This window comes from Alkalicoccus saliphilus (assembly GCF_003044065.1).
GTDB lineage: Bacteria > Bacillota > Bacilli > Bacillales > Salisediminibacteriaceae > Alkalicoccus > Alkalicoccus saliphilus.
The window spans coordinates 1-57671 of record NZ_PZJJ01000017.1 but is presented as its reverse complement, the minus strand read 5'-3'; the positions used below and the strand labels follow the sequence as shown (position 1 = coordinate 57671).

At 46.6% G+C, this 57671-nt stretch carries 54 protein-coding genes (1 of these 54 running past the window's edge); 31 read left to right on the top strand and 23 right to left on the bottom strand.

From position 1 onward, the window contains the following. Positions 1-433: the 3' portion of a UDP-N-acetylmuramoyl-tripeptide--D-alanyl-D-alanine ligase gene (locus C6Y45_RS10925; RefSeq protein WP_107585252.1), read on the top strand. It extends 929 nt beyond the left edge of the window; only the last 433 of its 1362 coding nucleotides appear in the window; its start codon lies beyond the left edge, outside the window; the stop codon is at positions 431-433. Positions 434-810: 377 nt separating this feature from the next. Here C6Y45_RS10925 and C6Y45_RS10920 read toward each other — a convergent pair whose 3' ends face one another. Then, positions 811-1566, bottom strand: coding sequence for a MurR/RpiR family transcriptional regulator (locus tag C6Y45_RS10920; RefSeq protein ID WP_107585251.1), 756 nt, complete (start codon positions 1564-1566; stop codon positions 811-813). A 219-nt stretch (positions 1567-1785) separates the two neighbouring features. Between C6Y45_RS10920 and C6Y45_RS10915 the strand changes: the two genes are divergently transcribed. The 3 genes from C6Y45_RS10915 (at position 1786) to C6Y45_RS10905 (ending at position 5419) form a co-directional block, all read left to right on the top strand. Continuing rightward, positions 1786-3375 carry an alpha-glucoside-specific PTS transporter subunit IIBC gene (locus C6Y45_RS10915; RefSeq protein WP_107585250.1) on the top strand — a complete coding sequence of 530 codons (1590 nt, stop codon included), beginning with the start codon at positions 1786-1788 and terminating at the stop codon, positions 3373-3375. 21 nt (positions 3376-3396) lie between these two features. Continuing rightward, complete coding sequence (locus C6Y45_RS10910; protein WP_107585272.1) at positions 3397-4722, top strand: 6-phospho-alpha-glucosidase; 1326 nt, start codon at positions 3397-3399, stop codon at positions 4720-4722. Between the two features lie 346 nt (positions 4723-5068). Next, positions 5069-5419, top strand: a complete 351-nt coding sequence (locus C6Y45_RS10905) for a DUF3846 domain-containing protein (RefSeq protein ID WP_107585249.1) — start codon at positions 5069-5071, stop codon at positions 5417-5419. Between the two features lie 93 nt (positions 5420-5512). Here the strand turns inward: C6Y45_RS10905 and C6Y45_RS10900 are convergent, their stop codons facing one another. Then, positions 5513-5860, bottom strand: coding sequence for a DoxX family protein (locus tag C6Y45_RS10900; protein WP_107585248.1), 348 nt, complete (start codon positions 5858-5860; stop codon positions 5513-5515). Between the two features lie 175 nt (positions 5861-6035). Here C6Y45_RS10900 and C6Y45_RS10895 point away from each other — a divergent pair, with 175 nt between their 5' ends. The 19 genes from C6Y45_RS10895 (at position 6036) to C6Y45_RS10800 (ending at position 23517) form a co-directional block, all read left to right on the top strand. Then, positions 6036-7196, top strand: a complete 1161-nt coding sequence (locus C6Y45_RS10895; protein ID WP_107585247.1) for a metal ABC transporter solute-binding protein, Zn/Mn family — start codon at positions 6036-6038, stop codon at positions 7194-7196. 320 nt (positions 7197-7516) lie between these two features. Beyond that, a complete protein-coding gene (locus tag C6Y45_RS10890) occupies positions 7517-9067 on the top strand; it encodes a sodium:solute symporter family protein (protein WP_107585246.1) in 1551 nt (516 codons plus the stop codon). Positions 9068-9070: 3 nt separating this feature from the next. After that, positions 9071-9319 (top strand): hypothetical protein, encoded by a 249-nt coding sequence (locus C6Y45_RS10885; protein ID WP_107585245.1) that lies wholly within the window; start codon positions 9071-9073, stop codon positions 9317-9319. Between the two features lie 177 nt (positions 9320-9496). Then, a complete protein-coding gene (locus C6Y45_RS10880) occupies positions 9497-9799 on the top strand; it encodes an urease subunit gamma (RefSeq protein ID WP_107585244.1) in 303 nt (100 codons plus the stop codon). A gap of 15 nt (positions 9800-9814) precedes the next feature. After that, positions 9815-10135 carry an urease subunit beta gene (locus C6Y45_RS10875; RefSeq protein WP_107585243.1) on the top strand — a complete coding sequence of 107 codons (321 nt, stop codon included), beginning with the start codon at positions 9815-9817 and terminating at the stop codon, positions 10133-10135. A 1-nt stretch (position 10136) separates the two neighbouring features. Next, the gene (gene ureC, locus C6Y45_RS10870) at positions 10137-11846 is read left to right on the top strand and encodes an urease subunit alpha (protein WP_107585242.1); all 1710 of its coding nucleotides are present in this window, start codon (positions 10137-10139) and stop codon (positions 11844-11846) included. Between the two features lie 11 nt (positions 11847-11857). Beyond that, positions 11858-12304, top strand: coding sequence for an urease accessory protein UreE (gene ureE, locus C6Y45_RS10865; protein WP_107585241.1), 447 nt, complete (start codon positions 11858-11860; stop codon positions 12302-12304). Further along, a complete protein-coding gene (locus C6Y45_RS10860) occupies positions 12297-12983 on the top strand; it encodes an urease accessory protein UreF (RefSeq protein WP_107585240.1) in 687 nt (228 codons plus the stop codon). Before ureE ends, C6Y45_RS10860 begins: the two co-directional genes overlap by 8 nt. Positions 12984-13032: 49 nt before the next feature. Further along, positions 13033-13647: an urease accessory protein UreG gene (gene ureG, locus C6Y45_RS10855; protein ID WP_107585239.1), complete on the top strand. Its 615-nt coding sequence runs from the start codon at positions 13033-13035 to the stop codon at positions 13645-13647. Beyond that, on the top strand, positions 13644-14459 hold the full coding sequence (locus C6Y45_RS10850; protein ID WP_107585238.1) for an urease accessory protein UreD: 816 nt from the start codon (positions 13644-13646) through the stop codon (positions 14457-14459). The genes ureG and C6Y45_RS10850 overlap by 4 nt, the downstream gene beginning before the upstream one ends. Positions 14460-14569: 110 nt before the next feature. Next, a complete protein-coding gene (locus tag C6Y45_RS10845) occupies positions 14570-14908 on the top strand; it encodes a hypothetical protein (protein WP_107585237.1) in 339 nt (112 codons plus the stop codon). Between the two features lie 253 nt (positions 14909-15161). After that, on the top strand, positions 15162-16154 hold the full coding sequence (locus C6Y45_RS10840) for a LacI family DNA-binding transcriptional regulator (protein ID WP_107585236.1): 993 nt from the start codon (positions 15162-15164) through the stop codon (positions 16152-16154). Positions 16155-16273: 119 nt separating this feature from the next. After that, entirely contained in the window at positions 16274-17575 is a 1302-nt protein-coding gene (locus C6Y45_RS10835; RefSeq protein ID WP_245922643.1) for an ABC transporter substrate-binding protein, read from the top strand. A gap of 90 nt (positions 17576-17665) precedes the next feature. Then, positions 17666-18526, top strand: a complete 861-nt coding sequence (locus tag C6Y45_RS10830) for a carbohydrate ABC transporter permease (RefSeq protein WP_107585235.1) — start codon at positions 17666-17668, stop codon at positions 18524-18526. After that, positions 18526-19347, top strand: a complete 822-nt coding sequence (locus C6Y45_RS10825; RefSeq protein WP_107585234.1) for a carbohydrate ABC transporter permease — start codon at positions 18526-18528, stop codon at positions 19345-19347. The genes C6Y45_RS10830 and C6Y45_RS10825 overlap by 1 nt, the downstream gene beginning before the upstream one ends. Before the next feature lie 21 nt (positions 19348-19368). Further along, a complete protein-coding gene (locus tag C6Y45_RS10820; protein ID WP_107585233.1) occupies positions 19369-20055 on the top strand; it encodes a YesL family protein in 687 nt (228 codons plus the stop codon). Then, positions 20052-21719: a glycoside hydrolase family 13 protein gene (locus tag C6Y45_RS10815; protein WP_107585232.1), complete on the top strand. Its 1668-nt coding sequence runs from the start codon at positions 20052-20054 to the stop codon at positions 21717-21719. The genes C6Y45_RS10820 and C6Y45_RS10815 overlap by 4 nt, the downstream gene beginning before the upstream one ends. Positions 21720-22436: 717 nt before the next feature. Next, positions 22437-22664: a hypothetical protein gene (locus tag C6Y45_RS10805; protein WP_107585230.1), complete on the top strand. Its 228-nt coding sequence runs from the start codon at positions 22437-22439 to the stop codon at positions 22662-22664. A 370-nt stretch (positions 22665-23034) separates the two neighbouring features. Beyond that, positions 23035-23517: a quercetin 2,3-dioxygenase gene (locus C6Y45_RS10800; protein ID WP_107585229.1), complete on the top strand. Its 483-nt coding sequence runs from the start codon at positions 23035-23037 to the stop codon at positions 23515-23517. 113 nt (positions 23518-23630) lie between these two features. Here C6Y45_RS10800 and C6Y45_RS10795 read toward each other — a convergent pair whose 3' ends face one another. The 7 genes from C6Y45_RS10795 to C6Y45_RS10765 all read right to left on the bottom strand — a co-directional run bounded on the left by C6Y45_RS10795 (position 23631) and on the right by C6Y45_RS10765 (position 31603). After that, on the bottom strand, positions 23631-24476 hold the full coding sequence (locus C6Y45_RS10795) for a MurR/RpiR family transcriptional regulator (protein WP_107585228.1): 846 nt from the start codon (positions 24474-24476) through the stop codon (positions 23631-23633). 64 nt (positions 24477-24540) lie between these two features. Beyond that, positions 24541-25386: a carbohydrate ABC transporter permease gene (locus C6Y45_RS10790; RefSeq protein WP_107585227.1), complete on the bottom strand. Its 846-nt coding sequence runs from the start codon at positions 25384-25386 to the stop codon at positions 24541-24543. 54 nt (positions 25387-25440) lie between these two features. Further along, positions 25441-26334, bottom strand: coding sequence for a carbohydrate ABC transporter permease (locus tag C6Y45_RS10785; RefSeq protein WP_107585226.1), 894 nt, complete (start codon positions 26332-26334; stop codon positions 25441-25443). Between the two features lie 323 nt (positions 26335-26657). Then, positions 26658-28058: an ABC transporter substrate-binding protein gene (locus C6Y45_RS10780; RefSeq protein WP_425427865.1), complete on the bottom strand. Its 1401-nt coding sequence runs from the start codon at positions 28056-28058 to the stop codon at positions 26658-26660. A 71-nt stretch (positions 28059-28129) separates the two neighbouring features. After that, positions 28130-29044 carry an N-acetylmuramic acid 6-phosphate etherase gene (murQ, locus tag C6Y45_RS10775; RefSeq protein ID WP_107585225.1) on the bottom strand — a complete coding sequence of 305 codons (915 nt, stop codon included), beginning with the start codon at positions 29042-29044 and terminating at the stop codon, positions 28130-28132. A 6-nt stretch (positions 29045-29050) separates the two neighbouring features. Continuing rightward, complete coding sequence (locus C6Y45_RS10770) at positions 29051-30028, bottom strand: N-acetylglucosamine kinase (protein ID WP_107585224.1); 978 nt, start codon at positions 30026-30028, stop codon at positions 29051-29053. Between the two features lie 297 nt (positions 30029-30325). Continuing rightward, positions 30326-31603, bottom strand: a complete 1278-nt coding sequence (locus C6Y45_RS10765) for a DUF1343 domain-containing protein (RefSeq protein WP_107585269.1) — start codon at positions 31601-31603, stop codon at positions 30326-30328. 982 nt (positions 31604-32585) lie between these two features. Here C6Y45_RS10765 and pyc point away from each other — a divergent pair. Beyond that, complete coding sequence (gene pyc / locus C6Y45_RS10760) at positions 32586-36035, top strand: pyruvate carboxylase (RefSeq protein WP_174703883.1); 3450 nt, start codon at positions 32586-32588, stop codon at positions 36033-36035. A gap of 146 nt (positions 36036-36181) precedes the next feature. Here the strand turns inward: pyc and C6Y45_RS10755 are convergent, their stop codons facing one another. The 7 genes from C6Y45_RS10755 to C6Y45_RS10725 all read right to left on the bottom strand — a co-directional run bounded on the left by C6Y45_RS10755 (position 36182) and on the right by C6Y45_RS10725 (position 44074). Beyond that, positions 36182-36895, bottom strand: coding sequence for a FadR/GntR family transcriptional regulator (locus C6Y45_RS10755; RefSeq protein WP_107585223.1), 714 nt, complete (start codon positions 36893-36895; stop codon positions 36182-36184). A 93-nt stretch (positions 36896-36988) separates the two neighbouring features. Beyond that, a complete protein-coding gene (locus C6Y45_RS10750) occupies positions 36989-37693 on the bottom strand; it encodes a LutC/YkgG family protein (protein WP_107585222.1) in 705 nt (234 codons plus the stop codon). Further along, a complete protein-coding gene (locus tag C6Y45_RS10745) occupies positions 37674-39098 on the bottom strand; it encodes a LutB/LldF family L-lactate oxidation iron-sulfur protein (protein ID WP_107585221.1) in 1425 nt (474 codons plus the stop codon). The genes C6Y45_RS10750 and C6Y45_RS10745 overlap by 20 nt, the downstream gene beginning before the upstream one ends. Then, positions 39095-39829, bottom strand: coding sequence for a (Fe-S)-binding protein (locus tag C6Y45_RS10740; RefSeq protein ID WP_107585220.1), 735 nt, complete (start codon positions 39827-39829; stop codon positions 39095-39097). The genes C6Y45_RS10745 and C6Y45_RS10740 overlap by 4 nt, the downstream gene beginning before the upstream one ends. Positions 39830-39847: 18 nt before the next feature. Beyond that, on the bottom strand, positions 39848-41596 hold the full coding sequence (locus tag C6Y45_RS10735) for an L-lactate permease (RefSeq protein WP_107585219.1): 1749 nt from the start codon (positions 41594-41596) through the stop codon (positions 39848-39850). A gap of 345 nt (positions 41597-41941) precedes the next feature. Further along, the gene (locus C6Y45_RS10730; protein ID WP_146159173.1) at positions 41942-43360 is read right to left on the bottom strand and encodes a hypothetical protein; all 1419 of its coding nucleotides are present in this window, start codon (positions 43358-43360) and stop codon (positions 41942-41944) included. A gap of 186 nt (positions 43361-43546) precedes the next feature. After that, positions 43547-44074, bottom strand: coding sequence for a hypothetical protein (locus C6Y45_RS10725; RefSeq protein WP_107585217.1), 528 nt, complete (start codon positions 44072-44074; stop codon positions 43547-43549). 144 nt (positions 44075-44218) lie between these two features. Between C6Y45_RS10725 and C6Y45_RS10720 the strand changes: the two genes are divergently transcribed. From C6Y45_RS10720 to C6Y45_RS10705, 4 genes are all read left to right on the top strand, one after another. Then, positions 44219-45121 carry a mechanosensitive ion channel family protein gene (locus C6Y45_RS10720; protein WP_107585216.1) on the top strand — a complete coding sequence of 301 codons (903 nt, stop codon included), beginning with the start codon at positions 44219-44221 and terminating at the stop codon, positions 45119-45121. Positions 45122-45696: 575 nt separating this feature from the next. After that, positions 45697-46638, top strand: coding sequence for a DUF6612 family protein (locus tag C6Y45_RS10715; protein ID WP_160058320.1), 942 nt, complete (start codon positions 45697-45699; stop codon positions 46636-46638). A gap of 183 nt (positions 46639-46821) precedes the next feature. After that, complete coding sequence (locus tag C6Y45_RS10710; RefSeq protein WP_107585214.1) at positions 46822-47745, top strand: DUF6612 family protein; 924 nt, start codon at positions 46822-46824, stop codon at positions 47743-47745. Positions 47746-47954: 209 nt separating this feature from the next. Further along, on the top strand, positions 47955-48548 hold the full coding sequence (locus tag C6Y45_RS10705; protein ID WP_107585213.1) for a DNA-3-methyladenine glycosylase: 594 nt from the start codon (positions 47955-47957) through the stop codon (positions 48546-48548). Positions 48549-49153: 605 nt separating this feature from the next. On the opposite strand, the gene C6Y45_RS10700 is transcribed toward C6Y45_RS10705, so the two are convergent. Next, entirely contained in the window at positions 49154-50089 is a 936-nt protein-coding gene (locus tag C6Y45_RS10700) for a DMT family transporter (protein ID WP_245922642.1), read from the bottom strand. 159 nt (positions 50090-50248) lie between these two features. Between C6Y45_RS10700 and C6Y45_RS10695 the strand changes: the two genes are divergently transcribed. Then, the gene (locus C6Y45_RS10695) at positions 50249-50731 is read left to right on the top strand and encodes a DinB family protein (protein WP_245922641.1); all 483 of its coding nucleotides are present in this window, start codon (positions 50249-50251) and stop codon (positions 50729-50731) included. Between the two features lie 95 nt (positions 50732-50826). Here C6Y45_RS10695 and C6Y45_RS17560 read toward each other — a convergent pair whose 3' ends face one another. Together C6Y45_RS17560 and C6Y45_RS17555 are read right to left on the bottom strand one after the other, a co-directional pair. Then, positions 50827-51099 (bottom strand): hypothetical protein, encoded by a 273-nt coding sequence (locus C6Y45_RS17560; protein WP_160058318.1) that lies wholly within the window; start codon positions 51097-51099, stop codon positions 50827-50829. 5 nt (positions 51100-51104) lie between these two features. Then, the gene (locus C6Y45_RS17555; RefSeq protein ID WP_160058316.1) at positions 51105-51278 is read right to left on the bottom strand and encodes a hypothetical protein; all 174 of its coding nucleotides are present in this window, start codon (positions 51276-51278) and stop codon (positions 51105-51107) included. A 293-nt stretch (positions 51279-51571) separates the two neighbouring features. On the opposite strand from C6Y45_RS17555, the gene cudC reads away from it, so the two are divergent. Both cudC and C6Y45_RS10680 read left to right on the top strand, forming a co-directional pair. Next, positions 51572-52135, top strand: coding sequence for a choline uptake/conversion transcriptional regulator CudC (cudC, locus tag C6Y45_RS10685; protein WP_107585211.1), 564 nt, complete (start codon positions 51572-51574; stop codon positions 52133-52135). 74 nt (positions 52136-52209) lie between these two features. Continuing rightward, positions 52210-53094: a glycine betaine ABC transporter substrate-binding protein gene (locus C6Y45_RS10680; protein WP_107585210.1), complete on the top strand. Its 885-nt coding sequence runs from the start codon at positions 52210-52212 to the stop codon at positions 53092-53094. A gap of 148 nt (positions 53095-53242) precedes the next feature. On the opposite strand, the gene C6Y45_RS10675 is transcribed toward C6Y45_RS10680, so the two are convergent. The 4 genes from C6Y45_RS10675 to C6Y45_RS10660 all read right to left on the bottom strand — a co-directional run bounded on the left by C6Y45_RS10675 (position 53243) and on the right by C6Y45_RS10660 (position 57045). After that, on the bottom strand, positions 53243-54295 hold the full coding sequence (locus C6Y45_RS10675) for an iron-containing alcohol dehydrogenase family protein (RefSeq protein WP_107585209.1): 1053 nt from the start codon (positions 54293-54295) through the stop codon (positions 53243-53245). Next, complete coding sequence (locus C6Y45_RS10670; protein ID WP_107585208.1) at positions 54288-54944, bottom strand: MtnX-like HAD-IB family phosphatase; 657 nt, start codon at positions 54942-54944, stop codon at positions 54288-54290. Before C6Y45_RS10670 ends, C6Y45_RS10675 begins: the two co-directional genes overlap by 8 nt. Positions 54945-55046: 102 nt before the next feature. Further along, a complete protein-coding gene (locus tag C6Y45_RS10665; RefSeq protein WP_160058314.1) occupies positions 55047-55874 on the bottom strand; it encodes an HpcH/HpaI aldolase/citrate lyase family protein in 828 nt (275 codons plus the stop codon). Positions 55875-55896: 22 nt separating this feature from the next. Further along, positions 55897-57045 (bottom strand): CaiB/BaiF CoA transferase family protein, encoded by a 1149-nt coding sequence (locus C6Y45_RS10660; protein WP_245922640.1) that lies wholly within the window; start codon positions 57043-57045, stop codon positions 55897-55899. Positions 57046-57671: the final 626 nt, after the last annotated feature.

The window sequence follows — 57671 nt, the reverse complement described above, 5'->3', positions numbered from 1 at the left end:
AGTAACAGGGATGCGTACCGAACTTGTGGAAGGGACGAATGGCGTTACAGTCATTAACGATGCCTACAATGCAAGCCCGACGTCCATGAAAGCAGCGGTGCGCCTGCTGCAGGATCTGGAAGGGTACCGCAAAAAGATCGTTGTATTGGCAGATATGCTGGAGCTCGGGGAAAATGAAAATACGTTCCACTTTGAAACAGGGGAGAGCATTGATCCTGGAAAAATCGACTGCGTCTTTACGTTCGGACGGCTCGGCAGAAAAATTGCCGACGGAGCTGCCGTGCATTTTCCGGAAGACCGGGTAGCAGCTTACGAAGACAAGCAGGAGCTGATCCGTGCACTTCAGGAAAAGACGGCCGACGGAGATATCATCCTTGTCAAAGGGTCCCGCGCGGTGAAGCTTGAGGAAGTTGTAGAGGCAGTTATTCAATAAAAACATCTCTTCCTCCTATTTCTACACGGGCGGGGAGACCTTGGAAGCTGGTAGAATTGCGAACGAAGCTGGTAGAAAAATTAACTCAGTTGGTATTATTATCCTAAATTGGAATAATTAACTAGAAAGTTGGCAGAAATACTGGAGAGGATGAAAGTATTCCGAGGGTAGCATGGGAGAATTCCACGAGAGTTTGGTAGAATTGCCCATCACGATCCACTTTCCTATCCTGCAGCACAACAAAAAACACTATTTTCAGCGGATGGGCGGCTTGTTACAGGAAAATCCCCCAGTAGTTATGCTCCATTATTCAACAAATCGCTGACACAAATAAGGCTCAGAACCGCCATCGGTTCTGAGCCTTATTTATGTTTCCCCTATTTCTCTTTTGCTTCCCTGTATAAAATAAATCGTCGGAAAAGTGCTTCCACTGCGATGGTAAAAGGAATAAACGAAACAATTTCTTCTCCACTTTTGGAGTAGGAAAGGCTTGTCGCCGCATAAATGCTGAAAGGGGACATCTGGGCGAGCGTGTTGTTTTTCAAGTTTGTAATCGATAAAAATGTGATGCCACGGGCTGTGAGCTGCTGCACCTGGGGAATGAGACTCGGCGTGTCCCCGGAAAGGGAAATAATAATCACCACGTCATCCGGCGCCATCGCTTTCAGCATCGCCTCAAACTCCACCTCGTCGTAAATAATTGTCACAAAGGTCTGCTGCAGGGCAAACAGCCGCTGCGCCTCCCGTGCACAGGTGAGCTGGGCGGTTCCTGTTCCGTAGATAAAAATACGACCGGCCGTGTACAGCTTTTCGCAGATCGGGTCAAAGTTAAGCGCCGCAATGTTTTTTAATGTGACCTGAATGTCGTTTTTTAGCACCTGCATGTGATCTCCGGTGTCTTGTTCATTATTTTCTTCCCACTTTAAAAACACTTTAAATTCGCTGTATCCGCTGAATCCGAGCTTTTTCGTAAGGCGGTGGATCGAGGAACGGGAAGCAAGCGATGCCTCGGCCAGTTCATTAATACCCATATTCCGGCACGTGTTTTTATTATTCAGAATGTATTTCAGCACATGCATATCGTTGTCATTCAATTTGTCGTAATGCGTGTTGATCAGTTCCTCTAAAGACATGGTGTTTCCTCCTGTTGTACATAGATGGTCCTCCTGTTCAGTATAGCATTGTTGTTGGAAAGCTGGGAAAATTCCCGTCTTCTGAAACATTGTCCAGAGTTACCGTTTCTTTCCCTCGATGCCTTGAGCGTATTGAGTGTAAGCACTTTCAGATGTACGCTGAAAGCATAAAATGAAATCGATCACACAAACTACGCATAAGGCGGTGGAGAAATAATGATGAATGCCATTCGAAGGTTCGGGAGCGCGATGATTGTGCCGGTGCTGCTCTTTCCGTTTTTCGGGATAGTTGTCGGGCTTGCTACACTGTTTAAAAATGAGCAGATTATGGGAGGACTGGCAGATCCGGACGGTCTCTGGTATCAGATCTGGACTTTCATGGAAAATACGGGGTGGACCGTATTTAACCATATGGAGCTCGTGTTTGTTATCGGGCTTCCAATCTCTCTGGCAAAGAAAGCAGCAGGACGAGCCACACTCGCCGCTGTCGTTGCCTACTTAATGTATAACACGTTTATCAACTCAATTCTTGATATATGGGGGCCGGCTTTCGGTGTCGATATTAGCGAAGGAGTGAACGGAACCGGTTTAACAGAAATTGCAGGTATCCTTACACTCGATACAAACATTATGGGTGCAATTGTAATTTCAGGTATTACGATCTGGCTCCATAACCGCTATTACGACAAAAAACTTCCTGATGCTCTCGGGATTTTCCAAGGCGGACCGTTTATCGTCATGATTTCTTTCTTCGTCATGATCCCGCTGGCGTTTCTAACAGCGTGGGTATGGCCGATGGTACAGGACGGCATCGGTTCGCTGCAGGGCTTCATGATCGCCTCCGGGTACGTTGGTGTCTGGCTGTTCCACTTTTTGGAGCGGATTTTAATTCCAACCGGGCTTCACCACTTTATTTACACGCCGTTCCAGTTCGGCCCGGCAGTAGTAGATGGTGGAATTACAGCCAACTGGGTATCCCGCCTCGGTGAATTTGCAGCGTCCGATACGCCGCTCCGCGAACAGTGGGAAGGAGGAGCTTTCCTTTTACAAGGGAACATTAAAATGTTCGGTTCGATCGGTATTGCCCTTGCCATCTATTCAACGGCACGTTCCGAAAAGAAAAAGCAGGTAGGAGCACTTCTTCTCGCAGCAACACTGACGGCGGTCGTTGCAGGAATTACCGAGCCGCTGGAATTCACGTTCCTTTTCATTGCGCCGCTGCTGTTTTTACTGCACGCACTTCTTGGAGCCACAATGGTTACACTGCAGAGTGCGTTCGGCCTGGTCGGTAACCAGGGAGGCGGACTGATTGAAATTGCCACAACAAACTGGATCCCGCTTATGGGGAACCACTGGGATGTGTATCTCGCCCAGATCGTCATCGGAGTGGCATTCACCGTTATTTACTTTTTCCTTTTCCGCTGGCTGATCGTGAAATTTGATTTTGCACTGCCTGGACGGGAAAAAGACGACAACCAGGAAACGAAGCTTTACACAAAAGCCGATTACCGGGCAGAAAAAGAAGGCGGGAAGGCAGAGCCGGCTGCATTTGCAAGTGACTACGACCGGAGAGCCGCTGCGTTTCTGGAAGGCCTCGGCGGGGTGGATAACATCACCGACGTTACCAACTGTGCGACAAGACTCCGGGTAACCGTAAAAGATCCGGAACAGGTGAAGGATTCGGACTACTTCAAAAACAACGGGGAAGCACACGGACTCGTGCAGAACGGCCAGAGCATTCAGGTCATCGTCGGACTGTCCGTACCCCAGGTAAGAGATTCTATTGAAGCGTTTATTGATGAAAATTAAAATAACAGGAGGATGTTAATGATGAAAAAACACTCGATTACTATTGCAGGCGGCGGAAGTACTTTTACACCAGGCATAGTGCTGATGCTCCTTGATAACCTGGAAAAACTCCCGATCGATCAGATTAAGTTTTTTGACAACGATGAGGACCGGCAGAAAACCATTGCCGGTGCCTGCCGGATTATTTTGAAAGAAAAAGCACCGGACATCCGCTTCACCGAAACGACAGATCCGGAAGAAGCCTTCTCTGACATCGATTTCGTCATGGCGCACATCCGCAGTGGAAAATACGCGATGCGCGAAAAAGACGAAAAAATTCCGTTGAAACACGGCGTGGTCGGCCAGGAAACGTGCGGACCGGGCGGTATGGCCTACGGTATGCGCTCCATTGGGGACGTGCTGCAGCTTGTGGATTACATGGAAAAATACTCGCCGGAAGCCTGGTTCCTGAACTATTCCAATCCGGCCGCTATCGTCGCAGAAGCCACGCGGAAACTTCGTCCAAATTCAAAAATTCTTAACATCTGTGACATGCCGATCGGCATCGAAGAGCTTATGGCATCCGCCATCGGCCTGGAAAGCCGCAAGGAAATGGAAGTTGATTACTACGGACTGAATCATTTCGGCTGGTGGACCGGTATCCGGGACAAGGAAGGAAACGATCTTCTGCCGCGTATCCGGGAGCACGTCTCCAAATTCGGCTACGTAACGGAAGACCAGTCTCTGCAGCACGCAGACGAAAGCTGGAACAACACGTTTGCGAAAGCAAAAGACATCCAGGCACTCGATCCATCCACCGTGCCGAACACGTACTTGAAGTATTATTTCTACCCGGACTATGAGGTAGCTCATTCCAACCCGGAAAAAACACGGGCGAACGAAGTAATGGAAGGAAGAGAAAAGTTTGTATTCGGTGAATGCCGCAAAATTATTGAAAAAGGTACAGCGGCGGAATCTGCTCTTCACATCGACGAGCACGCGTCCTACATCGTCGACCTTGCCCGCGCCATTGCCTACAACACGAAGGAGCGCATGCTGCTGATTGTGGAAAACAACGGAGCGATCAGCAACTTCGAGCCGACAGCGATGGTTGAAGTACCGTGTATCGTCGGAAGCAACGGTCCGGAGCCGCTCGTACAGGGAGAAATCCCACGGTTCCAAAAAGGCCTGATGGAGCAGCAGGTAGCTGTCGAGAAACTAGTCGTTGAAGCGTGGCACGAAAAATCCTCCCAGAAACTGTGGCAGGCTCTCACACTTTCCCGCATTGTTCCGAGCGCCCAGGTGGCAAAGGACATTCTGGAAGATCTGCAGGAAGCAAACAAAGGCTACTGGCCGGAACTGAGCTAGGATGAATAGAAAAAAAGCCGGCTGCTCCTGAGGGAGAAGCCAGCTTTTTTTAGGTGGGAGAGACCGGCTGCTGATTAATTCGGAGGATGTAATGATTAAAACTACGTCCCGGTCTCTTTATAATGATTAAAGGACCGGTCCTAATGATTTAAAGAGCCTCTAATGATTAATCAGGCGGTTATAATGACAAAACGACTGCCTATACTGACAAAACAGACGCTTATAATGATTAAAAGCCCCTGTATGTTTTCTATGAAAAGGCTTAATAATAATTTTGGGTTTTATCCCTCTCCAAAAAGGTTAAAGCACAAGAGGAAGCGATAAAAACGCAGAAGGAGATGAGACTATGACAATTTTGTATCTCACAGATAAAGAAAAAGGTTTTGAAGAAAAGCAGCTCGACAAATTCGATCTCGACACGCTGACGGGACTTGTAGAAGGACCGCCGGAAGCACTGTATCTTCCGGAAAATATCGTCCTCTGGAAAAACCCGAAGGCAGCCCTTCTTAACCAGGAGAAAAGACTTGTTCTCCGTCATGAAGGAGAGCTTGGCGATTACGTACACGGCCCGGTAGCGATTACTGGAACAGACGGGACAAAAACGATCGCCCTGAACGACGACCAGATCAAAAAGTTCAAAGAAATCACAGAAGAAGTGGAAGTGGACGGCGAAAAGCTGACTGCTGTAAACTACTAAAGTAAAAGCTGAAAATCCCCACCGGTTGATCCGGCGGGGATTTTATTTTTCAGGGACGGCAGCGGGAAGCTCAGCTGCTGTCCTTTTTTAAGTTTATCCAAAAATACCACTGTGATAAGCAGCAACAAAAAGAGATAGAATTAAAAGAATGAGGGAGGGAGCGTGTTTGCTCCAGGGATTCTTAACTTTAAAATGAGCTGCCTGGGCACAAGCCATTAAAAATGCCATAAAGAGGGCAGGAATCACGACGGGAGAAGGGTACCAGATTGCAGTTACGAGAAGTGTGGATAAAGCAATTTTGACAGCGCCGACAGAATTACGGGTTAAGTCTGACAAACCGTACTGCTTAAATTCTTTGACGATGTTGTCGAAGCGGAATACCCAGACAATGATAATTGATACCGCAATAATCAGCTGTGAGAGAATCGACAATAATTCCATGTGCATTCCCCCTTTATCTCGCATATTGTTTAGTTCTTAATCCCTTTTTTAACCTATTCCAAACCTTATCTATATATGAATGGCCCCAGTACACTTTCACTTATTTTCTTGACTTCCATTTTCAAAAAAGAGTACGATGTAAAACATATTCTTGAAAGGTGGGAGGAGCGGGGAAATGAAACCATTTTTGTTTATGTCAGGAGCAGGACTTCTTCTACTTTCAGCATGCGGGACTGCAGGAAACAACGAAACAAATGAACCGGATGAGAAAGGGGAGGTACAGGCACAGAGTGCTGATTTTGAAGAAGCGGCTCCACTTGAGATACATACGACGATATTTGCACTGGAGGATTTTATCAATAAAATCGGGCAGGACCATGTGGATGTTGAAAACATAATTCCTCCCGGAGTGGATGCCCATACATACGAACCCCCGATGCGTTTAATGATGGAACTTTCCGATGCGGATGCCTTTATTTACAGCGGTGGAGGAATGGAAGGATTCATTGATACGGCGGTAGAGGTACTGGAAGATGAGGATGTGAAAATGGTCGAAGCATCAGAAGGCATTGAATTTATCGACGGATCTTCCCACTCCCACCCGCATGACCATGAACACAGCCATGATCATGCGCATGATGAAAATGACCACAATCACGGTCATTCGCACGAACACAACCATGATCATTCACACAACGATAAAGAACATGCTCATTCACATAATGACGAAAATCATTCCCACGAGGAGAACCACAGCCATTCGCATGACAACAACGGCCATGCGCACGATCATAACGATGAAGATCATCACGGCCCGGGGGATCCTCATGTGTTTATCGATCCCATCCGGTCGATCCAGCTGGCTGAAAACATTCAGGAAGCCTTGATTGAACTGAAGCCGGAAGAGGAGGAATTTTTCAGAGAGAACTTCGCGGAGTTGAAAACGGACCTGGAAGAACTGGATGAACGTTTTCAGACCGTAGCAGAGAGAGCCGAGAGGGAAGAACTGTTTACTGCACACGCCGGCTATACGTACTGGGCGGACCGGTATGGATTTGAGCAGGTGCCTGTCACCGGCTTTTCCCCCTTGAACGAACCATCCCAGCAGGAGATGCAGAAGCTGATTGCAACAGCCGAGGAAAAAAATATCGAATATATCGTTTTTGAACGCAACTACTCGATCCCTGCTGCAGATATGCTCGTCGATGAAATCGGAGCAGAGAGACTGTATTTTGATAACATGGAAGCTTTAACAGAAGAACAGCGGGAAGAAGAGAAAGGCTATGTGGAATTGATGAAGGGGAACATTAAAACATTAGAAAAGGCATTAAAATAAGATCAGACCTCCTTTTTTCATTAAAAGGAGGCTTTTTTTATGTGTACCCCCGTCCCCTTTTTTGGGGAAAGAAAAACAATTTCGACCATGAGTTCTCTGATGATGCTCTGCCCCTTTACGCCCAGGCGATACAGCTTTTTAAAGGGATTTATTGTAAGCGTTTACTGCTGGAATAAAAGGAATTTTCATACAAAAAAAGCCTGTAAAAAAACCTCACAAAACGTTTGTAGGGATTAAAAAGCCTTTGTATACTAAGCAACATCGTAAATAATCTAACAGTTCTGAAAAAACAGACTGGAAATCGGAGCAGGAGGAAACCAATGTTAACCCCTATGACAGGCTACATGATTTTGTTATTTTTCGGAGTCTTTTTTATCGGTCTTACACTTGTAATGCAGTATCGCCGCAAAACGAAAATGACGGCAGAGCAGTTCAGTACCGCCGGAAGGAATGTGGGAGTCGGTCTGGCCAGTGCTTCAATTATTGCCGCCTGGACGTGGGCTGCTACGTTGATGATGTCTTCTTCGACAGGCTTTCAGTACGGTATCAGCGGACCATACTGGTACGCAGCCGGTGCCTGTATTCAGGTTCTGCTGTTTGCGATTGTTGCCATCCACCTAAAAAAGAAAGCGCCGAAAGCCCATACTTTTCTGGAGTTTATCGGGAAAAGGTTTGATAAAAAGAATCATAAGCTGATGATGATGTTTGCGCTGATGACAAATATTATCGTGACATCAATGGTTATTCTCGGGGGCGCCATTGCGCTGAACTCGTTGACTGGAATGAACATATATGCGGCGGCTTTTCTTATTCCGCTCACTTTTACCATTTACACAATGATAGGTGGTTTGAAGGCTTCTTTCATTGCCGACTACTTAAATACAGTGATGATCTTCGTTATACTTACCGTTTTTGCAACAGCTGTTTATCTTCAGTTCGGTGTGACAACGGTCTATGAAGGCCTTGCTTCCATGCCGGAATCGACACAGATGATTACCATGGCTTCCATTCCGGGGCTGATGTTTGGAATGATTAACATTATCGGTAATTTCGGAACGGTGTTCGTGGACCAGTCCTACTGGCAGCGGGCAATTGCGAGTAAAGACAGTGCTGCATCCAAAGCTTATATTTACGGAGGACTGGCATGGTTTGCCATACCATTTGCGATTGCAACATTCCTTGGTGTCACCGCTGCGGGCCTCGGATTAAACATCACAGACCCGGATGCTTCGGCGCCGATGATGGCAGCCCATCTTCTTGGATCCGTCGGTTCCATTATGTTTCTTGTGATGCTGTTCATGGCAGTTATGTCGACAGGGGCAGCTGAACTGACAGCTATTACAAATATTATTGTGACAGATATTTACCGCAAATCGATCAATCCACTTGCCGGAAGTGCGAAAACGCTGAAGGTTTCCCGGATTGTTATGCTGAGCTTCGGTCTGGGGATGGGTGTTTTGTCTGTCCTTCTCTTCCAGATCGGTATTGGCCTCGGATTTGTTTATATGGCAATGGGGATTTTCGTGAGCGGGGCAGTTATACCGCTGACACTCGGGCTTCTTTCCAAAAGAGCTACGAATACCGGGTGTTTCTACGGGGCACTTCTCGGGATGATTTCGGGGGTAAGTGTCTGGATGCTTACGGCCTACTTCTCCTACGGTTATATCGGTGTAGCCACTCTCGGGCAGCTGGAAGTTATGCTTGCTGGTAACGTGACGGTATTTGCTGTCAGCGGAACGATTGCGATAGGACATTCCCTGCTTGCGAATGAAAATTTTGATTTTGAAGCGATGAAAGATGAGTTCAAAAGCTTTGATGAAGAACTGGAAGAAATGAAACCAGAACTGGAACAGAGAAAGGAAGTTGTTTAACAAATGAGGGAAAATCAGCTGTCGAAAGATGCAAAAACATGCACGAGATGGGCATTCGGTTTGACGTTTGTGTTTATCCTTCTGTTTCCCGGAATAATGTTTCTCACAGGATACACGTACAGTCTCGCATTTTTTACGGGCTGGACGTATCTGGCTTTTACATGGCTTGTAGTTGCCGGCCTTTATACGGCGATCCGTCCGTGGGTGGAATATTATCTGGAAAAGAAAAAACCTGCGGAAGAATCGGAATAATCTTCATTTGAAATAGAAAAACAGCGGAGCATCTTCGCTGTTTTTCTACGATTTATAGTATAATTATATTCTGTCAATTCTGTCTTTAACAAAATGAGGGAAATTCATGAAAAAGTTATTGTTTCTGAATGGGCTGAGAATGCAGTGACAGAATTTACGAAGAGAGGAGCACAGATTATGAAACTGACAGCACGAGAAATGGAAAAGCTGCTCGTCGTTACAGCAGCCGATGTCGCCAGGAGGCGGCAGGCAAAAGGGCTGAAGCTGAACTATCCGGAAGCTGTAGCTATTCTTACATACGAAGTGGTGGAAGGAGCGAGAGAAGGAAAGTCAGTCGCGGAGCTGATGCAGTTCGGAACGACGCTTTTATCGAGAGAAGACGTCATGGAAGGAATTCCGGAAATGATTAAAGATATCCAGGTGGAAGCTACATTTCCCGACGGTACTAAACTCGTCACCGTACATAATCCCATACAATAAGAGGAGGATTCCCGGATGATACCAGGAGAATACAAATTACGAAAAGACCCGGTTGTATGCAACGCCGGTAAGACACCGGTCCAGGTAACGGTATTGAACCGGGGGGACCGGCCGATACAGATCGGATCCCACTTTCATTTTTATGAAGCGAATAACTTTCTTCATTTTGACCGGGAAAAGGCTCTCGGCAGACATCTGAATATTCCGGCCGGAACGGCTGTCCGCTTTGAGCCGGGAGATGAAAAGGATGTCGCCCTCGTCTCTTTTTCAGGGAAACGGGAAATTCACGGCTTTCAGAACAAAGTGAATGGTCCTGTTAAAAAGGAGGACGAATAAGATGAGTTTTAATATGTCCAGGAGGCAGTATGCTGATATGTTCGGGCCGACGACCGGAGATGCTGTCCGCCTTGCTGATACGGACCTGTTTATTGAAATAGAAAAAGATTATGCCGTATACGGAGACGAAGTGAAGTTTGGGGGCGGAAAAGTCATTCGGGACGGCATGGGGCAGCATCCGCTCGCTCTGCGGGAGGAAAGCGTCGACCTCGTCCTTACAAATGCCATTATTGTGGACTACACCGGTATTTACAAAGCAGATATCGGCGTAAAAGACGGTTGGATAAAAACTATCGGAAAGGCCGGAAATCCACTGCTGATGGATGATGTGGATATTGTCATCGGAGCTTCCACGGAAGTTATCGCCGCAGAAGGAAAAATAGTTACTGCCGGTGGGATGGATGCACATATTCATTTTATCAGCCCGCAGCAGATTGAAACGGCACTTTCATCCGGAGTGACTACAATGGTGGGCGGGGGGACAGGACCCGCAACCGGTACCAATGCAACGACTTGCACACCGGGGAAATGGAACATTCATCGTATGCTGGAAGCGGCGGAAGAGTTTCCTATGAATCTCGGTTTTCTCGGAAAAGGCAACAGTTCAGGAAAAGAGGCACTGGCTGAGCAGATAGAAGCAGGGGCAGTTGGGCTGAAGCTTCACGAAGACTGGGGAACGACCGCAGCGGCTATCGATGCGTGTCTGAGTACGGCAGATGACTATGACGTGCAGGTAGCAATACATACAGACACGCTGAATGAAGGTGGTTTTGTGGAAGATACACTTGCAGCTATCGATGGACGTGTTATTCATACGTATCACACGGAGGGGGCTGGAGGAGGTCACGCACCGGATATCATTAAGGCGGCTGGAGAACCGAACATTCTTCCTTCTTCGACTAACCCGACGAGACCTTTCACCGTTAATACGCTGGAGGAGCATATGGATATGCTGATGGTGTGCCACCATCTCGATCCGAGTGTGCCGGAGGATATCGCCTTCGCCGATTCCCGTATCCGAAAAGAAACGATTGCTGCAGAAGACATTCTTCACGACATGGGCGTTTTCAGTATTATTTCTTCCGATTCCCAGGCGATGGGCCGTGTAGGAGAAGTGATCAGCCGTACGTGGCAGACAGCGGATAAAATGAAAAAACAGTTTGGAAACATGGCGGGGGATGAAGGACCTGGAGACAATAACCGGGTCAAGCGCTACGTCGCCAAATATACAATTAATCCTGCGATTGTTCACGGAATGTCTGAAGAGGTCGGTTCGATTGAAGAAGGCAAGTTTGCAGATCTCGTTGTTTGGGACCCCGCTTTTTTTGGTGTGAAGCCGGAACTTATTTTAAAGGGGGGAATGATTGCCCACAGTGTGATGGGGGATCCAAATGCAAGCATTCCTACTCCGCAGCCGGTGCTGTACCGGCCGATGTTTGCCTCTTTTGGAAAAGCGAAACATCAGACGTCGATTACGTTTGTTTCCAAAGCCGGCGAAAAAGCCGGCGTGAAGGAGGAATTAGGTCTTCAGAAAATAGTGAAACCTGTAAAAAACACACGGGATCTTACGAAAGCTTCGATGAAATTAAATGGAGAGACACCTGTTATTGAAGTCGATCCCCAGACATATGAAGTAAAGGTCGACGGAAACATCATCATCTGTGACCCGGTGGAAGAAGTTCCGATGGGCCAGCGATATTTTTTATTTTGAGGTGAAAGTATATGATAATTGAAAAAGTAGTGGGAAATACGGCAACAGCAGCAGAGCATGCCCCGCATGTAGAACGTGTTTATATGGAAAGCGACGAGCTGGTGAAAAGAATCCAGCGTGTGACGACGGATCATGGAAAAGAAATCGGTATCCGGCTTCAGGAAAACAAAGAGCTGGCAGATGGAGATATTTTGTTTCAGGATGAGAAAAATATGATTGTTGTAGCCGTGAAAAAAGATGATCTGCTGACAATTCAGCCGGTGTCGATCCAACAGATGGGGGATATCGCTCATCAGCTTGGAAACCGGCATCTGCCGGCCCAGTTTGAGGGGGAAGAGATGCTCGTTCAATACGACTATCTTGTAGAAAAACTGCTTAAAGAGCTGGGTATACCTTATAAAAGAGAAAAGCGGAAGGTAAGAAAAGCTTTCCGCCATATCGGACATTCCCATGACTGACCGGCTGCTGCCGCTTCTGCAGTTCAGCGATTCCAATTTTCCTTCCGGCGCTTTTTCCCACTCTTTTGGATTGGAAACATACATTCAGGAAGAAGTAATTAAAGACAAACAGACATTTTCCGAAGCTTTGTTTATTTATTTGGAAAAACAGCTTGTTTATGTAGACGGGCTCGCCTGCCGGCTGGCGTGGGAAACGCTCGAAGCAGAAAACGAAACAGGTTTTTTTCAACTGGACGAAGTACTTTTTGCGTCGTGCCTCTCCAAAGAAACAAGGCTCGGCAACCAGCGGATCGGCGAGCGGATGGCAAGGCTCTGCTATGACCTTTATCCTTCTTTTATTCTTGAAAAATACATTAAAGAAATGAAAGCTAAAAGATACTACGGCCACTCTGCTCTCGTATTTGCTGCTGTAGCATTTCATCTAGGCATAGATAAACAAACAGCAGTGAAGACGTATTTATTTTCAACACTCAATTCCCTTGTTCAAAATGCTGTCCGGGGAATTCCTCTCGGCCAGACGGACGGGCAGAAGCTGCTCGTCGAAATCCAGACGGAAATTGAGAAAAGTACAGACGAAATTATGAAACTCTCAGAGGAGGACCTGGCTGCAGTAAGCCCCGGCCTGGAAGTAGCGCAGATGCAGCATGAACGGCTGCATGTACGAATTTTTATGTCTTAAAAAACAGGCTCTGTAAAGCCTGAAAACAAAACAGAAAGCAGGCGGTAGAATGAGTACAGTTCGAATTGGAGTCGGAGGACCAGTAGGAGCAGGAAAAACAATGCTTGTAGAGAAACTGACACGTGCACTGCACGAGGAACTGAGTATGGCAGTAGTAACGAATGATATATATACAAAAGAAGATGCCCAGTTTTTGATGAAAAACGGCGTACTGCCGGAGGATCGTGTGGTCGGTGTAGAAACAGGCGGCTGTCCTCATACAGCTATCCGGGAAGATGCGTCCATGAATTTTGCGGCCATTGAAGAACTTCACGACCGTCATGATAATCTCGATTTGATTTTTGTCGAAAGCGGCGGAGATAATCTCGCAGCTACTTTCAGTCCGGAACTGGTTGACTTTTCTATTTATATAATCGATGTTGCACAAGGAGAAAAAATTCCGAGAAAGGGCGGCCAGGGTATGATTAAGTCTGACCTGTTCGTTATTAACAAAACGGATCTTGCTCCTTACGTCGGCGCCAGTCTGGAAGTAATGGAAAGCGATACGAAAAATGCCCGGGGTAACAAACCGTTTGTTTTCACAAATCTGAAAGATAATGAAGGAGTGGAGGAAGTCGTTAAATGGCTTAAGGAGCAGGCGCTTCTCAGTGGACTCGAGACATGAACCTGACAGGAGCGATGGAGCTGAAAGCAGAAAAAAAAGCAGAAAGAACGATTCTCTCCCACTGTTACTATGAAGGGGCATTAAAGCTGACCCGTCCTGTTTATCTTGATGAACATGCTCCTTCTGTTTACATGATTCATGTGGGAGGAGGCTACGTGGATGGAGACGTTTATACGACAAAGATCCATGCAGCGGAAGAAGCGGAGGTTTCCGTCACTACCCAGTCCCACACAAAAGTTTACAAAACACCGAAAGAGCCGGTAGTCCAGAAAACTTCTATACATATGGAGGAGAACAGTCTCGTCGAATACATGCCGGATCCACTGATCGCTTATGAAAAAGCGCGGTTTGTGCAGGAGACGGATGTCTATATGGAAGAAGGAGCCCGGCTGATTTACAGTGATATGATGACTCCAGGGTGGGCTGAGGATGGGAGAGCGTTCAGCTACGATTGGATACGCTCCCGGCTGAAAATCTATCGAAACGGGAGGCTTGTCGTTTTTGACCACCTTTTTCTGGAACCGGATGAAAGCATCAGCGGCTTAATGCAGATGGAGGGCTATTCCCACGCAGGGATGCTGATGGTAATCCATGAGAAGGTGGATGAAGCATTCATCGAAAGCGTATGTGATCTGCTGGAGAAAATGAATCTTGAAGCACGCTTTGGAATATCGGAACTTCCGGTAAAAGGATTTATGCTGCGAATCCTCGCTCAAAATACAAAAACTCTCGAAGAACTGATCTATAAAGCACATGATGAAATTAGAAGCCGTCTTCTTCAAAAAGACATCATCCGCTGGAGAAAATATTAACCGAACATACAGCTTCCACCCTCTCTTCCCCGTGTGTTAAGAAAAGCTTTATTATGGGTAAAGACTGGTAAGTGATACTACGGTCGCCATTAAAGAAAGGGGGAAATACAATGTCTATTCACATGAATGTATTTTTAAAGAATGAAAATGCAGCTGAATCATTGAAATCAAGCCTTTTAAAGTATCATGTTACCGATGTTTACCTCGAAGAAATGGGGGAGGAGGCAGAGCCTGGTACAGAGATTATCCCTACCGGTTATATCGGAGGTACATCCGGGAATCCCCCGATGTTCAGCAGCTTTAAAAAACTCCGGCGGGAAAAGGGATCGGGCCACAGAGATTATCCAAACTACCTGCTTTCCTTTCATACGACTGAAGAGTACAAGCAGAAAGTGCTGGAAGAAATAAAAAAAGCAGACGGTTATATTGATAAAAAAGCTGTGGAATAATTTTTTGATCTGTAAAAACGCTGTACGACTGCATAATAAAAGCTTCAGGACGCTGGCTGTTCTGAAGCTTTTTGCTGTTTTTCGGAATAAAGAAAGGTGGAAAAATCTCGTGTGAACAGAAGCAGAACGAATTTTAGTTTCATGAAACCAAAAATGAAAAACAAGATTTTCGGGAAAAGTTGTTGAAACCGCATACAAATGTGCTATATTTAATATATAGTGAGACCGGTTTCATGAAGGAGGGAGGGATCACATGGCAACAATATCTGATGTTGTAAAGCGTTCCGGTATTTCCAAAGCAACAGTTTCCAGAGTTATTAATAATCATCCGCACGTATCAAAGGAAAAACGGGAAAAAGTTCTTGCAGCAATGAAAGAACTCTCCTACACGCCGAATCCAACCGCCCGGAGAATGCGCGGTCAGCTTAATACGACTGTAGGTCTCGTCGTTCATCGTGTCGTAAATCCTTACTTCTCCTATTTAATGGATGCGATTGAACGAAAGGCTGCCGAGCACAATATACGGGTGATTTTCTTTCAAAGTAAAGAAGACAAACAGAAAGAATTTGAATTTCTCGATCTTTTAAAGCAGAAACAGGTTGATGGCATGATTTTAACGACGGTAGCAAACAGCGTGGAAGATATCCGGCCGTACCTGGAATACGGGCCGATCGTTTTTTGTAACGAGTACCTGCGCATCGATGATGTGCCGATCGTCCGTATCAGCGAAGAAGATGCTGCGTTTACCGGTGTGACGCATCTTCTGGAGGAAGGATACAGAAATATTGCGTACTGTACCGGCGGATTATTTGCAGATGAAGGAAAAGACAGAGACAGAAACACCGGCTTCCGGAAAGCAATGGAGGCAAAACAGCTGTCGATCAACCCGGAGTGGGTATTTATTGATCAGCATAGTATAGAAGACGGGCGGACCGTCATGAAAAAAATAACGGAGATGGACAACAAACCGGATGCTATTTTTACGGGAAGTGATGAAGTAGCAGCGGGAATGACGATTGCCGCAAGAGAATACGGAGTAAAAATACCGGAGGACCTTGCAGTACTCGGGTTTGACGACCAGCCGCTCTGTCTGCTTACGTCGCCGCAGCTCTCCACTATCCACCAGCCGATTGAAGAAATGGGAAGCCTGGCAGCGGAGCTGATCATTAAACTTTTTAAAGGTGAAAAGCTGGAGCAGCTGGAGTACGAACTTCCTATAAAACTCGTAAAAAGAGAATCCACATAAAATTCAAAAAAAGTGTTGAAACCGGTTCCAATATGTTCTATACTTTTCTTAAGTTAAATCAAACATATTTTTTTGAAATGATTTGAAACCGATTTCAAAACAATAAGGGGGAAATTAAATTGAAGAAAACTAAAATGACAATGATGACATTAATGGCAGGTGCAGCTTCTCTTGGACTTCTTGCAGCATGTGGAGGAGACGGAAACAATGGCGGCAATGGAGAAGGCTCCGGCGACGGAGAACAGATAACAATCGATATTTTTCAGGGGAAAGTAGAATTCCGCGATCAGTTTCTTGAAATGGCAGCACAGTATGAAGAAGAAAACCCGAACGTACAGATTGAATTCGGGGCGGTCGGAGGAGGATCTGACTACTTCACTTCCCTTCGTTCCCGCTTTTCTTCCGGGGATGAGCCGGACGTGTTCAGTCTGGCAGGTCCTTCCGAACTGTCTGACTACCAGGACTATGCAGAGGACGTAACTGACCTTGCAGCAACCGATACGGCGCTTGAAGGAACACTGGACGGCATTACGGTGGACGACACTGTTTACGGTATTCCTTTTAACCAGGAAGGCTACGGCTTCATTTACAATAAGCAGGTGTTTGAAGAAGCAGGAATCAACCCGGATGAAATTCTTTCCTATGAAGACCTCGAGGAAGCTGTTCAGACACTGGATTCCCAGAAGGAAGAGCTTGGAATCGAAGGAGTATTTGCACTGCCGGGATCAGAAGCCTGGGTAATGGGGAACCACCTGGCAAACGTGTACCTTGCACCGGAGTTTAACAACGATGTGATGGAAGCTTACGAAAGCGACACAGTACAGTTTGAGCGTGGAGATGAAATGCAGCGCATGCTTGATCTTCAGAACGAATATTCTATTCAGCCGGTCCTCAACATGGACTATTCCCAGCAGGTGGAGCAGTATTTCTCTCTTGGAGATGCAGCAATGATCCAGCAGGGAGACTGGATTCACCCGACGCTTGAGCAGATGGATCCTGAATTTGCAGAAGAAAACGTAGGCATCCTTCCTATTCCACTGGAAGGCGAAGAAGGAAAAGTGCCGGTAGGCGTTCCGAACTACTGGGTGATCAACAGCCAGACTGATCAGGAAGTAATTGATGCTGCCAAAGATTTCTTTGACTGGATGTATGCATCTGAGGAAGGGATCGAAGTGGTACAGGAACAGCTGAACTTTATCCCGGCGCATGAAAACTTTGAACCGGAAAATATCAATTCTCCACTTTCCCGTGATATTTACGAATACTCACTGGAAGAAAACACAATCGGATGGATTTTCCTCGGCTACCCTACAGCATGGGGCGATGATTTTGGTGCCCATGTTCAGGAGTACCTTGCCGGTGAAAGAGACTGGGAAGATGTACTGGAAGCTGGAACCCAGGAGTGGGAGAGCAGTCGATAAAAAAAGCATGAAAGGATGTATGGAGAGAGACTCTGATACATCCTTTCTTCTTCTCAAAATAAATTCTTAGCGAAGTTGGGAGGCTTACTGATGAGAAACAAAGACTTAACCTTCTGGCTTTTCCTTGCCCCGGTAATTCTTGCGCTGGGAGCGGTAGTTGTTATTCCGCTTCTCGCCGGTTTTTTCTACTCTTTTACCGACTGGAACGGCCTGACCTTTAATAATTTTCTTGGACTGGAGCATTACCTGCGGCTTCTCGACGATGGACGCTTTCTCAGTTCGCTCTGGTTTACAATTCAGTTTTCTGTTGTAACAGTCGTTCTTTTGAATGTGTTCGGACTTGGCCTGGCACTTCTCGTAACGCAGAAGCTGAAGTCGAGTAACCTGCTGCGTACAATCTTTTTCATGCCGAACCTGATCGGTGGTCTGATTCTTGGTTTTATCTGGCAGTTTATTTTCATCGGTGTATTTTCCGATCTCGGCGATCTTCTAGGTATTGCCGGACTGGACGGATGGCTGACAACTGGGACAACCGGTTTCTGGGGCCTTGTCATTCTGACAACCTGGCAGCTGGCCGGTTACATTATGATTATTTATATTGCATACTTACAGAGCATTCCTGAGGAGCTTCTGGAAGCAGCGAAAGTGGATGGAGCCAGTCCTTTCCAGCGTTTTCGTAACGTAACATTTCCGCTTGTAGCGCCTGCTTTTACAATCAGCATGTTCCTGACACTGTCTACATCGTTTAAAATTTATGACCAGAACCTGGCACTGACAGACGGCGGTCCATTCAACTCCACAGAGATGGTTGCTATGAACATTGTTTATACAGCCTTCAGCAGTAACGAAATGGCTTACGGTCAGGCAAAGGCTATTATTTTCTTCGTATTTGTAGCTATTATCGCGGTGTCCCAGGTTTACTACAATAAGAAAAAGGAGGTCGAGATGTAATGGAGCAGAAAAGAAAAAAGAAGCTGCCGGTGCTGGAAATACTCGGTATTCTCCTGGCGCTCGTCTGGGTTTCTCCTTTTTACTTAATGGTAGTCAACGCTTTTAAAACAAACCGTGAAATGTTTGAAGATGTTCTCGGCCTTCCAAGTGAAGCAACAGTGGATAACTTTGTGCAGGCCTATATCGATCTGAACTTCTTAAATGCTCTTTTTAATTCCACACTGATTACAACAGTAAGTATTATCATTATTATCATCTTTTCTTCGATGGCGGGCTACGCCCTCGCAAGAAATAAAAGTAAAACGAGTAATGCAATTCTTCTAGTATTTGTCGCTGCCATGCTGATTCCATTCCAGGCAGTTATGATCACGCTGACGTCCTTTTTCGGATCGATGAACCTGCTCAACAGCGGCGGTCTTATCTTTATGTATCTTGGATTTGGGTCCAGTCTGGCGATCTTCCTTTATCACGGAGCCATGAAAAGCGTTCCGCTGACATTGGATGAAGCAGCGAAAATCGATGGCGCGAATAAATTCCAGACGTTCTGGTATATTATTTTCCCGCTCTTGAAGCCGATTTCCGTCACAGTAGCTATTTTGAATGTTATCTGGATCTGGAATGACTTCCTCCTTCCGTCCCTCGTACTGAGCAGTTCGGAAGCAACAATTCCTCTCCGCATGTTCTCCTTTTTCGGGGAATACACGAGACAGTGGCATCTGGCTCTTGCAGGTCTGACGATTGCGATCATTCCTGTTATAATCTTTTACTTCTTTGCGCAGAAGCAGATCATTAAAGGCGTGTCGGAAGGCGCAGTAAAATAATAAAGAAATGAGGTGGCGGCAGTGAACGGATTTCATAATTTTTTTGACTGGACAGCGAAATTTGCTGTACTAAATGTGATGTGGCTGATCGTAAGCATACCGGTCCTTCTTCTCGGAGCGATGGTGCTGACCGGCAGTGCTTCCGGTCTGGAAATAGAGCTCTTTGCAGCTTCCGCACTGCTTCTGCCTCTTTTCTTTTTTCCGGCAACTGCTGCTTTATTCAGTTCGGTAAGGGATATGGTAATGGAAAAAGAACCGCGGAGTATGGCCAGGCAGTTTATTGTTCATCTGGCGAAAGGCTACCGGCAGAGCGTTTCAGGGGGGATAATTCTGACACTGATATGGCTCGTATGGGCGGTGGACTACTACTACTTCTACGGGGTGAACGTTCTGTTTCAATTTGTTTTCCTCGGTCTTGCTGTTCCGCTCATTCTTGTAACAATTTACTTTTTTATTCTACAGGCCCACTACGATGTGAAGCTGAAGGAGCTGTTTAAAAAAGCGTTTATCCTCACGTTTGGAAATATCCGGCTGTCGCTTATGATATTCGGAGCAAGCTTTTTGATTTTTTATGTGTCCGTGAACAGCCTCGTTTTTCTTCTTCTGTTTTTTAGTGGGTCAATTACTGCATTTCTTGTATTTTCATTCTTTTATAAATACTACACAAAAGTAAGCGCAGCCGGCGCTTCCCAGGGAGGGATAGGATGACAGAGACATGGTGGCAGAACTCGGTTGTTTATCAGGTTTATCCCAGAAGCTTTTACGATGGAAACGGAGACGGGATCGGTGATCTTGCGGGGATTATAGAAAAGCTGGATTATCTGGCCGGTCTCGGAATTGATGTTATCTGGATCAGCCCGGTGTATCAGTCGCCGATGGATGATAACGGGTATGATATTGCCGACTATGAAAATATTGCCGAAGAATTCGGTTCGATGGAAGAAATGAAACGGCTGATTCAAAAGGCAAAAGAAAAAGGCATTGAAATATTAATGGATCTTGTGATCAATCATTCTTCCGATGAACACACCTGGTTTATTGAATCCAAAAGCAGCAGGGATAACCCGAAGAGAGACTGGTACATATGGCGGGATTCAAAAAAAGATGGAACGCCTCCGAACAATCTGCGGGCGATTTTCGGCGGTTCATGCTGGACGTACGAAGAAAATACTAACCAGTACTACTTTCATTCCTTTTCAAAAAAACAGCCGGATTTGAACTGGGAAAATCCGGAGCTGCGGCAGGAACTGTATCGTATGGTGCGCTGGTGGCTCGAGCAGGGAATTGCGGGTTTCCGGGTGGATGCAATTACCTTCATCAAAAAACCGCAGACGTTTGAAGATGTTACTCCGGATGCCGACGACGGAACGGCCGTCGTAAAACCGAATAATCCGGGAATCGGAGAGTTTCTGCAGGAACTGAAAGAGGAAGCATTTGATGTATACGATGCCCTTACAGTGGCAGAGGCGCCAGGCGTGACAAAAGAGGAGCTTCCGGAGTTTATCGGTGAAAACGGCTATTTCAGCATGCTGATAGAATTCGACCACGTGGATCTCGATATTGATGATTCCGGCCGGTGGTACCGTACCAGGTCCTGGAACCTGGAGGACTTTAAAGATGCTGTCTGTGCAAGTCAGGAAATTGTGAATAAAACAGGATGGAGTGCTCTTTATCTTGAAAACCACGACCAGCCGCGCTCCCTGAACAAGTTTATCCCGGAAAAAGACCGTGGAATAACTTCTGCAAAGCTTCTGGCTTCGATTTATTTCCTGCTGCGGGGGACACCTTTTATTTATCAGGGACAGGAAATCGGGATGACCAACGTCCGCTACGATTCCATCAGTGAATACGATGATCTGTCTACTATCGACCAGTACGAATCCGCTCTCCGGGAAGGGATACCGGAAGAAGAAGCCTATGAACTTGTAACGAATAGAAGCCGGGACAATTCCCGTACGCCGATGCAGTGGAGCGGAGAAACACACGGAGGTTTTTCCTCTGCAGATCCATGGCTCAAAGCAAACGATAATTATACGCACATTAACGTAGAGAAATCGCTCGAGGACGCAGATTCGCTGCTTTATTACTATAAAAATCTCGTCGATCTTCGTAAAAACAGCGTGCACGCTCATCTGTTCGTTCACGGCACGTTTGAAAATGCGTCGGAAAACTACCCGAATATTTTTGCCTACAAACGCTGCCTTCCGGAAAAAGAAGTACTTGTGATCGGCAATTTTTCAGACCAGGCCGAAATTTACGATATGGAATGCAGTGCCGGAGAAAAAATCATCGGCAATTATGAAGGGATTAACCTGTCAGACGCCCGTCTGGAGCTGCGTCCATTCGAAACAGCAGTTATTGAGCTTGTATAACGAGAGAAGGCTGTCTCAAAAGATTCATGCACGAGTGGAGCCGGATCGAGATTTTAAAACCCTGTCAGATCGGGATTTATCTGACAGGGTTTTAGGCTGTAGGTAAAGTGTTCTTGCGTGTAGAGATAGAAGCTCCCCTGCGTTCGCCTCCCGGGACGCTTTCCGGGCGGGACGGGCTCAGCTAATTCCTTCCATCTATAGGCTGGAAGGAATGGATCTTCGCCTCGTCCTTGATCGCCCAGGAGTCGTCCCTGCGGCTGCTGCGGGGAAATCAGAAAAAAGTTTTCTGCGGGGAAAAATTTCTCTTTTAAAACCATGTTCTTCGATAAAGAGATGATTTTCCCTCCGAAACGACGGAGACGCCGATGGGAATAAGCGCAGTCAGACCACGGCACAGGACCAAACAGCTGAAGACCAGTTCCACGGCAGACTTGGTAAGAGAAGAAGCTTATACAACAACTGGAAGACATATTCTCTACTGATCATTTAATCAACAAACTGAAACCCTGTCAAATCGGGATTTATCTGACAGGGTTTAGTTTGTGCGAAGTCGTGCTTGATCCCTTATATTTCAGGTGGTGCTGTTGAATATCATTATTCTGCAGACCACGTACGTTCCCCCTGGAGCAAAGCGGTCTGAAGGGTGGGTTTCTATTTTTAGCACTCCCAAACTTATATAATATGATAATCTGGCAGAAGGAGGGGGGGGGAGCAGCTATGCGGATTAAAACGATCGTTTCTGCCGCAGTAGGAATTTTTCTTATTTTGTTTATTATTATGGACGTACCTTTTTCCGTAGGACACTTTGTTCTGGCAGGGCTGTTTGCGCTGCTTGCTTTCATGCCGGAAGAAGAAATTGGAAAGCATGTCCGCCGTGTCCGCTGGGTGTACGGACTGTTTGCCGCTTTTTGGCTTACACTCGGCCTGTTGAACGTACTTATATGAGCAGCCGCCTTGCCATGCATTAAAAAGCACTCGTTTCAGATGGAGCGGATGCTTTTTAGTATCAGTTCATAAATGCAGACTGACTCCTGTAAATCAGTGAATAACTATGAAAAAAAATTCTGAAAATATAGAATATTTTTATGGCTGGGAGTATAATTGAAGGTGAAAATACAAGTGGATATACATATGAAGAGCAGCCTTCATCCGAAGTATCTTAACGGAAAGGAGGAAAAGAAAACTACCCCACTGAAAAATTCTTTAAAGTAAGGAAGACGTCCATCGTCCTGAAACATTATGTTCTGCAGTAAAAAGAGGACGAAACCTGCTCAGGAATACGGTATCGAAATTCCGGGATAGGAGGTAGTGGACCATGGTGGAGAAACTAAATCATGCATTTGCGCTGGCCAGCGGGGAAGGGGAAAAGTATTGGTTCTTAGGATCCTTAATGGAAGTGAAAGCGAAGGGTGAAGAAACAGGAGGGGCTTTCAGTCTGCTCGAAGAAATTGACCCGCCTGATTTCGCCACCCCGATGCACATTCACCATAACGAAGACGAGTATTTTTATGTGCTGGAAGGGGAAGCCACGTTTATAATCGGCGAAAAAAACATCCAAGCCAAGCCGGGCACTTTTGTTTTTGCTCCGCGGGATATTGCTCATATGTATAAAATCGAAAATTCCAAGCCTGCCAAAATTATCACTATGCTCGTGCCGGCAGGACTGGAAAAGCTGTTTATTGACTGCAGTGTGCCGGCGGCCGGGTACAAACTGCCGCCGGATGATGTGGCAACCGATATGGAAAAGCTGCTCACTCTGGCGCTCGAGTACGGTGTTGAAGTATTGGAGGAGCCATGAAAAAAATAAAGTGAAATACATGAAAAGACCTCTGAGTTTTCAGAGGTCTTTTCTTATTGTTCCGGACGACCCAGTCCCATAGATGAGATGGATGTTTGTTAACTCCAGGCAGTTTAAGGCTTCTGCCCTTTTTTCAAAAAGTCCATCGCTGATTTGATTTCCTTCAAATAATCAGAGGCTTCTTCGTACTGATCCGTAACCACGCTCACGAATAAAATATCGATGAGATGAAGCTGGGCGAGCCGGGAGGAGGTTGCGCCGCTTCTGAAAGGAGCAGGCACTTCCCGGGTTGCCGAAATAAACAATGGGATGTCCGCAGTGTCGGCAATCGTAGAGCTGCCGTATCGGGTAAGACTGATCGTTGCAGCTCCGCGCGCTTTGGCAAGCTGAAGCATTTTCAAAGTTTCAAACGTTTCACCGGAAAAGGAGATGCCGAAAACGACGTCCTGTTCTCCGGCGTTAGCTACATACATAGCGGCATTATGGACATCATTGAAGGACGAGACCGCCTTGTTCATGCGGAGAAACTTCTGCCGGGCATCCTGCGCAATAATTCCGGAAGCCCCGACTCCGAAGAAGTGGATTTTTTCCGCCTTCTGCAGTTTTTCCACGGCCAGGGCGAGTGACTCATAATTAACAAGTTCTGCTGATTCCTGCAGCGCATGGACAGCGTTATTCGTCAGTTTATCAACGATCGCCTGCTGGGTTTCACCGGGTTCAATGTTGCTGTACTGAATTTCCGGAGATTTCTGAAGATCCCCGGATACACGCAGTTTCAAATCCGGGAGTCCTTTCAGACCGAGAGATTTGCAGAGCCGGATAACGGCTGCACTGCTCGTACGGCTTTCTTCCCCGAGCTGTGTGGCTGTCAGGCTGATGGCGTGATGCGGGCTGCTGATAATAAATTCTGCGACTTTTTTCTCGGAAGGAGGGAGCTTATGCTGGATTTCCTGCAGCATAGTCAGCCCGCCTGAGAAAGATTTGCTGCTTACTATAGTCCGCCGCCTCCTTTCGGGTGATTGTTCATCCTTTAATAGCACCTTCCGTCATTCCCTTCGAAATTCGGCGTTGGAAGATTGCATAAAGTATAATGATTGGGATAATAGCGATAGTTAAGCTGGCGAACAGCGTACCCCATGCATTCGTGTAGACGGCTTCCCGGCTGATAAAATCGACTGCAAGACCGAGTGTATAATTTTCCCGTGACTGAAGAAAAATGAGTGCCATAAAATATTCGTTCCAAAACTGAATAGCATTCATAATAGTAACGGTAATGATCCCTGACATGGAAAGCGGAGTAATGATCTTCCATAGAATACCATACGGGGACATGCCGTCGATGGATGCAGATTCTTCGAGTTCTTTCGGAATGGATCCCATAAAAGTAGTTAAAACGAAAATGCTGAACGGCAGCTGGGAAACAGCGTAAACGATGGAGAGTCCAAACAGATTATCAAGCATTCCAATACTCATTAAAAGGAAAAAGAGTGGAATCCAGCCGAGCACCATCGGTATCATCATCGCTGAAATGTACAGGTTGAATAATACTGTGCTCCCCCGGAAATTCAACCGTTCCAGAGCATAGGATGTCGGCACGGCAAGAACGAGGGCAAGAAGTGTACCGAGTACGGTAACAAACAGGCTGTTGAACACCCCGAGGTCGATATTATAGTTGTTCCATGCATCGAAAAAGTTCTGGAAATTAAATGATTCCGGCAGTCCCCACGGATTTGCATATATTTCGGCGTTTGTTTTAAACGCTCCGAGAATCATCCACGTGATAGGATATAATACAGCAATGGACCAGATAATTAAAGGAAGGCGTATGATGATGCGGGTCAGCAAATTACCTTTTGGCTCTTGTTCCACAGTAGTAACCTCCTAATAGCCGAAAGCATATGCGGCAGTTTTCGTAGCAAAGCATCAGTACTGCACCTTTTCCCTGCGCAGGAGCCGCTGCAGAAGAAAGACGGTGAGGAGGGAAAGGACGAGAATCATAACGCCGATTGTCGCACCGTAACCGAAGTTGTACTGCTCAAATGCCTGCTGGTACAAATAGGACCCCATCACATGAGTCGAGTTGTTTGGTCCGCCTCCTGTCATAATCTGCACGATAATAAAGGAGCCGTTCAGTGTTGTAATAACGATATACAGAACAGACACTTTTATCTGCGGCCACAAAAGGGGGACGGTAACCTTCCAGAACTGCTGCCATTCGCTCGCTCCATCGAGTTCGGCCGCTTCATAATAGCTTTTGGAAATTGTACCGATGCCTCCCATCAGCATCAGCATGAACAGGCCGATACCTGCCCAGATGGAGGGGAGGACGATCGCAGGTAGTGCCCATGTTTCGCTTCCAAGCCACGGCCGGGTCAAGTTTTCCAGCCCGACAGCTTCGAGGCCTGAGTTGATAAGACCGAGGCTCGGATTGTAAATAAACATCCAGAGAATCCCGATGACGACAACGGACATGATGTTTGGAAAAAAGAAAATGATCCGGTAAAAAGGAGCTTCTTTAATTTTCATCTGCATAATTGCGACAGCAAAATACATCGCAAGCGCCATGATGCCGATAACTTTCGTGACGACGAGGAAGTAATCATGCAGAATTGTTCTTGGAATAATGCTGTCGTTAAATAACCGGATATAGTTGCTGATACCGACAAATTCGCGGTCTGCTGCAGAGCCGGACCAGCTGAAGAAGGAAAAATACAGTCCGCTGAATAAAGGATACAATGTGAAAACAGCAAACAGTAAAAACGTCGGGACTAAGCAGAAAGCTAAAAATAAATACTTTTGTTTTTTGGTCTGTACCATCTGATCCCTTCTCTCCTGTCGCATTCAGCGTGAGTAAAATATGTAGTCATAAAAAAACTGTTTTCTTCTTAAGTTCTTTTATGACGCTGACAGAAACAATACTCTATGTTGAAGTGAACTATTGATGCCTCGTGAAAAACTTCGCTTTCGACCGTTTTCCCGTATAGGAACGCTTCTGGTGGGCTGCGCACTGCGGGATCTTTTAATCTCCGCGGCAGGTGTAAAGAGCCGCAGACATTGTCAAAAACAAGCCGGAGCTAAATAATAAAAGGGGAGCAGAAGCAAAGACGATACTTTGCCTCTGCATCCCCGGATACAGGGAGTTATTCTCCCCGGTATTCAGCAGTTGCTTCTTCTGCGTCTTCAATAAATTCATCCACTGTAATGTTACCGAGCATAAGAGCAGTCAGAGAATCGCCAAGAGGTGTTTCCAGGTCGGCACTCATCGGATGAGGGCGGTTGTAGATCTGCACCTGATCCGGATCGTTGATCATTTCATTAGCTTCGATCAGGTAGTCCGGAACGTTTTCATTTTCTGATAGATCAACGCCTTCCAGGTTCATAATCGCCCCGGTATGTTCAGAGAACAGGGTGGCGTATTCCTGGGTGAAAACAAATTCCACAAATGCTTTAGCTGCATCCGGATTATCCGCATTTTCTGCAATGGCCAGTGGACGGAGATCCGGTACAATCGCAAACGGTTCCCCTTCATCCTGCATCGGGGAAGGAATAAAGCCGAATTCAAAGTCTTCCGGGGTGTCATTTTCCATTTCGTTCGGCAGCCAGAAACCAACCGGGATAAATGCATTATCTCCAAGAAGGAAGTTCATCTGGGACTGGGTATGGTTATAGGCACCGAATCCTTCGTCAATGTAGCCGGCTTCCTGCATATCAGCTACCTTTTCCATCTGGGCAACCACTTCTTCCCGTTCCCAGACGCCTTCTTCACCAGTGACGATATCAGCAAGCAGTTCATCACCGCCGGCTGCACCGAATGCCGGAGTCAAAACACCGCGGAGGAAGTAATAAGGGTGCTGACCGGTTGTAACAAATGGGGCAATTCCTTCATTATCCTGAATCTCTCCCATGGTATCCATGTAGCTGTCAAAGTCTTCCGGAACGTCATATCCTTCAGCTTCAAACTGGGCGCTGTTGTACCATGTGCCCCACGTATCGAAAACGAGCGGCAGGCTGTGGATCTGTCCGTCGTAAGTGGCAGGATCAACAATAAAGCTTTCGGAAAGCTGCTCGCCGTCTGCTGTTTCCACGTCACTCAGCCAATCGGTCAGATCCATCAGCTGGCCGTCTTCCACCATCTGTGTTTCACTGGATCCGGCACCGTCGATATACACGACATCAGGCGGATCGTCGGATACCCAGCGGGAGCGCATTTCATCGTTGATGTTCGGCCCCGCCTGTTCTATGATCGTTACGTCAGGATATTCTTCCTGGAAGTCACTGATTACTTCTTTCCACCAGGAGTCCCCGTAACCGCCGACAAAGTACTGAATTTCCAGCTCTCCGGAAACTTCTCCATTTCCTTCGCCGGCACCGTTCCCCTCGGAATTACCTTCTGACGTATTATTTTCTGCACCAGCCGCGTTGTTGTCACCGTTGCTGTCAGCGCCTTCATTTTCCGCATCCCCGCCGCAGGCAGCAAGCGTACCGAGTGCAATCCCGGCAGTAATCCCTGCGGTCAGCATTTTCTTCCATGGCTTTTTCAACGTAAATCCCCCTTTGAAATAGTTGATTTTATATATGAAACGCCTGTATGAACAGACGGTTTCAACGTGTATCAGACCTCTTTTTTGGCTGAAGCGACAGCTTCTCCGACGAAGCCTTTTCCGGTTTCGATAGCCTGAAGGGCTGCTGGAAACGTAACACCCGCTTCATACATGACGATCGCAGGTTTAACCTGCCATTCGGCCCGGCGGAGGACTTCCTCTGCTTCAGCTGATGAAGCCTGTGTAATCTCTGAAACAATATATATAGCTCTTTGTTTCAGTTTATGATTGCTCGCATGGACGTCCACCATCAAATTTTCGTGCACTTTGCCGAGCTTAACCATTACTGTAGTGCTGAACATATTTAAAATCATTTTGTGAGCTGTCGCTGCCTTCATACGCGTGGATCCTGTTAGAACTTCCGGGCCGACAATAACTTCAATAGCACAGTCTGCCAGCGGACTGATAACAGAACCGGAGTTACAGGAAAGTGAAATAGTCGATGCCCGGACTTCCCGGGCGTACTTCAATGCCCCGATAGGGTAGGGGGTGCGGCCGCTTGCTGTAATTCCGACCACAACGTCTTTATTGGTCAGTTTTTTCGACTGGAGATCTTTTATCCCCTGCCCTTCATTATCCTCGGACCCTTCCACTGCTTCAGTGAAGGCCTCTGTCCCGCCGGCCATGATAGTCTGGACCATTTCCGGCGGAGTTAAAAAGGTAGGAGGACATTCCGAAGCATCAATTACGCCGACACGTCCACTTGTTCCGGCACCGGCATAAAACAGGCGGCCGCCCTGGTTCAGGGAGTCGAAGATCAGCTCTACGGCCTGCTCCACTTCGGGCAGTACATTTTCCACCGCAGAGGCGACTTTTTTATCTTCGTTGTTGATCAGGCGGAGAATATCAGGGACTGGCAGTTCACTTAAATTCATGCTCCCGGGATTTCTGCTCTCTGTAGTTAATCCGGACAGTTCTTTTTCCATCACGCATCACCTGGCTTTTTTATAGTCTGCATAAAGCTGCTGGGCTTTCAGAGCCGCTCCTTCTGCCGGTGTACCGGAAGAGGGTGTGAATTTTCCCAGCTTTTGATCTTTCAGGCCCTGCTGAAAATAAGTATGTACAATACGGGAATGAGTAATAATGGAGCCGGTTGTCGCAACCGGCGTTGCTTCAGTAAATTCGGAACTTCGTTTTTGAAGGCTTCTTATATGCAGCAGCAGTTCATCGGCAGCGGTCCGTAAAATTCGGAGCGCTGTTTTGTCCCCATTGTCCGCCGCCCGCATAACGAGTGGGGCGAAAGCGGCAATTTCTTTTTTGTCCGGTTTCTTTTCGTACATATAAGCAACCATTTCCCGCAGATTCTGCCAGCTCATTTTTTCAAGAATCATTTCGGAAAGTAACCCCTCTTCCTCCCGGTAATCGTAAGCCCTTGCTGCATGCTGCAAAGTCTGCAGGCCTATTTGATAACCGCTTCCTTCGTCACCGAGAAGATGGCCCCATCCGCCGCTCCGAAAAATGTCTCCTTCAGCAGTTCGGGCAATTGCATTGGATCCTGTCCCGGCTATGAGAAGCATTCCGGCCTGCTTGTCGGGAGGGAGGGCGCCGTGGAGAGCAGCGAAAAGATCCGATTCCACAAAAATAATTGAATTTTCCGAAAAAAGAAGCTGTAAAGCACCCTGCCGGATTTTCGCTTCCGCCCGGATACGATCGTCGGGACGCCCCACACCTGCAAGTCCGCAGCATACTGCCCGGATACGGGAGGGAGGGATCTGAAATTTCTCCATTCCCCGCTGGAGCAGCTCCACCAGCCGGTCCTGCATTTTTTCCCATCCGATTACGTGGGGGTTTGTTCCTTCGCCGGTAATCAGCAGGGGCGGTTTTCTGCCGACAGGCGGAGGAGCATCTGCTGGGTAAAACAGACAGGAAGTTTTTGTTCCGCCTCCGTCGATTCCAATGACATATTCCATTCATTTCCTCCATCGTTAAATATAAGTAAAGTATATGAATTTTGAATTATTATGTCAATATTAATTTAATATAATGTAATAAAATTTCAACAAGTGAAATATAGAACAGGAGTGGTACACGAAGAAATACATTATTGAGCTGGGCTGCTGAATTATAAGGCTGTCTTGAAAATATTTCAGCAGTTACAGGCCGTCGTCGTTTCCTCCGGCGGGCCGCAGAATTCATCACATATGAATCAAAAAAAACTGCCCCGGAACGCTGAAAGCAGTTCCCCGGGGCAGAAAAAACGTATGAGTTTAGTAAAGCAGGTAGTTCTGACGTTTTTCCTCAAAATCGGCCATCTCTTCGTCCCAGTCTGCCATTATTTCTTCAACGGACAATCCCTCTTCAATCTGGGAACGGACTTCTCCGTTTCCGATCAGCTGATCGAAAAAAGAAATACCCGATTCATTTTCTTCCCGGAATTCAAAGTCTTCCGGATAAAGATCGTGGATTTTTTTTACGAGATGAAGTCCCATTTCCACGCTGTTCAGAGATTCTGCATCGGTTACGTGAATCTGCACACCGTGGGAAAGCTCACCGGCATGTTTGGAGAAGCTTGGTGTAAAGGAAGCTGCACGGAACGTAACGCCATCGATGTCTTCAGCATTCAGTTCCCGGCTGAGCTCGGTACTGTTCATAAACGGAGCCCCGATAAATTCAAAAGGCTTTGTCGTACCCCGGCCTTCTGAAACGTTCGTTCCTTCAATCAGTGCCGCTCCTGGATAAACAAAAGCTGTATCGGTTGTCGGCATGTTTGGAGAAGGAGCCACCCACTCCAGCGGCAGGTCGTCGTACGTGAAGCTCCGGTTCCAGCGGTTCATTTCAACAACGGTCAAATCAGCATGAATATCGAATTCTTCGTTGAAGTAAAGAGCAAGTTCACCAACAGTCATTCCGTGCCGGAGAGGAATCGGGTAAAGTCCGACAAATGAACTGTACTTATCTTCAAGAACCGGTCCTTCCACGTCGAGTCCTCCTAATGGATTCGGACGGTCCAGTACGACAAATTCAATATCATTTTCTTCTGCGGCTTCCATCGCGTAGGCCATGGTGTAAATATAAGTATAGAAACGAGTGCCGACATCCTGAATATCAAACAAAAGCACATCCACACCTTCAAGCATCTCTGCCGTCGGCTGGCGTGTTTCACCGTAGAGGCTGTAAACTGGAAGGTCAGTCACTTCATCCGTATAAAAAGGCACCCAGTCTCCTGCCTGGGCATCCCCGCGCACGCCGTGTTCCGGACCGTACAAAGAAACGAGATTGACACGGTCGTCGTCATGAAGGAGATCAACAATGCTCGTCAGGCTGCGGTCTACACCGGTCGGATTCGTAATAAGCCCGACATTTTTTCCTTCAATAACGTCAAACTGATCCTCAAGAAGTACTTCGACCCCGAGCTGAAATTGTTTCTTATGTCCTTCCTTATTTCCCTGGCCCTGGGAACTTCCATTACCCTGCGCAAAAGCAAGGGTAAAGCTGGACAAAACCATAACTGCAGCCAGCAGTAAAGCAACATAGCGTTTTTTCATAAACGTAAAACCACCTTTCAAAAATTTTTTGCTGCTCCTCCTTTTCTAAGGGTATGTTTGTCCGGCAGAATCTGATTATACAATTTGTGATGCAGCAACTGATTTTTCTTCCCGCGGGCTTTATATATTTCTGTTTAGCTTTTACGTAATGTGTCTGAAAGGAGCCTTCCTGAAACAAAACAGTATCTGCCGGAACTTGCCTTAACTATAGAACCGGTGATTTAAAAATGAAATGAGCAGAAAATACATAATTTTCTTTTAATTACTCTTGTTCCCATACTTTGTTCCTGGTAATATTTTCTTTTTAGTGGACGAAAAATGCAGCATAAAAATTTTCATAATGGGAGCAGAAAAAAGAAAACAGGGCGTCTGAATCATAAATAAGAATGTCAGTTGAAGCAGGTCATGTTATGCTGTATACAACCTTTGCAGCAAAGAAAATATTTGTAGAATCGTTTTTATACATTCCTCCGTCGTCCGCTTTCGTTTCCACGGAGAGGCTTTCCGAGCGGGCCGGCCTCAGCTAATTCCACCCTCCTGTAGTCGGTTGGAATGGATCTTCGGCTCGGCCTTCATCGCTCTGGAGTCCCTCCATGTCTCCTCCAGCCTCCGGTCAAAAGACCACGTCTTTTTATTTATTGAAGTAAAAACAGGGAATGTAAAACGAACGATAGAGAAGACTGTTTTCACCTATGATGGTGCAATAATCTACATGAATGGCTCTGTTAAAGCTCCTCCAAGGCAGGCCGGTCAGCGAAGTTTTCCTCCAGCCGTTAACAGTGAACTTTAAAATAGCTACCATTAAAGGTGTGTTTCAACGGTGGGAAAATACGGACGCTGTGCTGAAGTTCGTTGATGATTAAAGAAAAACACTCCTTCGTTCGTCCTGCAACAGGAGATCTCATCGGTTATTCGTGTGTTTAAATGCTGACAGGCACTGTGAAATTCGTTCTGTTTATAAAATGAATACGGGAGGAATATAATGAGCCAGCTGAATAATATTAAAAAGGTATTAGTTGCAAACCGGGGTGAAATCGCTATACGAATCTTTAGAGCGTGCACCGAACTGCATATCCGTACGGTAGCTGTCTACTCGAAAGAAGACACGGGTGCCTTTCACCGTTATAAAGCCGATGAAGCATACTTAATAGGAGCAGATAAAAAGCCAATTGATGCCTATCTGGACATTGAAGATATTATTGCGACAGCGAAAGAAAACAATGTAGATGCGATCCATCCCGGGTACGGGTTCCTTTCTGAAAATATTGAGTTTGCAAAACGATGCGATGAAGAAGGAATTATTTTTATCGGGCCGGAAACAAAACATTTAAATATGTTTGGAGACAAAGTAAAAGCACGCAGCACAGCTATCGAAGCGGGGCTTCCTGTCATTCCGGGAAGTGATGGGCCGGTCGACAGTCTGGGAGAGGTCGAGGCTTTTGCAGAAGCTCACGGCTATCCATTCATCATTAAAGCAACTCTTGGCGGTGGGGGACGGGGGATGAGAATCGTCCGGGACGCTGCTTCTCTGTCGGAATCATACGACAGGGCAAAGTCCGAAGCAAAATCAGCGTTTGGAAATGACGAAGTCTACGTAGAAAAATTTGTAGAAAGCCCGAAACATATTGAAGTCCAGATTTTAGGAGATACACACGGAAATATCGTGCACTTGTACGAAAGAGACTGTTCCGTTCAAAGAAGGCATCAGAAAGTAGTGGAAATCGCTCCAAGCGTATCTTTAGGAGAAGATCTCCGGGAAGATATCTGTGAAGCAGCCGTGAAGCTCAGCAGGAACATCGCTTACGTTAATGCAGGCACGGTGGAATTTCTCGTCGATCCTCATGGAGAATTTTTCTTTATTGAAGTGAATCCGAGAATTCAGGTGGAACATACCGTTACCGAAATGATTACCGGGTTTGATATTGTGCAGGCCCAGCTTTATATTGCCGATGGAAAATCCATTCATGGCGAAGAATTAAATATGCCGGAGCAGAAAGATATTAAAACGTTCGGCTATGCGATTCAGTCCCGTGTAACGACAGAAGATCCCGCAAATGACTTTATGCCGGACACAGGGAAAATTATGGCGTACCGTTCCAGCGGCGGATTTGGCGTGCGGCTTGATGCCGGAAACGGCTTCCAGGGGGCGGTGATTTCTCCTCACTATGATTCACTTCTCGTTAAAGTTTCCACCTGGTCTTTAACGTTTGAAGGTGCGGCGGCAAAAATGCTGCGAAACTTAAGGGAATTCCGCATACGCGGTATTATTACGAACATTCCGTTTCTGGAAAACCTCGTTCAGCATAAAGATTTTCTGAGCGGAGATTACAACACGTCGTTTATTGACAGCACGCAGGAACTGTTTGTTTTTCCTAAACGAAAAGACCGGGGAACAAAAATGCTTAATTTTATCGGGGAAACGATCGTGAACGGCTATCCGGGACTCGAGAAAATGAGGAAGCCGGTGCTGGATAAGCCGCCTGTGCCTGCTGTCGAAAAGGGGACAGTACCGAGAGACGGAACGAAGCAGATATTGGACGAACGCGGACCGGAGGGGCTGGCCGAATGGGTGAAAAGTCAGCCGCAGGTGCTGCTGACAGATACTACGTTCCGCGATGCTCACCAGTCACTTCTTGCTACAAGAGTGAGAACGCATGATTTGAAGAAAGTGGCTGGACCGACAGCGCATCTTCTGCCGCAGCTGTTTTCTTCGGAAATGTGGGGAGGCGCGACTTTCGACGTTTCCATGCGGTTCCTGCACGAAGATCCGTGGGAACGGCTGCTTCTGTTAAGGGAAAAAATGCCGAACGTCCTCATGCAGATGCTGCTGCGCGCTTCCAATGCCGTCGGGTACAGAAACTACCCGGATAACGTCGTCAAAGAATTCATCGGAAAAAGTGCCGATGCGGGAATGGATGTTTTCCGCATTTTTGATTCCCTGAACTGGATTGAAGGGATGCAGCTCGCCATTGATGAAGTCAGGAACAAACAGAAGGTGGCGGAAGCTTCGATCTGCTACACGGGAGATATACTGGATGCTTCCCGCACGAAGTATGATTTAAATTACTATAAAAACATGGCTGTAAGCCTGGAAGAAGCCGGGGCTCATATTCTTGGGATCAAGGATATGGCGGGCCTCCTTAAGCCGGAAGCGGCCTATCAGCTGATAGGGGAACTTAAAAACACCGTTTCCATTCCTATTCATCTGCATACGCACGATACGAGCGGGAACGGTATCTTTACCTACGCAAGAGCTATTGAAGCAGGAGTCGATATTGTGGATGTGGCGATCAGCTCGATGGCCGGACTGACTTCCCAGCCAAGTATGAACAGTTTGTACTACGCACTGGAAGGAAGCGGCCGCCAGCCGGACATGGACATCAAAGCAATTGAAGAGCTGAATGAGTACTGGGATTATACGAGAAAGTACTATCAAGGTTTTGAAAGCGGGATGAATTCTCCCCACACCGAAGTGTATGAACACGAGATGCCCGGCGGTCAGTACAGCAACCTGCAGCAGCAGGCTAAAGCCGTCGGCCTTGGTTCCCAGTGGAATGACGTGAAGAAAATGTACCGTAGAGTCAATGATATGTTTGGTGACATCGTCAAGGTCACTCCTTCTTCCAAAGTGGTGGGGGATATGGCCTTATACATGGTTCAAAATGAGCTGACAGAAAAAGATGTTTTTGAAAAAGGAGAGAGCCTCGATTTTCCTGATTCTGTCGTGGAATTATTTCAGGGCCAGCTCGGACAGCCGTACCAGGGCTTTCCGGAAAAACTGCAGCAAATTATTTTAAAAGGACGCCGCGCCATTACGAACCGCCCGGGCGAAAATATGGAAGAAGTCAATTTTCACAACCTTCAGGAAGAACTGTATAAAGAGGTCGACCGTCAGATTACGAGCCACGATTTATTGTCCTACGCGTTGTACCCAAAAGTGTATATGGAGTTTGAACGCTTTAGGGAGCAGTTTGGAGACGTGACGGTACTCGATACCCCGACGTTCTTTTATGGACTGCGGCTCGGGGAGGAAATTGAAGTTGAAATAGAGCAGGGAAAGACGTTAATTGTAAAACTCATTTCTATTTCAAAACCGCAGGACAATGGGACAAGAATCGTTTATTTTGAACTGAATGGCCAGCCGCGGGAAGTAAACATTAAAGATCAGAATGTAGCTGCCGCTGTGAATGAACGACCGAAAGTCGATAAGAAAAATATTAATCAAATAGGAGCTTCCATGCCTGGAACCGTCGTGAAAACATTAGTTGTAGACGGGGAAAAAGTGAAAAAAGGCGATCATCTGATGATTACGGAAGCGATGAAAATGGAAACGACCGTTCAGGCTCCATTTGATGGAGAAGTCAAGGCAGTTTGCGTAACAGACGGCGACACCATTGCAACGGGTGATTTATTAATTGAATTCGGCTCCTGAGAAATTTTTAATCCAGAAGACGCGGCGGTAATTATATAAAAATGCAGCAGATCGAAAACATAAAAGGGTGCCTCACGGTTTCACACCGGAGGCACCCTTTCTTTTATATCCTATGCAGCAATAAAATTGTTAAAGCAGCAGGAATTTTATATTCTGTTAAACCCTTTGATGAGAGTAGCTTCAACATGGCTCAGATGACTCAGCATTGCCCGGCGGGCGGCTCCCGCGTCCTGTGCAGCAATTGCATCATAGACGTGCACGTGTTCTTCGTAAAGGCGGGAAAGGGTTTTCTGTTCAGAAAAAAGCCAGACGCGTCTCGCTTCAAACATTGTTCTGCGGAGCGTATCGGAAAGCTGTTCCATCATTTCCACCATCGTTTTATTGCCGGTGGCTGCGGCTGTTGCAAGATGAAAAGCAACGTCGGCAGCTTCACCGACACTTTCCCCGGTCGCTGCCTTCATATCCGACAACGCTTGGTTTAAAGCTTCCAGGTCCTGATCTGAACGCTTCAAAGCCGCGAGTTCTGCAGCCCCTGCCTCTATAATTTTACGAACTTCAAAGAGGTCGAGCATTTCCTGTTTGGAAATGACCTGACCTGTTTTTAATGGATTATACATCCCGGAGAAGTCATATTCATTCACGAAAGTTCCTTCCCCCTGACGAATCGTAACGGCTCCAACGGCACGAAGCGCACTGAGGGCTTCCCGGACCGCAGAACGGCTCACCTGGAACTGCTCGGCAAGCTGCACAACCGAGCTGAGCTTTTCTCCGGGCTGAAGATCTCCGGATCGGATCATTTCTTCAATCTGCTCCCGGACGATTTCCGATATTTTTTTGGACTGTATCTGTTTAAAGCTCATAACGGCTGTCTCCTTTAAGTTCCTGGGTAGTCATTTTTAAAATACCATGCCCCCGCGGGAGATTCAATTATAAAGAAGAGAAGACGCCCGGCTTCAGGCGTCTTCAATAATAATATAGTGGGCGGAAACCGGACCGTGCACGCCGACGAGGAGACGCATCTCGATGTCGGCCGAGTTGCTCGGACCGGATATGAAATTCACACACGAAGGTACTTTTCCTTGTTCTTCGCGCATCTGGTGGATGACTTCCGCTGCCTGGGTCATCCGTGCAACGATCGTGGAGCGGGGGATCAGGGCAATATGAACCTCCGGGAGAAGACTCACCGCCCGTCCCTTTCCGGGGGCGCTGAACAGAACCACAGTACCGGATTCAGCCAGGGTGATGTCCGAGAAAGTAATGCCGACCTTGGCACGCTCGGCAAAAGCCGTCATTTCCTCTCTGTCGTTGTCGGACCACGCCATGCTTTCCGGGAGAGAGTCAAGTACAGGTTCGAGACTGAAGGAGTGGAAGCGCTCGTCCTGCCAATAGACGGCAGAGGAAGCCCCGAACTGCTGGAGCACCTGGTGCAGAGTTTCCGGAAGATCAGCCGCTGTCGTTGTATCGACCGACGTATGGATCGTTTCACACTGTTTTATTAATATTTCCTGGAGTTCTACGGGAGAAGCCCCGGCAAACACTTCCTGCTGCGGCTGTTTTTTCCACACGGGCCGTTCGACTCCTTCGGTGCGCCGTTCCCGGCCGAGATTTCCGGCAATATTGGATAAAAAGGTTTCTTTGTTATGAATTTTCCCCATCATTTTTCCTCCTTTCGCGTTCGGCAAACCAGTCACGGAAGCGGTCATCCTTCTGGGAGGGCAGGGTGCGGATCTTCGTCCACAGCTTCACCGGGCCGGGGCCGCTTTCTTTTTCGCTGAATCGATCGACAATAGGAGAAGCGGACCTGCTTCCGAACTCAAACAGTTTCGGGTGACTTGCGGCGTAGGCAAAGCCCTGCATAGCCATTTTTTCGCTGAATCCGCCGCCCTCGTGTTCCACAATGTCACGACGGTGCTCAAGAAGCAGTTCATGCAGTGGTATTTTGACAGGACAGGCATCTGTACAGGCCGCACAGAGCGAAGAAGCGAATGGAAGCTCTTTATTGTTTTCGTATCCTTCAAGAAGAGGCGTCAGCACCGCCCCGATCGGTCCCGGATAAATTGAGCCGTAGGAATGCCCGCCGACATGCCGGTAGACCGGGCAGACGTTAATACACGCAGCGCAGCGGATACACTGCAGAGCGCTCTGGTATTTAGTACCGAGAATTTTGGAGCGTCCATTATCGACAATGACGATATGAAATTCTTCCGGGGCATGTTCGTCGTCTGCTTCCGACGGGGTAAGGCCGGTAATATAGCTTGTCAGCTTCTGACCGACGGCACTCCGGCAGAGCATACTGACGAGTACGTCGAGCTCTTCCCAGGTAGGAACGATTCGTTCCATACCCATCACGCTGATTTGTGTTTTCGGGAGGGCTGTTACCATGCGGGCATTTCCTTCGTTTGTCACTAGAGAAACCGAACCGGATTCTGCTACCGCAAAATTACAGCCGGTAATGCCGACATCTGCACTTAAAAATTCCTTTCGAAGCTGTTCGCGGGCGAAGCGGCCGAGCTCCTGAGGGTCGGACGACTGGCTGTAGCCCCGCTTTTTGTGAAAAGTCTCCCGGATCTGGTCTTTGTTTTTATGAAGTGCCGGTACAACGATGTGGGAGGGAGGATCATGGTCATCAAGCTGCAGAATCCATTCCCCGAGGTCCGATTCAATCACCTCGCAGTCCAGCTCCCGGATCGCTTCGTTCATACCGATTTCTTCTGTCACCATCGATTTGGCTTTAACGACTTTTTTCGCTTCCTTTTTCTTAATAACGGACTGGATATACTCGTTTGCTTCTTCCTTCGTTTCCGCAAAAAAGACGTGTCCTCCCTGGGCGGCGGCATTTTCGGCGAACTGCTGCAGGTAAAAGTCGAGGTTGTCGAGCGTATGCTGGCGGATTTCCTCGGCGTGGTCGCGCCAGTCCTCCCATGTACCGAGTTCGGCAGTCGAATCTGATTTTCTTCCTTCCAGCCGGTCCTGGGCCCCAGAAACAGCGGAGCGCATAAACTCATCATTTATTCCTTTTTCAACGCGCTTGTCGAAAGGTTCATTGCTGATGCGGATACTCATGTGTGCACCTCTTTTCTGCTGTTTAAAATTTCTGCGATATGGCGTACTTCCACTGGTCTGCCTGTCCGTTCGATTCTTCCGCCGATATTCATCAGACAGCCGAGATCGGAGCCGACAAGACAGGCTGCTTTTGTTTCTTCTATATGCTGTACTTTTTCATCGACCATCTGCTGGGAAATCGGCATCATTTTTACAGCAAACGTCCCCCCGAAACCGCAGCAATGCTCTTTAAACGGCAGTTCTGTGAGTGTCAGTCCCGAAACGTTTTCCAAAAGACGGACTGGAGCCTCTTTTACGCCGAGCAGCCGCGTCATGTGGCAGGAAGAATGGTAAGTGACGGTGCCATGGAATTCTGCCCCTACATTTTCCACACCGAGGACATCGACGATAAACTGGGTAAGTTCATACGTTTTGGAAGCAAGCTCCTCTGCTTTTTTCTGCCACTTTTCGTCATCGGAAAATAGTTTTTTATATTCCTGGACCATGGTTGCGCAGGAACCGGAAGGGGTGACAACCCATTCTGCGTCTTCAAACGTAGTAATCATGTGACGGGCTACTTTTTGTGTTTCTTTTTGATAGCCGCTGTTGAACGCAGGCTGGCCGCAGCACGTCTGGTTACGGGGAAAGGACACATTGCACCCGAGACGTTCCAGAAGCTCCACGGTGCTGCGCCCTACAGAGGAAGGGTAGACCGCGTCAGCTAGACACGTAATAAACAAAGATACATTCATAAGTAGACCTCCATTTTGTTAAGCAGATTTGACTGCTTCTTCGTTTCCGGCTGTGCTGCGTGACCCCCGGTAAAGGGCGTATGCAATTCCGGCTGAAATTGTTATAAGAAGGAAAGTACCTGGATTCAGACCAGGCCCGTAAAACCAGACGGAACCGAGAGCGCCTGCAAAAGTAACGTAGTAGGCAGTAGGAATTAATGTTTTGCGGATAAGGAGCCCTTCTTTACCGGTGAGTCCTCCTGCTGCACTTGCGGCCACTACATTGTGTACGCATATCATATTGCCTGCTGCACCGCCGATAGCCTGCAGAGCAACAGTAGTAGTGCCGGTGACACCGATAAGCTCTGCTGTTTCATATTGGAAGCCGGAAAACATCATGTTGCTGATCGTGTTGCTTCCTGCAATGAAGGCACCGAGCGCTCCAATTACAGCAGAAACGAGGGGCCACTGAGATCCAAATACGGCTTCTGCACCGAGCGCCAGCTGAAAGGGCATTGTACCAAACGGATTGGTTTCTACACCGGTATTAATGAACACCTGCACCATCGGTACGGCAAAAATGAGTGCTGCGGCTGCACCGACTGTTGTTTTAAACGAAGACAGAGCAGCGTTTCCAAACCGGGAAACAGGCATACGGTATATGAAAATAGATAAAGCAGCGGCAGTGATCAGTACCGCGGCCGGAAGATATAACGGCTGAAAAGACACCGGAATCCCGGCATTAAAAGGTTCTCCAAAACTAATGACGACACTTTGAAGCCATCCTTTAAATGGAAGAGCATCAAGCCTCGTCAGAACGAGAAGTACACCAACAATCACATAGGGGATCCAGGCGCGGACCATGGAAATATCGGGAACGCGGCCGGATGCCTCCGTGCGTAGTGTTCCTTTCCACTCAGGATCCCAGTTTTCCTCCCGGTCAAACTGCCACGGCTGTTCCGGCATAAACAGACCCCGTTTTGCAGCCGGAACGACGACAGCCAGGCCGATCAGTCCACCGAATAAAGAAGGAAATTCAGGACCTAGAAAAACAGCGATAAGCATGTAGGGAATAGTAAAGGAAAACCCGGCAAACAAAGCGAACTTCCAAGCCTGCAGCCCTTCTGTAAACGAACGGTTCTTCCCAAAAAATTTCGTCAGCATAGCGATCATAATGAGCGGAATAAACGAACCGATGATTGCGTGCAGAATAGAAACGTGCCGGGTAATTTCCATCAGCATTTCCATGCTGAAACCGGGAGTGTTCACCAGGCCGTCGTTAATACCAATCAGTACCGGGGTGCCGATCGCACCGAACGTTACCGGCGTGGACTGAATTGTCAAAGCTACCATCACCGCTCCCATTGCAGGAAAACCGATAGCAACAAGCAGGGGAGCCGCAATAGCGGCAGGAGTTCCAAAGCCCGAAGCGCCTTCAATAAACGAGCCAAACAGCCAGCAGATTATAATGGCCTGAACTCTCCTGTCCGGAGATATGTCTGTAAATCCCCGGCGGATCGTATTAAGAGCTCCGCTTTCCCGGAGGGTGTTTAACAAAAGGATAGCCCCGAAGACGATAAATAAAATAGTAAGTGCGGAAACAAGGCCGTTAATCACTGCCCCGCCAATTTGATTAACAGGTACATTCCAGAAAAATACGGCTGCGCCTATAGTAATTACAAGAGAAACAGGCATCGCCCGGCTTGCAGGCCAGCGAAGAATTACAAGAAAAAGTAAGACAGATAAAATTGGTGTCAAAGCGATCAATGTGAGTATCCCAGTTCCCATGAGTGTTCCTCCAATCATTATACGTGAAATCAGTAAAAAACATAAGAGTAGATGATCTGAAGAACAGGTCATCAGATGTATTTTTGTAAGTGCTTACATTATAAGCACATGAAAACTTTTCCTGCAACCTCTTTTTCACAAATTTGTCACGGATGAAAGGACCTTTTTTAAGTAGAGTAAAGGCGGGGCAGGAGAGAAAAAAGCAGGGGGGAAGCTCCTGTACAGTTGATAAAGCAGTTAAAACTGGCGATCATTAACAAACTAAAAAACCTGACAGATCGGGCCGTCAGGCTTTTTTAGTGGTTAATTGACTTTTTGAGCAGCTGTTTTTAATCTTTAGCACTGCTATTTTTTTTCGTCCGCTTCTTCTTTCATTCTTTGAATATATTCTTTTCGAAGACGCTGACGGTAGCCGTACGTACCTTTAAGGACGGTTTCTTCATCTTCAAGACCAGCACCGATCGCACCAATTACGGTTGCAATTGACGTGATCAGCCAGGCTAAGTAAAGAAAATACGGAAGTCCTGCCGGCCGTCCGATGCCGTCTCCTGATTCCAGGAGATCCGGTGGAATAAATAAAAATACGGCAAATAGAAAACAGAAAAACAACAGAACATAATAAATAGCCACTCCAAATCCTATCGTAAAAACAGTGGAAGCATTATGAAGCCGGATTAAGTATTTATTATCATTTGTTTCCGACCTGGTTTCCCAAAGTTTGTGGGCAATAATAATCCAGGCTGTCATTGCCGTAAAAGAGATCACCATTAAGGTGGCAGCCCTTATCTCATCGTAGGAATCTGCAAGCATCCAGACGGTAGGGAAAATCAGTGCATAGGCCCCGGTAGCAAAAGCAACAGCCACAACGCTCTTAAACGTCGTAACTACCTTGTATGGATCGTTGGCACGCACCATGCCGCTCGTCAGCCGCATGTAGCCGTTTGCCCGTGGGGAAGCGATGAAGCGTACGGTCGTGTCAGCTCCTTCTTCGTCTACTGTAACACGATCGATATTCACGGTAATACGCTTAATCGGTGCAAAACGGTTGAGCGGTCCGGCTTTGCATAGTTCCCGGGAACCAATTTTGTGCATGTTTTTATCATTTCCCGGATCCATGTTATCTACTCTCTCCTGTTCCCGGTCTCTTGCTTCTTCGGAACTGCCGTGATGCATTTCACTCACAAGCTGCAGCGAGGCTTCCCTGACGCGGCGGAGGAGTGGGGCGAATCCAAGAGCCGGAAGAGAGATCTGGGCAAGCGCGAGTTCTTCTTCGACTTCTGCTACGATAAATTCGCCGTCTTTAAACAAAGGCATATCTGTAACAGCAATGGCATAGTCCCAATTTTTATCATCAGAGATACTCTGAGCCTGCTGGAGTGTTTTTGCCGCATTTTCTTCTGCTCCGATATAGGAGTCAACGACAATTTCTACTTTCCAGGAATATTCATCGTCCACGTAATCTCGCAGAAGATCCGCCAGCTCACCAGCTAGTTTATCAGAAAGATCAGATGCTGCTTTTGGAGCTGGAATCAGACCAACATGAAGCGTTGGAAGCTCTGTATGATCTGACTCACTGTCCGGCATCTCTTCTTTTTCTTCCTGTTCTTTTTCTTCAGTGGTTTTTTCTTCTTCACTCTGCTCTGCTTCCTCTTTATGGTCGGAATCACTATCCCTCATCGAGTCTTTTTCTTTCTGTTTCTTTTCTTCGGTCGATTTTTCTTTTTCACTCTGCTCTGCTGCTTCTTCGTTACGATCGTCGTTCATAGCAGAACACCTCCTCTGCTGGAAAAATAACTGAATTGGAGTAGTCCGAAGGTTACTTATACCCTGAAAAAACAGGAGATAACCATGAATTGTGCTATTAATTTTCCTCTTTTTCAATAAGCTGCTTATCAGTGGAAAACAGACAGCGTTTTTAGTAAGTCATTCTCCTCAGATTATTTATGAGTATCAACGGCGGTGCATTTTTTCCTGCAGTCGTTTTTTCCTTCCTTCAAATCCTCCTGCTGTCCCGTCCCGTATTTTATACTTTAAAGCTTCATCACATACTTCCACTGCATCGGAATAACTGCCCTCTTCCTCATAAAGTTCCGCAAGACGCTTAAAGGCAGGGACGTCGGGTGGAATAAAATCAAGCAGGGATTCCTTATGATATTTCTTTTTGTATGCTTCCAGAATGTCCGGGGTGTATTTAATATGCTCCCGCCAGATATCCTTACATTTTTCGAGGGCGGCTGTTCCTTCCTCATGCTGCAGATTGTAAAAATAGTCTCCCGCTGTTTTATAAAAATGGTGGCGGTCGAGAGGGCTGCCTTCGGAAAACTGATAGGCAACCTGAAGGGCTGCTTTTGCCTGCTCTTTATCTTTAAAACGGTTTCTTTCAAATTCCTCCAGTGCGAGGCGGTACCTTTCGTTCTCTGGAGCCGGGGTACTTTTTTCCTGATCCTCTGATTTTTTGAAAAAATTAAACAGTCCCATGCTTCCAATCTCCTTTCCTGCCTGTACTCAGACTATTATTGGTTCTACTATTCCCTATTCCCATTTCCCTTATTTTTAAGCTCTGTTAAGGCAGGGAAAGAAAAGGGTAATAACGATAGTAGTAATTACGAGGGGAGATTTACAATGGATGAGTGGATGAACTACATAGCCGCGGAAAATGTCATCGGTACATTCGCAGCTGCGGCGGCCGGTGTTTTTATTATCTATTTTATGACACGGCTGCTGAAAAAAAGTCTTGGACGTTATGTAAAAGACCACAATAACTGGTACAGGACGCGGAAAGCAGCAAATGTTTTCGGGTTTGTACTCGTGGTCATTTTCCTTGCTGTTCTTTACAGTGATATGCTTGGCGGCATAACTGTAGTTTTAAGTGTTGCGAGTGCAGGTATTGCTTTTTCACTCCGCGAAGTTATTGCGAGTATTGCCGGATGGCTGACAGTGCTTGTAGGAGGGATGTTCAGTACGGGGGACCGGGTCCAGCTTGGAGGAGTAACCGGAGACGTCATTGATATTGGTGTCCTGAGGACGACCATCATGGAAACAGGGGACTGGGTGGAGGCAGATCTGTACAACGGCAGAATCGTAAAAATTGCAAACAGCTTTGTTTTTACGGCACCGGTGTACAATTATTCCACAGATTTCCCCTTTTTATGGGACGAGATTAAAATTCCGGTGAAATTCGGGAGTGACTATACCTTTATGAGACAGCTGCTTTATGATGCGGCGGAAGAAGCTTCTGGAGGGTATACAGAGGAAACGAAGGAATACTGGTATTCGATGGTGCGGAAGTTTTACATTGAAAACGCAGCGACAGATCCGATGGTAACGCTTCAAGTGAACGACAACTGGGTGGAATATACAATCCGCTACGTCGTACATTACAAAGCCCGGCGTTCCACAAAAGATCGTCTGTTTACTAATATATTGGAAAGAATAGAGGAGCATCCGGATAAAACAAGTCTTGCCTCTGCTACTTTTGAACTCGTGAGTGCCCCTCCGGTAAATATTAAAGTGGATAATAAATAGTGTTTTTAAGGAATTTTGAAAGGCGGTGCTGGCAGGGCTGTTAACAGTGGCTGCAGCGGGCGGAATGCTCGTAATATCCAGGCGGAAAAACATCGAACAGCACCAACAGTGAGCCAAACAGCACGTAATAAGAAAACAGTGAAAACGTCCTTCCGGTCAGGTGTATCGGGAGGGCGTTTTCTGCTTCTTATTCTGTTTCCGGTGGACACTGGTGCAAAGATTTTTTTATTACATTTTCATTTGTAAAATAACGGAGCAGTTGAGAACACCCTTAGAAAGAGAAGATTTTTCATGTGATTAACGTAAAAGGAATAGATATAAAACACAGGAAATATCCTTTATTATCCATGATTTATGTGATAAAGTAAAAATATTGAATTTTCAAACAAATATTTCCTTTTTGTATTACATTGGAAGAAGGAGGGGAGAGGTTTCAAATCCAAATGCTCCGCTTTATGTAAGTTAGTTCTTTCACTGTGCTGCTGAAATTGTTTAGAATCATCAACTGTTTACAAGCCCTTGTTACCAGGGTATTTTTTGAAATGCCCAAAAAGAATATATGGAGGTTTTGTGGAATGACTAAACAATACGTAAGGAAATCAGTTCCTGTACTCGCCTGCTCTGCTCTTTTATTTTCAGCTGCTCCGGTCTCAGCAGAAGAACACAGCGTAGAAGACGTTATCGAAAATTCCCGGGAAGCGATGTACAACCTGGAAAGTCTCTCTGTCGACACCGAAATCGAATACTCTTATGAAAGAGGAGAAGAGCAGATCGTCGACTACCATGTGTCCGAGGAAGATATTATCAGCAGCCCTTTTATGATGAGAGGTTTTTATACCACGACGGCTGATGATGGATCGGAATTTAACTGGGCGATGTATTCAACAGAGAGTGCGTTCTACAATCAGGACAGTGATGGGCCGTGGGTCGTAATAAGAGAAGGAGACGAAGGATTTGAAAGGCCGGATTTTAAAACGACGATGGACGAGATGTATTTCTATGATATAGACCTGTTTGCGGATGAGTTTTCATTAAGCGAAGAGGATGGAATGTACGTTTTAACCTACGACAGTTCGGGCGGAACGTATGAAGATGTGCTCGAACCTTCATTAAGCGGGGATATGGACGAGGGATTAACCGGTGACGTGGATGAGTATGACGAAATTACGGACGTTTTCTATGAGGTACATATCGACAAGGAAACTTACTACCTCACGGATATGTACAGGGAATTTCATACGTCTTATACGGACGAGGGAGAAAGAATCGATGTAAGGGATTCTTTGTGGAGAACCTTCCATAATTTCAACGGTGTGGAGCCTTTTGAAGTTCCGTCTGAAGTGGTGGATGGCGCTGTAGATTATGCGGACTATTATCCAGACTACTATGAAGAGGGAGACGAGCTCCCGGCCACTGCCAATAACTATCCGTTTTACGTGCTGGCCGGCCTGTTAACAGCGGCAGCAGCCGGCGGACTCCTGGCTGTATCCCGTAGAAAGACAGGTATTGAAGTTTAACGGGAAGATATCCAGCAGTAGATTTTCGACCGAAGCTGTTCATTAGAAGGAAGTTGTTCTTTATCTCTTCGGCTGCCGGGGGAAAAGCTGTCAGCTGCTCCTCACGGCGGGCCGGGCTGGAGGGAATTTTCTTCTATCTCCCTGCTTTAACACAGATAAACACATTAGAGGAGGAAGCAATATATGACGAAAAACAGATGGAAATTTTCTGCCGGTGTGTCCGTGATGATGCTCGCTGCTGTCCCAATTTCAGCACAGGCACTTTCTCCTGAGGAACTCATTCAGGATTCACGGAACGCGATGGAAAGTCTCGACAGCTACTCCATTCATACAGAAATTACTTACTCCGATATCAGTGAATTCGGTGAATTTGAAGGCTCCTATGAGGCGCATGAAGATATCTTTACCAGCCCTTTTAAAATGCGTACGCAGGCTTCTACCGAATACGACGGCGATACCGACAGCTGGACTACCTACTTAACAGAGGACGCGTATTATTTTACGGATTTTGAAGATACGTGGTTTAAAATCACCGCGGATAATCCGGAATTTGATATGCTGGCCTACGGCAGTACTGCAGAGGGCTATTTTGAGGAAATAGAAGCACTTGACGGCTTTACGGTCACGGAAGAGGACGAGGCGTATGTGCTGACGTATGAAAGCGATGAAACTGGATATGAAGATGTTCTGGATCCCACCCTGGAAGGGGAGGATGATGAAATAACGGCAGAGCTGCGGATCAACAATCTTTTTTACGAAGTGCATATCAGCAAAGAAACAAACTATCTGACAGAGATTCACAGAGAATATGAGACCGTATATGAATACGAGGACGGCCGGACAGGCGAGGAGTTTAAGGAGTCTTCCCGGACAACCTTTTATAACTTCAACAGTGCAGAAGAATTTGAGATCCCTGCAGAAGTCATAGAAGGTGCGCTGGACTACGATGATTATTATTTTGACTACGAAGAGGAATTCATGGAGGAAAATGGGGACGAGCTTCCGGCTACCGCTTCCGACTATCCTTTTTACGTACTGGGGGGACTGCTGACGGCTGCTGCAGCAGGCGCAATGCTTGTTATCTCCCGAAGAAAAACAGTTTCTTAACAAAATTCAGGCGAATAAATTTGAAAAGGCCGGCCTTCGGGACTGTCGAGTCTGCAGGGCAGGCTTCTTTATTGTTTTTCAGTGAATCACTGCGGTACCCGGCCTTTACTTTTTCCTGACAGCAAATATCTGTAAAACTGGCAGTTTTCTTTGTCTCCCTTTATAATGATATCTTAAAACAGCGATGAAAGAAGGATAGGAGAATGACTATGCGTTTACAGCGACTGCCGGAGAGTTTTTACCATCAGCAAACACTCGACCTGGCCCGGGCGATGCTCGGAAAAATCCTTATTAAAGAAACAGCAGTAGGAACAGCAGCTGGAAGAATCGTCGAAACAGAGGCTTATATCGGACCGGGAGACCAGGCTGCCCACAGCTACGGAAACAGGCGTACAAAAAGAACCGAAGTGATGTTCGGTCCTCCCGGCCACGTCTATACGTATGTGATGCATACACACTGTCTCTTTAATGTAGTGAGCGGCAGGGAAGGACGTCCGGAAGCGGTACTCGTCCGGGCTGTGGAACCATACCTCGGTAAAGAATTAATGTATGAACGACGAGGGCTTCATCATAAAGAAACGAATTTAACAAGCGGTCCGGGCAAGCTGACAAAAGCCCTCGGTATAACTATGGAGGATTACGGTCTGCCCGTCTACCAGAGTGTCCCTTTCATTGCGGAAGGAAGCTCCCCTGAAAACATATCGGAAGGAACGCGGATCGGCATTCCAAACAGCGGGGAAGCAAAAGACTTTCCATGGCGTTTCTGGGAGACAGATAATCCGTTTGTTTCCCGGGGGAGGTAAAGTCCTGTGATATTCCAGGCAGAGAGGGGGGGGCGGCGGTCCTGAGCGCAGCTATATCTTCCTGCTTAAAGCAGCGGCTTTGCCCTCCTTCTCAAAAAATATTCAATTTTCCCGGAAATTATTTTTAGCAGAAAGGGTTATATTTCCGTAAAACGGGTATATTAATAATAACAACAGAATAGATTCACACCGCAGGCAGCTCAGCCATCGCGTTGATTCCGCCAATGTACCGGCTGCAGCTTAATCTATTCTTTGGTGGTATGCATATTAAGCAGTTAAGATGCATTCAAGCTGGAGAATAAAAGCTGAGTGAAACAGCCAGCGCCTGATGGAAATGCGAAAAAATCAGGATCGAGGAACTGGATTACAAACTTCCTCAACACATTCACTTTATCCTTCCATCAATGGCTTGTAGGACAGCAAACCTGCGGAAGCAGCTGAGGCCGTCTGTTACGCTGAAAGTAAGGTAAGTAAATCGTGAATACTTCAGCCGGTGAGTAACAGATTGGAGCCAAGAAATGGTTGAGTTCCCTATGGTGTGAATCTATCTTGAAAAGGGGCTGTTCTTCCGGAACAGCCCCTGAGTTATGCCTGAAATCGATATTTTATTCGTAAGTCGTGTATTCAGTTCCAGGATATTTTTGACGGACTCGGCGCCGGAACGAAATAACGGTGAGCATAATAGCAGCAATTACAAGGATAAATCCGGAACCCTGCCACCATGTGAGAATTTCATTTAAAATAAAGATACTGATAATAACTGAAACAACAAGCTCCATTGAAGAGAGAATGGCAGCCTTGCTGGATTCCACGTAAGCCAGCCCGTAAGTGAAAAGAAGATAGGCAAATATAGTGGAGATAATGGATATCCCAAGAAGGGGTATCCATATTTCACCGGCAGTAAGCAAAGCTCTATGTTCCCAGATACCGCTTGTAGGAATAGTAAAAGCCATGCCGCTTAAAAGCGCATAAAACGTTATTGTCAGCGGATGATAAATACCGGTAACAAATTTTCCGAGCAGGCTGTAGGAAGCACAGAACAGTCCGGCCAGGAGCCCAAGGAGGATAGTCAGTGTATCTGCGCTGTCCCCACCGGGAGGGAGAAGTCCTACAGCGAGGGCACACCCGACGATAGTCAGCCCTATGGCAGCATTTTTCTGGATTGTCAGCTTTTCACGGTAGAGAAAGCGGGCGATCAGGGCAGCGAATATTGGGGAAGTGTAAACAAATACGACAGCCACAGCAACGGAGGCACGTTCCATGACGGCAAAGTAAAACCAGTTGAAAACAGCCATGCTGACGATGCCGAGGGCGCATAAGTATGGAAGGTCTTTCAGTTTTATTTTTAAATACTCTTTTGCAAACATCAGAATAATAATAAAAAGAATCAAAGCGGACATAGTCATTCTGGCTGTGACAACCTGCCAGGGGGAAAAGCCGAACTCGTACAGTGTCTGCACAAATAATCCGGTCATTCCCCAGCAGGCAGCACCGCTCAGAACAAGAATATATCCAAGAGCCGCACGGATATTTGCTATCACAGACACCACTCCTTTCCTTCTTCTACCGCAAACCTACCGCACTCCGGAGTATAAAGCAACAACTGTAGTAAATAAGAAAAGGAATAAAAGTAAAATTCCTCCTGAAGCAAAATTCCTGTACAATAGAAGTAAAGGTTTATTAAAGAAAGGGGTTACAGTATGTCTTCCAGAACAGAAGGGCTGCATGAGATGGTTGTTTTTTCTGAAAATCTGCTGAACTATGACGAAAAAACGCTCACAACACCGGTGAAGCCAGGGAAGTGGTCAATCAGGGAGATTATGGGGCACCTGTACTACTGGGACCGGTTAATTATGGAATCGATGGTTCCGCTTATGAAAAACGGAGCAGTTCTTCCGCCCTTTCCGAACCCGGATATATATAACCGGGCAGCGATTGCTTCGCTGGAAGGAAGACGGGCACTAAGAATTATTGAAGAATTTATTTCCGTAAGAAATGAATTCATCCGTCAGCTGGAAAAAACGGAGAAAGAAGCTGTTTTTCGAATAAGCGGATCAAAAGGGGAGTCGAGTACGGAAAAAATCGCTGCTTTTTTGACGGAACATGACAAACATCACCGGGAACAGATGGAAACTTTTCTTGAAGAACATCAAAAGAGAGAAGCAATGGCCCGTAAGAAGTAACAGATTATCCAATTTGCAGAAAGAAGAAATCCAACCTTCAGAAGAACCCATGGGAACGATTGCGTCTGTAAAGTCAGAAATTTCCTATAATAACTTTAATTGATCAGCAGAGCTGTCTTGATATAAATAATCAAGAAAGCTTCAGAGTGTTGATTAAGTCTTGGTTTCAGAATAATTATTCTTCTGAGCGTATAGCTTTCTCCTGCACTCCCCGGCGGAAGCTTGCCGTGGGGCTCGTCATCAGCTATTTTCCAGCCCTTCGGCCATGGAAAAGGATCTTCTGACTTCGCTTTATCCCACCGGCGTCCCCGCCGGACGTTCCGGAGGAAAAAGCTTTTCCTGAATGGAAGAAAGGATGGAATCAACACGTTATTTAGAAGAGAAACCTTCTTTTTATTTTCCTGCTGGAGCTGCAGCAGGCGACTCCGAAGCGATGAAGGACGAGCAGAAGATCCATTTCTTCCGACCATTGGAGGAAGAAATTAGCTGAAGCCGGCCCGCCCGGAAAGCGTCCTGTGGAGGCGAAAACAGGGAAATGCATAGGCATGTATAAAAAATACTTTATAAACAGCCTGGAGCTGTCTTGATATAAATAATCAAGACAGCTTTTTTATTTTCAAGAATAATGGAAATTTATAGAATTTAACCGTTGTAGAAGAACAAAATTAATTACAAATATTCAATACGTTAAAAATTTTTTTAATCAATTAAACGTTGGTATGTCAACGTTTTTATAAATATGCCCCTGAAACAAGGGTTTACAAAATTCTATAATTAAGTAGGATAAATAATGTACAGTAAACAAAAAAGCGGCCGGAACAACAAAAAGGGGGTGTTTGATTGTCAGACTTCAGCAGGGAAGAGGCGGAGGCTTCGATACAAAATGCAAAAGATCTGGTAATTGAATCCCTGGCAGAAACTATGGACCTTTACGGAGTGACAAGAAGTGCCGGAACACTTTACGGAACGATGTATTTTGAAGGGGATATGACGCTGGATGAAATGCGTACACAGCTTGGAATGAGCAAGCCGAGCATGAGTACAGGCGTAAAAAAGCTTCAGGATTTGAACGTTGCAAAGAAGACATTCCGACGTGGCCAGCGTAAACATACTTATATAGCTGAAAGAGATTTCTTTAAATTCTTTTCTGACTTTTTCAGTGATCAATGGAAGCGTGAAGCAAATTTGAATCTTGAGGCTATCGACAAGGCTCAGATGCAGCTGAATGAAACGATAGAAGACAGTAGCCTGCCGGAGGAAACATGGAAGGAAGCAGAAAAAGTCCACCGGATTTTAGAGGAATCGAAACCATATTATTACTGGCTTCAGAATCTGGCGGCGATGCTGAGAAGCGGTGAACTTATCGATGCTGTTCCTTATTCCCGGAAGCAGAGGAAAAGCTGAAATATCCGGGATATGTATTTCAGGGAGAAAATAACCGATCAAAACTTTAAATTAAAATTGGAGGAGATTTAAAAATGAGATCTATTTTAAAAAAGTCAACAACAGCAGGGGCAGCAGCACTTAGTGTATTAGTGGTCAGTGCATGTGGTGAAGAAGATACAAGCGGAGAAGCATACAGTCCGGAAGGTGAAGAAATTACTTTAACGCTTGTTGCGTGGGATTCAGAACTGGCTTCGACGAACGTTATCGGAAAAGTGCTTGAAGAAGCCGGGTACGATGTAACTTTAACTGCAGTGGAACAGGCTCCAATGTGGATCAGTACAGCAAATGGAGATGCGGACGGATTTGTCGGAGCATGGCTTCCGTCAGATATGGCTTCAGAATACGAAGAATACGGAGATGACGTTGTGGATCTCGGTCCTAACCTGGAAGGGAATCGTACAGGGCTTGCTGTCCCGGACTATATGGACATCACGAGCATTGACGAACTTTCTTCTGACGTGGTTGACGAAATTATCGGCATTGATGCTGGAGCTGGAATTATGACTTCTACAGAAGAAGTCGTAGAAACATATGATCTTGATATCGAGGCGACTCCAAGTTCTGATGCGGCGATGACAGCCGCGCTTGATTCAGCATACAATAACGAAGAGCCGATTGTAATTACTGCATGGCAGCCGCATTGGAAATTCAACTCTTATGATATTCGATTCCTTGAGGATCCGGAAGGCGTTTATGAGGAAGAAGAGGAGATCCGTACGATGGTCCGGGAAGGACTGGAGGAGGAACATCCGGTAGCCTACGAAATTCTGGATAACTTCTACTGGGAAACAGAGGACATGAACGAAGTAATGCAGGACGTAGCAGAAAATGATAAAGACGTGGAGGATGCCGCACAGGACTGGATCGACGATAACCGTGAAACAGTGGATGAGTGGCTTGAAACGGCAGAACAGTAAAATGCTGCAAAGCTTTTATAAAGGGACATTTTCTTTGTAAATTGCAGATTCAGTCTGAAATAAGAAGAAAAAACCGCCGGAAATTTTTTCCGGTGGTTTTTTGTCTATTCGCTGATAAAATGGTTCTCCCGCTTCCGTTGTTCTGCAGCTATTTCAGGATCTGCTGCAGCATTGGATCGCTCTCGAGAAACTCAAGTGCTCTGGTACGGTACGTTTCTTCATGAAGATATGTCCACCGGTGCGGTTTCATGTCGGGACTTCTTTTTATCGCCTGACGGAAATCGTCTTTTGTCAGATGTAGAGACTGCACGTAATCAAAAAAGCCGGTCCGGCTGAACACTTTATGCATTCGTTCAGCCCGGTGATTCTGGACATGGGCCATAATATAGGTGGAGATGCCGATCTGTATGCCATGCATTTCTTTATGTTCAGCATGCTTATCCAGTGCGTGGGAAATTAAATGCTCCGAGCCGCTGATAGGAGCACTGCTGCCGCTGATCACCGTAGCTACTCCACCCATCGTCAAGGAACTGACCAGTTCCTTAAGAAATGTAGGGTGGGTAATGTCACCCATCGGTGTCCGGATAAAGCTGTTCACCGCTTTTTTGCTGAGCATAGCCGCAAAAGCGTTTACCTGGCTCACCCCGCGGCGGTCTTCAAAATCCCAGTCGTACAGAGCTGTAATGTTGGACATCAGATCCCCAATACCGGCAAGGATGAATTTTTTTGGAGCCCGCTGAATAATATCGAGATCAGCGACGATACCGTAAGGAACCTTTGCCGGCACCGTCGTTTTCTTTCCATCCACGATCAGAGAGGAGTTACTGCTGGCAAAGCCGTCGTTGGAAGCGGAAGTTGGCATGCTGATAAAAGGAATGGCCCGGGAAAACGCGATATACTTTCCCTGATCGATAACCGCACCGCCTCCGACTGCTGTAACAGCGTCGTACGTTTCCATAGAAAAAGCTTTTTTAATAAGGCCGTGAATATCCATGGAAGTATCCAGCAGTTCCCCTTGCGCTTTTACTCCGGAGAAAGACTGCAGCACTTTCTCCGACAATTCTTCATACGTGAATTTATCAAAAAGAAAAAGTACTTTTTTAAAGCCGTGCCTTTCAAATACTGGCTCAAGTCGGTAGAGAGAACCGGCGCTGATCTCCAGAACGGCAGGGATAGGGATATTGGTAATGGGGCTAGTCATTTTTCAGGAAACCCTTGTCCGTAAGCTCTTTTTCAATCTCAACAAAGCTTTCCACCGGAACGTAAGGAACACCGTTCTCTGTTAATATTTCCTGCAGGCGGTCTTTGGCAAAATTGAGATCCGCATAGACTGCCGGATGGGAATCCGGTTCGCTGTCACCGGCGAAATGTACGGTTTCGTACTTCTTTTTCAAGTCCTGAATGACTTTCGATTTATCGATTCCGTAGCGGTCGGAATGGTATTTGTTCTGGGGGTCGATATCCAGGTGGATGTTTTTATCCTGGTAATATCCTCTGTTGGAGAGAACCTGCACGTTCTGCACGCCGTACTTTTCAAGTACGTGCTGAATATAATAGTCGGTGCCGGCACTCAATACATAAAAATCTCCTCCATTTTCCTGCACGCGTCGGATAAAGGCCGGAACATGTTCATCAATAGGGATATCGAGGGCGTCCTGAATAATCTGTTCTTCTTCCTGATGAATCGAAGTGAAAACTGTGCTCAGAAAATCGATGTCTTTTATTTCTCCGGATTTCCATTTTTTTACGAGTTCACTGCCGTCCGGAAAGTATTTTTCGATCACAATCCAGTAAAAATCCTTTTTCGAGATCGTACCGTCAAAATCAGAAACAAAAGCCCAGTTTTTCATCATATATTCCTCCATTAGTCAGCTTCTTTTCTCCATAGTAGCAGAATTCCCGCTAAAAAGAGAGAAAATCCAGCGAATCTTCTATGAGACGAGGGGGGAGCGCTATGATTTTTCGGATGCCTGCAGAATGTTCCGGGACCGGTAATAAACAGGGTAGTCGATCATCTCTCCGTCAACCTGTACGGCGGCCAGCCCTTCTGCTTCTGCCTCCTGGAAAGCCCGGACAATTTTTTCTGCCTTAAAAATTTCTTCGTCAGATGGGGAGAAAACCTCATTCGCCTGCCCTGCCTGGGACGGGTGAATCAAGAGCTTACCTTGAAAACCGAGGCCTTTTACCATCGCTGCCTGCCGGCGAAAACCCTCTGCATCCTGAAAGTTTGTGAAGACACTGTCCACCGGTGGTTTCTTTCCCGCAAGACGACAGGCCAGAACGATTCTGGAACGGGCGTACAGCAGTTCCGATTCATCCGGCAGACCAGCCGCCTGAATGTCGAGTGAAAAATCGATGCTTCCAAAGGCGAGCGTTTCCACTTCCGCACAGGATTCTGCGATTTCTTTCGCGTACCAGACACCGGCTGCACTTTCGATAATCGGGAGGAGGGGACGCCCCGGCAGCTTCTTCTGCAGCTGTCTGACCTGTTCGGCTGAAGCTGTTTTCGGCAGGACGATGCCGATATCCGGTATGTTTTGCAAAGCTTTCACATCTTCGTGATAGAAGGGGGACTCTGCATCATTAACCCGGATATAAAACGGATGGAGATTTTCTTTTGATGCGAGCTGCCGGGACAGCCTGTCGCGGGCGGTCTTTTTTTCCTGAACAGCCACAGCATCCTCCAGATCAAAAATCACCCGGTCTGCTTCTGTAGTAAGTCCTTTATCAATCATTTTATCGGATACGGGAGGAACGAATAAAATAGAGCGCTGCTTCATACAAAAGCCTCCTGTCATAAAATTATTTTTTTCTGGTACCGAATTCTTTACGGATTTTTTCGTTGTGTTCGCCGAGTTCGGGAATATCACCCATCGTTATCTTAAAACCCGGTGCAGTAATCGGTGGGAGAAGGGTTTGGATATCTCCAGCAGGGGAGTCGATGGTTGTCCAGCGGTTTCGTTCTTTCAGCTGGGGGTGCTCCATAAAATCTTTCATCGTATTCAGTTTAGCATTGGCAATTTTCATCTCGTCAAGTTTTTCAGTCAGCTCTTCGGCAGTCATTTTTTCAAATACAGATGCAATCACTAAAGCGAGTTCTTCCTGGTTCTTTACCCGGAGCGCATTGGTAGAAAAAAGCTCTTCTTCAGCAAGCTCCGGTTTTCCTATCACCCGGCTGCAGAACGCTTTCCATTCCCGGTCATTTTGAATACCGAGAAAAACCTGTTTTCCTTCTCCTGTAGTAAAAGGTCCGTATGGATAAATGGTGGCGTGGCTGGCGCCCGTGCGTTTTGGTTCAGATCCTCCGTAACCGGCGTAGTAAAGGGGATAGCCCATCCACTCCCCGAGGGCTTCCAGCATGGAAATGTCCAGATGAGTGCCTTTTCCTGAAACAGAACGGGCGATAACAGCCGCCATTATGCCGCTGTAAGCATACATACCTGCTGCAATGTCTGCAATGGAAATGCCGGCTTTGGAAGGTGTTTCTTCGGTGCCGGTAACCGACACAGCGCCCGCCTCGCACTGAATCAGCAGATCATAGGCTTTTTTGTTCCGGTAGGAACCATTTTCACCGTATCCTGTAATACTGCACGTAATCAGGCGCGGGAATTTTTCTTTCAGGGTGTCCGGGCTGAAGCCGAGACGATCGACGGCTCCGGGAGCAAGATTGTAGAGAAAAACGTCTGCTTTTTCAAGCATGTTCAGAAGCAGTTCTTTACTGTCTTCGCCTTTTAAATCCATTTCCACGGATTCTTTGGAGCGGTTCAGCCAGGTGAAGTGGCTCGACATACCGTTTACCGTTTGATCATAGTGACGGGCAAAATCTCCGCTTTCCGGCCGTTCAATTTTAATTACCCTTGCACCGAGATCAGCGAGCTGTCTGGCGGCAAAAGGAGCGGCCACAGCCTGCTCCAGTGAAACAACTGTAATTCCTTCAAGAGGTCGTATCATGACAGCATCTCCTTTTTGTATAATTTTACGGTTCCTTTATCGGGTGTTATTGGTTTGAGAGGTATCTGTCGTTGGAAACTGGCAAGGCTGTCTGGAACGAAATTTTTGTAAGGATCGAGGATCTTTTCAGAGTGTTGATTAAGTCTTGATTTCAGAATAATTATTCTTTTGAGCGTACAGCTTTCTCCTGCACTCCCCGGCGTCAGCTGTTTGCCCTGCGGCCGTGTAGGATCTTCCGACTTCGCTTTATCCCACCGGCATCTCCACCGGACGTTTCGGAGGAAAAAGCTTCTCCTGAATGGAAGAAAGGGCGGAATCAACACGTTTTTTAGAAGAGAAACCTTCTTTTTATTTTTCTGCTGGAGCTGAAGCAGGCGACTCCTGGGCGATAGAGGACGAGCAGAAGATCCGTTTGGGAGGAAGAAATTAGCTGAAGCCGGCCCGCCCGGAAACATACTAACATTAGTAGCACAAACCAAGGCCATGGTTTGTGCTACGCTTTTTTTGTAGAAGGGAAGGGAAGTCGTCGGGACGCCTGGATCGTTGAATCCGCAAATGGAAACCGGCTCCCTTCCCACCCTTAGGAGAATCTGTTTAGTATGTTGGGTCTTCGAGACCGTGTTTAA

What these genes read in the sequence shown, in the direction of transcription:
- C6Y45_RS10920 (WP_107585251.1), bottom strand. Translation starts at nt 1,566, where the DNA reads ATGTCTTTAGAGGAACTGATCAACACGCATTACGACAAATTGAATGAC.
- C6Y45_RS10915 (WP_107585250.1), top strand. Translation starts at nt 1,786, where the DNA reads ATGAATGCCATTCGAAGGTTCGGGAGCGCGATGATTGTGCCGGTGCTG.
- C6Y45_RS10910 (WP_107585272.1), top strand. Translation starts at nt 3,397, where the DNA reads ATGAAAAAACACTCGATTACTATTGCAGGCGGCGGAAGTACTTTTACA.
- C6Y45_RS10905 (WP_107585249.1), top strand. Translation starts at nt 5,069, where the DNA reads ATGACAATTTTGTATCTCACAGATAAAGAAAAAGGTTTTGAAGAAAAG.
- C6Y45_RS10900 (WP_107585248.1), bottom strand. Translation starts at nt 5,860, where the DNA reads ATGGAATTATTGTCGATTCTCTCACAGCTGATTATTGCGGTATCAATT.
- C6Y45_RS10895 (WP_107585247.1), top strand. Translation starts at nt 6,036, where the DNA reads ATGAAACCATTTTTGTTTATGTCAGGAGCAGGACTTCTTCTACTTTCA.
- C6Y45_RS10890 (WP_107585246.1), top strand. Translation starts at nt 7,517, where the DNA reads ATGTTAACCCCTATGACAGGCTACATGATTTTGTTATTTTTCGGAGTC.
- C6Y45_RS10885 (WP_107585245.1), top strand. Translation starts at nt 9,071, where the DNA reads ATGAGGGAAAATCAGCTGTCGAAAGATGCAAAAACATGCACGAGATGG.
- C6Y45_RS10880 (WP_107585244.1), top strand. Translation starts at nt 9,497, where the DNA reads ATGAAACTGACAGCACGAGAAATGGAAAAGCTGCTCGTCGTTACAGCA.
- C6Y45_RS10875 (WP_107585243.1), top strand. Translation starts at nt 9,815, where the DNA reads ATGATACCAGGAGAATACAAATTACGAAAAGACCCGGTTGTATGCAAC.
- ureC (WP_107585242.1), top strand. Translation starts at nt 10,137, where the DNA reads ATGAGTTTTAATATGTCCAGGAGGCAGTATGCTGATATGTTCGGGCCG.
- ureE (WP_107585241.1), top strand. Translation starts at nt 11,858, where the DNA reads ATGATAATTGAAAAAGTAGTGGGAAATACGGCAACAGCAGCAGAGCAT.
- C6Y45_RS10860 (WP_107585240.1), top strand. Translation starts at nt 12,297, where the DNA reads ATGACTGACCGGCTGCTGCCGCTTCTGCAGTTCAGCGATTCCAATTTT.
- ureG (WP_107585239.1), top strand. Translation starts at nt 13,033, where the DNA reads ATGAGTACAGTTCGAATTGGAGTCGGAGGACCAGTAGGAGCAGGAAAA.
- C6Y45_RS10850 (WP_107585238.1), top strand. Translation starts at nt 13,644, where the DNA reads ATGAACCTGACAGGAGCGATGGAGCTGAAAGCAGAAAAAAAAGCAGAA.
- C6Y45_RS10845 (WP_107585237.1), top strand. Translation starts at nt 14,570, where the DNA reads ATGTCTATTCACATGAATGTATTTTTAAAGAATGAAAATGCAGCTGAA.
- C6Y45_RS10840 (WP_107585236.1), top strand. Translation starts at nt 15,162, where the DNA reads ATGGCAACAATATCTGATGTTGTAAAGCGTTCCGGTATTTCCAAAGCA.
- C6Y45_RS10830 (WP_107585235.1), top strand. Translation starts at nt 17,666, where the DNA reads ATGAGAAACAAAGACTTAACCTTCTGGCTTTTCCTTGCCCCGGTAATT.
- C6Y45_RS10825 (WP_107585234.1), top strand. Translation starts at nt 18,526, where the DNA reads ATGGAGCAGAAAAGAAAAAAGAAGCTGCCGGTGCTGGAAATACTCGGT.
- C6Y45_RS10815 (WP_107585232.1), top strand. Translation starts at nt 20,052, where the DNA reads ATGACAGAGACATGGTGGCAGAACTCGGTTGTTTATCAGGTTTATCCC.
- C6Y45_RS10805 (WP_107585230.1), top strand. Translation starts at nt 22,437, where the DNA reads ATGCGGATTAAAACGATCGTTTCTGCCGCAGTAGGAATTTTTCTTATT.
- C6Y45_RS10800 (WP_107585229.1), top strand. Translation starts at nt 23,035, where the DNA reads ATGGTGGAGAAACTAAATCATGCATTTGCGCTGGCCAGCGGGGAAGGG.
- C6Y45_RS10795 (WP_107585228.1), bottom strand. Translation starts at nt 24,476, where the DNA reads ATGCTGCAGGAAATCCAGCATAAGCTCCCTCCTTCCGAGAAAAAAGTC.
- C6Y45_RS10785 (WP_107585226.1), bottom strand. Translation starts at nt 26,334, where the DNA reads ATGGTACAGACCAAAAAACAAAAGTATTTATTTTTAGCTTTCTGCTTA.
- murQ (WP_107585225.1), bottom strand. Translation starts at nt 29,044, where the DNA reads ATGGAAAAAGAACTGTCCGGATTAACTACAGAGAGCAGAAATCCCGGG.
- C6Y45_RS10770 (WP_107585224.1), bottom strand. Translation starts at nt 30,028, where the DNA reads ATGGAATATGTCATTGGAATCGACGGAGGCGGAACAAAAACTTCCTGT.
- C6Y45_RS10765 (WP_107585269.1), bottom strand. Translation starts at nt 31,603, where the DNA reads ATGAAAAAACGCTATGTTGCTTTACTGCTGGCTGCAGTTATGGTTTTG.
- pyc (WP_174703883.1), top strand. Translation starts at nt 32,586, where the DNA reads ATGAGCCAGCTGAATAATATTAAAAAGGTATTAGTTGCAAACCGGGGT.
- C6Y45_RS10755 (WP_107585223.1), bottom strand. Translation starts at nt 36,895, where the DNA reads ATGAGCTTTAAACAGATACAGTCCAAAAAAATATCGGAAATCGTCCGG.
- C6Y45_RS10750 (WP_107585222.1), bottom strand. Translation starts at nt 37,693, where the DNA reads ATGATGGGGAAAATTCATAACAAAGAAACCTTTTTATCCAATATTGCC.
- C6Y45_RS10745 (WP_107585221.1), bottom strand. Translation starts at nt 39,098, where the DNA reads ATGAGTATCCGCATCAGCAATGAACCTTTCGACAAGCGCGTTGAAAAA.
- C6Y45_RS10740 (WP_107585220.1), bottom strand. Translation starts at nt 39,829, where the DNA reads ATGAATGTATCTTTGTTTATTACGTGTCTAGCTGACGCGGTCTACCCT.
- C6Y45_RS10735 (WP_107585219.1), bottom strand. Translation starts at nt 41,596, where the DNA reads ATGGGAACTGGGATACTCACATTGATCGCTTTGACACCAATTTTATCT.
- C6Y45_RS10730 (WP_146159173.1), bottom strand. Translation starts at nt 43,360, where the DNA reads ATGAACGACGATCGTAACGAAGAAGCAGCAGAGCAGAGTGAAAAAGAA.
- C6Y45_RS10725 (WP_107585217.1), bottom strand. Translation starts at nt 44,074, where the DNA reads ATGGGACTGTTTAATTTTTTCAAAAAATCAGAGGATCAGGAAAAAAGT.
- C6Y45_RS10720 (WP_107585216.1), top strand. Translation starts at nt 44,219, where the DNA reads ATGGATGAGTGGATGAACTACATAGCCGCGGAAAATGTCATCGGTACA.
- C6Y45_RS10715 (WP_160058320.1), top strand. Translation starts at nt 45,697, where the DNA reads ATGACTAAACAATACGTAAGGAAATCAGTTCCTGTACTCGCCTGCTCT.
- C6Y45_RS10710 (WP_107585214.1), top strand. Translation starts at nt 46,822, where the DNA reads ATGACGAAAAACAGATGGAAATTTTCTGCCGGTGTGTCCGTGATGATG.
- C6Y45_RS10705 (WP_107585213.1), top strand. Translation starts at nt 47,955, where the DNA reads ATGCGTTTACAGCGACTGCCGGAGAGTTTTTACCATCAGCAAACACTC.
- C6Y45_RS10695 (WP_245922641.1), top strand. Translation starts at nt 50,249, where the DNA reads ATGTCTTCCAGAACAGAAGGGCTGCATGAGATGGTTGTTTTTTCTGAA.
- C6Y45_RS17555 (WP_160058316.1), bottom strand. Translation starts at nt 51,278, where the DNA reads ATGCCTATGCATTTCCCTGTTTTCGCCTCCACAGGACGCTTTCCGGGC.
- C6Y45_RS10680 (WP_107585210.1), top strand. Translation starts at nt 52,210, where the DNA reads ATGAGATCTATTTTAAAAAAGTCAACAACAGCAGGGGCAGCAGCACTT.
- C6Y45_RS10675 (WP_107585209.1), bottom strand. Translation starts at nt 54,295, where the DNA reads ATGACTAGCCCCATTACCAATATCCCTATCCCTGCCGTTCTGGAGATC.
- C6Y45_RS10670 (WP_107585208.1), bottom strand. Translation starts at nt 54,944, where the DNA reads ATGAAAAACTGGGCTTTTGTTTCTGATTTTGACGGTACGATCTCGAAA.
- C6Y45_RS10665 (WP_160058314.1), bottom strand. Translation starts at nt 55,874, where the DNA reads ATGAAGCAGCGCTCTATTTTATTCGTTCCTCCCGTATCCGATAAAATG.
- C6Y45_RS10660 (WP_245922640.1), bottom strand. Translation starts at nt 57,045, where the DNA reads ATGATACGACCTCTTGAAGGAATTACAGTTGTTTCACTGGAGCAGGCT.